Origin of the sequence: Qaidamihabitans albus, from assembly GCF_016464705.1 — a bacterium.
Taxonomy (GTDB): Bacteria; Actinomycetota; Actinomycetes; order Mycobacteriales; family Pseudonocardiaceae; genus Qaidamihabitans; species Qaidamihabitans albus.
Window position 1 is genome coordinate 327,060 of sequence record NZ_JAEHOB010000006.1, and the last position, 45,256, is coordinate 372,315.

Here is a 45,256-nt window from a genome sequence, read left to right on the forward strand (position 1 = left end):
CAACACTCATGAGGTGGCCGGCGCGTCCGGTCAGGCTCCGCGCGCGGCCCGGAGCGACTCCTTCAGCGAGCCCATCGTCGCCATCACGGCCGTGGGCTCGTACCCACAGTGGGCCATGCAGTTGGCGCACCGCGGATCGCGACCCCGCCCGTAGGCCTCCCAGTCCGTGGTCTCCACGAGCTCCTGGTAGGTCTCCGCGTAGCCGTCGCTCATCAGGTAGCACGGCTTCTGCCAGCCGAACAGCGAGTACGACGGCACACCCCACGCGGTGCAGCCGAAGTCGGCCTTGCCCTCCAGGAAGTCGAGGAACAGTGGCGAGTGGTTGAGCCGCCACCGCTTGCGGTTGCCGCCGGCGAAGGCCTTGCGGAACAGCTCCCTGGTCTCCTCGACGCCCAGGAAGTGCTCCTGGTCGGGCGCCTTCTCGTAGGCGTACGCCGGCGAGATCATCATCTCGTCGACCTTGAGGTCGTCGTTGAGGTAGTCCAGCACGTCGATCACGCTCTGCGGCGTGTCGGTGCTGAACACGGTCGTGTTGGTGGTGACCCGGTACCCGCGCGCCTTGAGCTCGCGCACGGCCTCGACCACCTCGTCGAACACGCCTTCCTTCTCCACCGAGGCGTCGTGCCGTTCGCGCAGGCCGTCCAGATGAATGGCGAAGGCGAGGTACTTGGACGGCTTGAAGTCGAGCTTCTCCAGCTTGCGGCGCAGCAGCACGGCGTTGGTGCACAGGAAGACGTACTTCTTCCGCGCGACGAGCTCGTTGACCATCGTGTCGATCTCGGGATGCATCAGCGGCTCGCCACCGGCGATCGACACCATCGGTGCGCCGCACTCCTCGATCGCCCCGATCGCCTGCTCGACGGGCATCCGCTGCTTGAGCACGTGTGCGGGGTGCTGGATCTTGCCGCAGCCCGAGCAGCTCAGGTTGCACGCGAACAGCGGTTCCAGCTCCACGATCAGCGGGAACTTGTCGCGCCGCCGCAGCTTCTGGCCCACCAGGTACTTGGCGACCCGCAGGCTCTGGTGCAGTGGCATGTTCACGGAAAACGCACCTCCTTGGGAAGGCTGAAGTTCACGGTCTCGGTGGTGGTGGTGCGCTCCTCCGCGTCCACCGCGCCGAGGCCGGCGAGAACGTCCACGATCTCGTCGACCAGCGCCGTCGGCGCCGAGGCGCCCGCGGACAGCCCGACCGTGCCCGCCCCGGCCAGCCAGTCGGGGTCGATCTCGCCGACGTCGTCCACCAGGTACGCGGCGGCGCCCTCGCGCTGCGCCACCTCCACCAGCCGCCGGGAGTTGGACGAGTTGCCGGACCCCGCCACCAGCACGACGTCCGAGTCGCGCGCGACACCCCGCACGGCCTCCTGCCGGTTGGTGGTGGCGTAGCAGATGTCGTCCGAGCCGGGGCCGCGCAGCGCGGGGAACCGCTCCCGCAACGCCCGCACGACGTCCTCGGCCTCGTCCAGCGCGAGCGTCGTCTGCATCAGGTAGGACACCCGTTCGGGATCCTCGACCTCCAGGCCCTCGACGTCCTCAGGGCGCTCGACGAGCACCGTGCGCTCGGGTGCCTCGCCGAGGGTGCCCTCCACCTCCTCGTGCCCGGCGTGGCCGATGAGGAAGACGGTGTTGCCGTCCCTGGCGAAGCGTTTCGCCTCGCCGTGCACCTTGGACACCAGCGGGCAGGTGGCATCCACGACGTCGAGCTCCCGGTGCTCGGCGGTCTGCCGCACGGCCGGGGCGACCCCGTGTGCGGAGAACACGACGGTCGCGTTCTCCGGCACCTCGTCGAGCTCGTCGACGAAGACGGCCCCGCGCTGTTCGAGCTCGCCGACCACCCGTGAGTTGTGCACGATCTGCTTGCGGACGTACACCGGTGGCTCGTGCCGTTCGAGCAGCCGCTCGACGATCTCCACCGCCCGCTCCACGCCCGCGCAGAACGAACGCGGCCCGGCCAGCAGCACCTTCCGGTCGCCGGTGGCCGCGGCCCAGCGGCGCAGCGCCGGGGCCGCCGCGCGCAGGGACCTCAGCGCCGCCACACCACCGGGCACCGTCGCCGGGTGCAGCAACGGCCGCGCCGGCGTGTCCACGATCGCCCGCAGCACCGCCGTCGGCCGCGACCCGGCAAGGTCGAGCAGCCGGGCCGACTCCATGTCCACCGCGATCGCGCCGTCTGAGGAGAGCCTGGTGCGGTCCTCCCGCCCCACGAGATGGTCGGACTCCAGAACCGGGCCGACGTGGACGGTGAGCCCCGCCTGCCGCAGCGCGGTGGCGAGCAGCGGGGCCGAGCGGCACTTGTGCGTGCCCTGCGGCGAGCGGACCTCGTCGGCGACCACGAGATCACCGGGCCGGGGACCGTCCACCAGCGCGCCGGCGACCCCGGCGATCGCCATCGGCCGCGCGGGCCGGTCCCGGAGCGCGGCCGCCACCCGCTCGGCCCGCCGGGCCTGCGGGGCCGCACGGACGACGTGCCCGCCGGGCAGCCCGCGCCGGACGCTCCGGGCTTCCAGCGCGAGCGGCGCGACCACCACGAGCTCGTCACCGTCCGGTGTTCCGGCTGCCTTTCCCAGCCTCATCGGTCCATCACCTCCAGGAACCGTCCGAGTGCGCTGAGCGGGAAGACGACGCGGTAGAGGTGGTAGTTGATGTAGAAGTCACCCGGAAAGCCGGTGCCGGTGAACTGGGGCTCGTCCCAGCCGCCGTCCTGGCGCTGTGTCCGCACCAGCCAGCCGGCCCCGCGGTGCACCGGTTCGCCCCGCTCCCCCGCCGCCAGCAGGGCGAGCAGTGCCCACGCCGTCTGCGATGCGGTCGAGTCACCCCGGCCGATCCACGCCCGGTCGGCGTAGGAGCGCAGGTCCTCACCCCAGCCGCCGTCGGGATTCTGGTGCCCCACCAGCCAGCCGACCGCGCGGCGTACCGCCGGGTGGGTGGCGGGCAGCCCCGCGGCGATCAGCGCGGGCACCGCCGCGCCGGTGCCGTACACGTGGTTCGCGCCCCAGCGGCCGAACCAGGAACCATCGGCCTCCTGATGGTCCAGCAGCCATCGCACTCCGCGCCGGGTGGGCCGCGCGTCCGCGAGGCCCTCGGCGGCCAGCATCTCCACGATGTGCGCGGTGACGTCGGCCGACGGCGGGTCGATCACCGCACCGAAGTCGCAGAACGGGAGCTTCTCGTTCAGCGTGCTGGTGTTGTCGGCGTCGAACGCACCCCAGCCGCCGTCGCGGGACTGCATGCCGATGAGCCACTCGGTGGCCCGTTCCACGGCACCGCGCACGCGGCCGGGCTCGGGGTGCGCGACACGCCGCAGGCCGAGCACGACCTCGGCGGTGTCGTCGGTGTCCGGGTAGTGGTCGTTGGCGAACTCGAACGCCCATCCCGACGGCCGCAGCCGCGGTCTGCGCACCGACCAGTCGCCGCGCGTGTGGATCTCCTCGCGCAGCATCCAGTCGGTGGCCCGGACCAGCGCCTCGTCATCCGGCGGCGTTCCCGAGTCCAGCAACGCGGTAATGGCGAGCGCGGTGTCCCACACCGGTGACTGGCAGGCCTCCAGCCGCCGCACCCAGCCCTCGTCGGTGCGCTCGCGGATGGTGAAGCCGTCGAGCCCGTCGAGTGCCTTCCGCACCACCGGATGGTCCGTGGCGTAGCCGCGCACGTTCAGCGCGAGAATCGAGTACACCCATGGCGGCTGGATGCCGCCCCACCCGCCGTCGGCCTCCTGCCGGTCGAGGATCCACCGCTCCGCCTTCTCCAGCGCCAGCCCGCGCAGCGGTTTCACCGGCACCTTCTCGAACTTGTGGAGCACACCGTCCAGCCGCTGGAAGGCGCCCGCCCAGCTCAGCCACGACTCGGGTCCGGGCGACGCGGCACCGGTACGCAGGTCCTGCACGGTCACGCCCAGCTCGCGGCGCGGCCGCGCCGAGCCCACCACGGTCAGCGGCACCACGGTCTGGCGGGCCCAGCAGGCCCAGTCGTAGATGTTCAGCGGGAACCAGCCCGGCAGCAGCATCATCTCCGGCGGCAGCACCGGCAGCCGCTCCCACGGCCACTCGCCGAACAGCGCCAGCCAGATCCGGGTGAACACCCGCGTGGCCTCGATGCCGCCGCTGTCCAGAATGTACTCCCTGGCGCGGCGCAGATGTGCGGCGTCGGCCGGATCACCTGCCACGCGCAGTGCCGTGTAGGCCTCGACAGTGGTCGACAGGTCGGGTGGTCCATTGTGGAAGTTTGCCCATGTCCCGTCGTCCCGCTGGCGGGAACGGATCCACCGGCCGGCCGCGGCCTCGATCCGATCGTCGGCGATCCCGAGGAACCGGCGCAGCAACAGGTCCTCGGCATCCATCGTCACGTTCGTCTCGAGCTCGCCCTTCCACCAGCCTTCACCGTGCTGGCGGGAGAGCAGGTACTCGCGGGCGCGCCCGGTGGCCTCGCGGACCCCTGGCACGGGCGGGGGCGCCGCGGTGGCCGCCGGATGCTCGATCAGCCCGCTCATCGGTCCCGCTCCACGACGAACCGGGTGAGCTCGCCCAGCGCCGCGTGGATCTCCGCGGGCGGACGCAACCGGTCGAGACATGCCTGCGCCTCGACGACATAGCGCTGCGCCGCCTCCCGGGTCCAGGCCAGCGCGCCGGAACGCTCGATCAGCTCTGCCATCCTGTGCAGCTCCTCCTCGGTCGGCGGATCGGACTGCCGGTACAGCTGCCGCAGGGCCGCGCCTTCGGCGGTGCCGGAGTCGAGCGCGGCCACGACAGGGACGGATTTCTTGCGCACGCGCAGATCGGCGAGCACGGGTTTGCCGGTGACCTCCGGGCTGCCCCAGATGCCGAGCAGGTCGTCGACGAGCTGGAAGGCCATGCCGAGGTTGCCACCGAAGCCACCGAGCAGGCCGGCCACCTCCGGAGCCGCCCCGCCGAGCAGGCCGCCGATCCGCGCGGCACCGCGCATCAGCGCACCGGTCTTGCCCTCGGCCATCTCCAGGCACTCCCCCAGCGCGACGTCGGTGCGGCGCTCGAAGTCGATGTCCTTGCTCTGCCCGGAGATCAGCTGCTGCACCGACTCGGTGAGGCAGCTCGTCGCCGCGGGAACGGCCGCCCGCTCCAGCACGTCCACCGCGAGTGTCAGCAGCGCGTCTCCGGCGAGGATGGCCGTCGGCGTGCCGAACAGCCGCCACACCGTGGGCCGGTGCCTGCGTTCCACATCGCCGTCCATGACGTCGTCGTGCAGCAACGAGAAGTTGTGCACGAGCTCGACGGCCACGGCGCCGGGCAGCGCCGCCACCGCGTCCGCCCGCACAGCCTGGGCCGCGAGCAGCGCCAGTGCGGGCCGTAGCGCCTTGCCGCCCCCGTCGGTGACGGTCTCGCCGTTCTCGTCGACCCAGCCGAGGTGGTAGCCGACGACGCGCCGCATGGCCGGATCGAGCTCGTCCACCGCCGCGTGCAGGGCGGGCTGGACGAGTGTGCGGGTGGCGGTCACCTCCGCGGGCAGGGTCGCGGTCATGCCACACCCCCTGCCACGTGCCGGGTGACGAGGTCTGCGGCCCGGTGTCCACTTCGCACGGCGCCCTCCATCGTGTCCGGCCAGCCGGTCGCCGTCCAGGCGCCGGCCAGCGCCAGTCCAGGAAGTCCGGTCGCGGACTCCGGCCGGAGCCTGCCCGTGCCGGGGCCCTGCCGGAACGTGGCCCGCCGTTCCCGCGTGACGAAGAACCGCGCCGGGGAGATCCCCGACGCCGCAGGCAGCAGCCGGCCCAGTTCGGCCACGAAGGTCTCCCGCAGCCGCGGGGCGGGCGTGCCCAGCCAGCGCGCCGCGGCCGAGAGCGAGATCGTCAGGTACTGCCCGTGGTCGAGCCCGGCCACCGCGGTGCGGTCGAATATCCACTGCACCGGCGACGACACCGCGGCGGCGAACGGAAGGTCGGTGACCGGCCGGTCGAAGACGACGTGCACGTTGACGATGGGCGCCGCGCCGAGACCGCGCAGCCGCTCGGCGGAGAGCCCGGCCCCCGCAGGGCACAGCGCCGCCGCGGCGTCGGGTGGTGCCGCCACGACGACCCCGTCGGCGCGCAGCCGCTCACCGTCCAGCCGTAGCACGAACCCCTCACCGTCGCGCGCGATCCCGCGCACGGGACTGCGTGTGCGCACCGTGGCGTCCCGCGCGGTCAGGTACTTCTCGGCGGGCCGGGCGTGCAGCTCGTCGAGCGGGACCCTGGGCACGCCGATGTCGGCGGCGTCGGCCTTGTCCAGCAAGGCCGTGCGGAACACCATCGCCGCCAGCGCGAGCGAGGCCTGGCCGGCCTCGCAGTTCAGCGCGGCGACCGCGATCAGGTTCCACAGCGCCGCGAGCGTGGCGTCGTTCTGCCCGTGCCGGGCGAGCCAGTCGCCGAAGCTGCGCTCGTCCAGCCTGGCGTCGGCGGGATCGAGGCGCCGCAGCGCGGTCGCGGCCAGCACCACCCGCATCCGGTCGGTCCGGGACAGCGCGCGGTAGCGAGCGAGCCCGGCGGCCAGGTGCAGCGGGGCAGGGCCACCGGTGCGGGTCAGCTCGGTCAGCGTTCCGTCGGGCGCGATGACCGGTACCCGGAAGCGGTCCTGCAGCTCGATCCCGTCGGCGGCGCCGAGCCGGGCCAGCAGCCCCCGGTACTCGCTGTAGCAGCGCAGCAGCACGTGCTGGCCGTTGTCGACGGCCAGGCCGTCGCGGTCGAAGGAGAACGTGGCCCCGCCCAGCCGCGCACGGGACTCCAGCAGCGTCACCCGGAACCCGCGATCGGCCAGGTCGCAGGCCGCGGTCAGGCCCGCCAGCCCGCCGCCGACGACCACCATCCGCGCGGTCATACCGCGGCCCCCGCGAGCGCGCGGGCGGCGACGACGGCCTTCTCCCAGTCGGGCAGCGAGGTCCGTCCGTACAGCACGCTCCGCGGACGCAGGGCCATCCGCCGCAGCAACCGGTGGTAGATCCCGGCCATCGCGCCGCAGCAGGCGCGGCTCCGCGAGTCGAGCGCGGGCAGCAGGCGCAGCCCGCGCCCGTACCACTCCTCGGCCCGCGCGGCCTGGTACTCCAGCAGCGACAGCAGCCGGTCCTGCTCATCCGCGAGCGCGCCGGATGCGTCCAGCTCCAGCGTGCAGCCGAACCGGCGCAGCTCGTCGGCGGGCAGGTAGATCCGCCCGTCGCGGCGGTCCTCCAGTACGTCGCGCAGGATGTTGGTGAGTTGCAGGGCGGTGCCGAGGTCGTCGGCGAGCCGTTCGTCGCGCGCCGGGTCGCGGCTGCCGAAAACGGCCAGCGAAAGCCGTCCGATCGAGCCCGCCACGCAGCGGCAGTAGTGGTGCAGCTCGTCGAAGGTCTCGTAAGTGGCCCCCAGCACGTCGGCGCGGCAGCCGTCGATCAGCTCGTCGAACGCCGAGAGCGGCAGGCCGAACCGGCGCGCCGCGTCGGCGAGCCCGGCGAGCACCGGATCACCGTCGTGCCGGGCGAGGTCGTGCAACCGCTCCCGGGTGACATCGAGCGCGGCGAGCTTCTCCGCGTGCGGCAGGTCGCCGTCGCCGATGTCGTCGACCCGGCGCGCGAAGGCGTAGACGGCGCTCAGTGCCCTGCGCTTGGCCGGTGGCAGCAACCGGATCCCGTAGGAGAAGTTGCGGGCCTGCTCGCGGGTGATCCGCTCGCACTCGGCATAGGCGGCTTCGATGTTGCGGATGTCGAGGGCGCCGGCCGGGGTCATCGCGCACCGCCGGGCACGAGCAGCGCCGCCAGTTCCGCCGCGGTGCGCGCCCGCGTGGGCCGTGGGGTGGCGGCGAGGACGTCGAAGCCCGCGTCGGCGAGCGCGACGGCCGTCGCCCGCCCGCCTGCGACGTAGCCGGCCACGGCGAGCCGCGCCGCACCCGCCAGCGTGCCGACGAGCGGCGTCCCCGCGTCGAGCAGCGCCACGGCCCGCTGCACCTGGAATCCCAGCAGTGCCCGCAGCGGCCGGCCCGCGCGGACGGCGCGCAGATCGTCCTCGCCGACGCCGAAGCGTTCGAGATCCTCGGCGGGCAGGTAGATCCTGCCGGCCGCGGCGTCCTCGGCGACATCCTGGCAGTGCTCCAGCAGCTGCAGTGCCGTGCACACCCGGTCGGACAGCCGCAGGCGCTCCGGGGTCGCCGCGCCGAAGGCGTGCAGCACGAGGTGACCGACCGGATCGGCCGAAAGAGTGCAGTAGGCGGCGAGGTCGTCGAACGTGCGGTAGCGGTGCACGCGCTGGTCCTGCCGGTTGGCCTCGATCAGCCGCTCGAACGGGCGGCGCGGCAGATCGCATTCCCGGACCGTCACGGCGAGCTCCTGGTAGAGCCGGTCGGCGGGGAACACCCCCGTGTAGATCCGGTCGAGGTCGCGGGCGATGGTGTCGAGCAGCCGGTCCCGGTCGCCGGGTGCCTCGTCGCCCGCGTCGTCCACCAGCCGGGCGAACGAGTACAGCGCCAGCAAGTGCCGCCGGTGCGCCCGCGGCAGCAGGCGCAGCGCCACGGGGAAGTTCTCGCTCCGGGCCTTGGCACGCACCCGCCTCGACGGCGCCCCGGGCCTCGTCCGGCCCGCACCGGTTCCGGACGTGCCGATTCCCTGTGCCGGCTGCTCAGCGGGTGTCAATCACGCCTCCTACCTGGAGCAGGAACACGAGTGGACGGCACCGCCGACCAGCAGACCGGTGCCGCGGGTGCGACCGTCACATCCGCCATTGCCGGCCCTTCTCAGAGACGAAGGGCCGGTGCGCCGCGCGGGCGAACTCCGCCGCGCCGAACCCGGGGCCCGAACGGCCCCGCGTTCTGGCTCCCGCATCCACCGGGAACGATCCTATTTCGTTCGCGTCGACACGCAACCGTTTTGTCCCGATCGGCGTGGTTCGCATGCTGGCTCCCCGGACGACTGCGGAGTGGGTTACCTGCCGGCCGGACGCTAAACATCAAATTCACTCGCGATCCGCACCCGAGTGGTGACCAGCGGCCCAGCAGCGGTTCCCCGGCGGGTGTCACCGTGGGTGCACGGTTTGAACAGCTCGGGGACACGACTGGCCCAGTGAAATGATCAGCGTCACCGTGCAGGACGCCGCCATCGGCCTCGCCCGGTCCTCGGCCGACGGCTCCAACGTCCGCTTTGGAGCGTGCGGCCGCGCCGGGCCGGATCGGTGCCGGACTCGGTGCCGGACTCAGTGGTGGGCGATGTCGACGACGACCTGCCGGACGCCGCGCTGCTCGTCCACGAGCGTGAACGCCCGCATCGGCAGCTTCTCCCGTGCGCCGAGGGCGAAGGTGGTCTGGCCCTCGAAGGAGCCGGCGTAGCGCACCGAGCGCAGCGCGTCCCAGGCCGCCAGGTGGCGCTCGGCGAAGAAGTGCGCCCCGGTCGTGGCGAGCGGCGGCCGCTCACTCTGCCCGCCGGTGCCTTGCGCCGGTGACCGCACGACGGCCTTCAGCGCGGCGCCACCGGCCACCGGCAAGGGCTCGCCCGAGCCCTCGGCGTGCACTCGCGGCACGTACCGCACGTCGAAGCCGGTGCCTGCCCGTCCCCTGATGTCGAAGACCACGCGGTCATAGCACTCGTGCCTGCCTGCCCGGACCTGATAGATCGGCTGGCCGGAGCGTCCCTGCTCGACGTCGGGCCGCAGAGTCCAGTTCTCGGTCACCTCGCAACCGGCCGGGGCCGTACGCCCGTTGTCCGGCGGCGGCGCGGTCTCGGTCTCGGTGCGGGTCTCGGTGCGGGTCTCCGTCGCTGTCTCGGTCTCGGTCGCTGTCTCGGTGGTCGTGGTGGGAGGTGGGGACGCCGTCGTCGTAGTCGGCGAGGCCGGGGTGCTATCTGGTGCGCCCTGGTCGGCGCCGCCACCACACGCCGTCAACGCCAGCACGGCCACCGCCGCGATCGCCGCCGCACGCATCGGGTTCTCCCTTCGAGTCGGCGAGTGCACGTTTTCGCCGGAGTACCCGGTACCCACGCATTCGTCACATATCGGATGCGCCGCCCGGCACCGGTGTTTACCAGGGAGCGGCAGAGGGAAGCCGCGTTGCGGTCGTCGGAATACCCGGTGGTCACGCGGTGTTGTTCAGGTGGTTGTCCCACGTGGGCACGGGCCGCTCCGCCCGCCGATCCCGCGTCCCCACCCCCGATCCCGAGGCAGCGCGAACGCGCTCGCCGATGTCCACGTTGCCGCGCAGGCAACCCGACCGCCATGAGAGGAGGCGGCACCCGAGATGGCGAACACCGACTGGCGGCACAGTGCCGCCTGCCGCGACGAGGATCCGGAGCTGTTCTTTCCGGTGTCCGAGATGGGCCCCGGGGCCCGGCAGACGGCCGAGGCGAAGGCTGTCTGTGCCCGGTGTCCCGTGCGCGCCGAATGCCTGGACTACGCCCTGGACAACGGGCTGGACTCCGGCGTGTTCGGCGGTACCACCGAGCGCGAGCGCAGGGAGATCACCCGCCGCCGCGCCCGCCGGCTGCACGCAGGCGAGCAGGCCGCCTGAACCGGTGGCCTGCTCGCCCCCGGCGGCGCCGCCGGCCGGTGACGTCGTGCACCGGCACCGCGACTACCAGCGGTCCCAGTGCACGACGTCGCCGAAGGGCCTGCGGTCGGGTTCCCGCACGGGCACCAGCGCCCGGTCCCCCGGGTGGCCGAACGCGAGCAGATAGGCGCAGAACCGCTCCTCGGGGAAGCCGAGCAGCTCGCGTGCCAGACTCTGGTCGCTCACGGCGGCGTGAGCGCTGCCGAGACCGAGGTCGGTCGCGGCGAGCAGCATGCTCATCGTCGCCTGGCCGAGGTCGTACTGCACCCAGTTCCGGTGCCGCTCGTCGGCCGGGAGCGGCGCTATCAGCGCGATGGTCGCGGCCGAGTCGGCGACGTGCCCGGCGCCCCGCCAGACCTTCGAAAGCCCGTGCAGCCGCTCCCGCCCGGTGACCACGACGAAGTCCCACGGCTGCCAGTTCCTCGACGACGGTGCCCGGCGGCCCGCTTCCAGGATCCGTTCCAGATCGTCCCGGTCGATCGCTTCCCCGGTGTAGCGGCGGATGTCGCGCCGGGCCCTGATGGCGTCCCACGTCTCCATGACGCGGTGGTACCCACCCGGACCCGCCGCGAAGCATCCCGCGTCGACCGGTCAGGTCAGCGCGTCCAGGTGCGCGCGGACCGGCCGGGAGAACGCGCCACCGCTGTGCGCGTCCCAGTTGACCGACCAGGTCATCACCCCGCTGAGCCCCGGGAACGGCTCGGCCGGCACGTAGGAGCCGCAGCGGCTGCCGGTGGCGAGACAGTCGAGTGCGGCGGTCACCACATCGGGAGCGACATAACCGCTGCCCGCCGCCGACCTGGTCGCGGGCAACCCGAGCGACACCTGCTCCGGCCGCAGCCGCTGCAGCAGGATGCACGCCTGCGCGGTGATGAAGTCGACGCTGCCCTGGTGGACCACCTGTCCGTGGCAGCCGTTCATGCTGCCCGAGTTGTAGTACTGGGTGTGCACGACAGTGATCAGCTCACGCACCTCGTCGATCAGCCGCAGGTACGTCCCGCCCGGCTGGACGTCGAGCGTCTGCGGCGCCATCGTGAGCAGGAAGCCGGCACCCAGCTCCGCGCGGAGCCGCTGGATCGCGTCGGCCATGTTGGCGACGTCGAAGCCGTGCTCCAGATCCACGTCGAGGCCCTGGATGCCGTACTCCCGCGCGATCGCGGTGAAGGAGTCGACGAAGCGGGTGACGTTCGCAGGCCCGCTCAGGTCCACATTGCCGCGTTCGCCGCCGATGGACAGCAGCACCGATACCCCCGCCGCCTTCTTCGCGGCGATGTCGGCCTTGAGCTGCGCGTCGGTGTAACCACCGAGCGCGTCGGACAGGCCGGGGTCGACGCCGAAGGTGACCGCACCCGGGCGGGCCGGATCCGCCTCTGCGAACGCGAGCACGATCACGTCGTAGTCGGCGGAGACATCGGACACCCGCAACGGGGTGGCACCGTTGACGAAGTTCTGCCAGTAGCCGGTCAGCTGCTTGCCCGGCAACGCCACCGGCGCGGCGGTGTCCGCGTTCGCCGGTGCCGACAGGCCGGTGAGCACGAGTGCGGCGGCGAGCGCCGCGGTGAGTATCCGGAAGAGTCGGGACATGCCTCGCTCCAATCGGTTTCCTTGGTGATACCGCAGGCCGGTGTCGCCGGAACGGGGTCAGCGTCGCCCGCACCGATGTCTGTGCGCGGTCCTGAACGTAGGTGAGGCCGTCCTTGGGCCCGCGAGCACTCCGTCGCAAAAGAATCCGTCGCAGAAGACGACGTCCCGGGTGGACGGACGCGGAACCCCTCCGGTGGTCTCGCCCGTGTCGTTGGTGAACACGAACCTGCGGTGAGCGCCACGGTGCCCAGTCCGGTGAGAAACGTTCTGCGGCCGACCATGAGGCGGAACCCTTCGAGCGGCGAAGTGGTCCAAACCAATATGGCGGCACGGCGCGGGTCCGGCAAGGTCCGAAAGTAGCCCTGTCCCGTTTTGTCAGTTCTTGTCGCGCACTGTCACGCCGCGTGTCCGCGGCCGGTGCGCGCTCACCGCGGCGCCAGCGCGGCCGCGTCCACCCCGAGCAGGGCGTGCAGCGCCGCGCCGCCTGCCGGGGTCAGGCGCACGGCGCGGCCACTTCCGACCCGCTTGACCCAGCCATTGTCCAGGAAGTGCCGGCACAGCAGGGCGCCGCCCGCACCGGCCAGGTGCGGCCTGCGCTCCGTCCAGTCGAGGCAGGCGCGCGCCAGCGGACGGCGCCCGCCCCGCGTTTCGCCGGCGCCCACCGTGTCGGCGAGCCATGCGAGCCCGCTGCCGGTGAACGCGAACCCGGTCGCGGCATCGAGGATGCCGTCGCGGATCATCGCGTCGGTGATCGCCACCCCGAGCCGGCCGGCGAGGTGGTCGTAGCAGGTCCGCGCCTGGGCCAGCGCCGCGGCGGCGGTGACCGAGCGCAGCGACCGGGGCCGCTCGCGCCCCGGGCCCGCGTGGGCGAGGAGTCCCTCCAGCAGCTCGGCGACCTCTGCGCCCGCGAGCTCGACGTAGCGATGCCTGCCCTGCCGCCGCTGGACGAGCAGGCCACCGGCGAGCAGCCGGTCGAGGTGCTCGCTGGCCGTGGACGGCGCGACACCGGCGTGCGCCGCGAGTTCTCCCGCCGTCCACGCCCGGCCGTCGAGCAGCGCGACGCAGAACGCGGCACGGGTGCGGTCGGCGAGCAGGGCGGCCAGGCGGGCCAGCTGCGCGCCGGGCTCGGGCGAGGTCATCCCGCCATCCTGCCCGCTTTCGTTTCGGTCCGCACCGAAACGACGGCGCTCTACGCTCCCGGCATGCCGACCTTCTCCCGGCGCGCCGACGTGCACGCCGTGCTCACCGACCCCCGCTTCACGGTTCCGCCCGTACCCGGCGACGCTCCGCCCGGCACGATCGGCTGGCTCCGCGCGAACGTCGCCCGCTTCAGCACCGGCCCCGATCATCGGCGGCGCCGCGCGCTGGCGGTGACGGAGCTGGAGCGGGTGGACGTCGCCGACCTCCGCCACGCGGCGGCCCGGCGGACCGCCGCACTGCCGCACGAACACGTGGAAGCCGTGGCACGCCGAGTTCCGGTGGAGGTGCTGGCCGGGGCGCTCGGCGTGCCCGGCGCCGCCGCGCGGGACGTGGCGACGGTCGCCCGTGCCTACCACCCGCACAGCCCGGCCGGGCCGGAGGCGGACGCGGCGCTGGCCCGCCTCGTCGGGGCCTGCGGCGGCACCGCCGACGAGCTCACGGCCGCCCGCATCGGCCTGCTCGTACAGACCTGGGACGCGACGGCGCGGCTGGTCGCGACCGCAGGCACCGCCGTCAGCGCCGTCAGCACCGCCTCCGGCGTACCGGCCGAGGCGGCGGTCGCGCACGCCCTCGCCGACGACCCGCCCGTCCGCGTCACCCGCAGGCACGCCCGCGACGCGGCTCGCGTGGGCGGGAGCGCCGTGGCCGCGGGATCGGTCGTCGAGCTCGACCTCGCCGACGCGGACCTCGGTTTCGGCGCGGGTGCGCACGAGTGCCCTGGGCAGGCGCACGCCGTCGCCCTCGCCTGCGGTGTCCTCGACCCCCTCGCCATCCGGAAGGACCTGCGATGAGCACTGACCATGCCGCCCGCTTCCACGACCTGCACCACGCTCCGGCGTCCCCGCTGCTGCTGCCCAACGCGTGGGACTTCGCCTCCGCCGCCGCGCTCGCCGGCGCGGGTTTCGCCGCGATCGGCACCACCAGCCTGGGGGTCAACTCGGCGCACGGCCTGCCGGACGCCCGGGGAGCAGGCCGTGCGCCCGCCGTCGCGCTCGCCCGGCTGCTGGTGAAGCTGCCCTGCCCGGTGACCGTCGACATCGAGGCCGGGTTCAGCGACGATCCCGGCGCCGTCGCCGACCTGGCCGCCGAGCTGGCGGGGTTCGGCGTCGCCGGCGTCAACCTGGAGGACGGCCGGGGCGGCGGGGCGCTCGCCGAGCCGGGCACGCAGGCGGCACTGATCCGCGCGGTGAAAGCCCGTGCGCCGCGGCTTTTCGTCAACGCCCGCATCGACACGCACTGGTTGCGCGCGGATCCGCCGCCGACCGCCGTGACCCGCGACCGCGCCGAGCGCTACCTCGCGGCCGGAGCCGACGGGATCTTCGTGCCGGGCCTCTCCGGTGACGGCGACATCGCCACCCTCGCGGCCGCCGTGGCCGCCCCGCTCAACATCCTGTTCGACCCGCGGCGGCACACGTTCGACCGCCTCGCCGCACTCGGGGTCCGGCGGATCAGCACCGGGTCGCTGCTGTTCCGCGGCGCGGTGCACGCCGCGGTCACGCTCGCGCGGGCCGTGCGCGACGGCGATCCCGTCCCGCGTGACCTGCCCACCTACGCCGACCTGCAACGGCTCACCGGGGATGCCGGAGTCAGCCGCGCGGCCCCGCCGCCACCGCCAGCCGCACCGCCGCGTCCCGCAGGCCGGTGAACCGGCGGGCGAACGTCATCCGCCACAGCAGGCGCGAGGCACGGGCCAGCCGCCGGGTGGGCCCGCGCCGCGCGGCGTCGTAGCGCGCCAGCCCTTCGTCCACTGTGGACGACTCGGCGAGCAGCCCGGCCAGTGTCACACCGTCGACGAGCGCCTCGCAGGCTCCTCGACCCAGATTGGGCAGCATCGCGTGCGCGGCGTCGCCGATCAGCGCGACGTTGCCCCGAACGTAGGACGGCAGGGGTCTGCGGAGGTAGCCGAGGTCGTGCCGCAGCAACGCGCGCCCGTCGATCCGGTCGAGCACGCCGCGCACCTCGCCGTGCCAGTGGCCGAACCGACCGCGCAGCAGCGCCACGTCGTCCTCGCCCGCACGCGCGCCGCCGAACGACTCCCGCACGCACGCGTACCAGTTGGTGCGCCCGGACTCCTGCGGCGTGATGCCGAACAACGCGTCCCTTCCCCACGTCTCGGTGACCGTGCCGGTGTCGCCGTCCACCGTGCCGCGCCACGCGGTCACCCCGGCCGGCCACATGTCGTACCCGGCGCCGAACAGGGTGGCGCGGGCCCGGCTGTTTCCACCGTCGGCGGCGACGACCACGTCGTAGCCCTCCAGCGCCCGGATGTCGGAAACGGCGGATCCGAACCGCGGCGGCTCCGGCCCGAGCCGCTCGGCGAGCAGGCCCAGCAGCAGTGGCCGCGAGACCAGGTACAGCGCGTCACCGGTCCGCCGCTGTAGCGCCGCGACGTCGATCGACGCGATCGGCGTCCCGTCCGGCCTGCGGAACGTGCCACCGGTCTGGCCACGTCCCCGGTCGCGCACGGCGGCACCGACGCCGAGTGTGTCGAGCGCGGCGAGGGCACCGGGCCACATGCCCAGCGCGGTACCGGTGGCGGGCAGGCCCGCCGCGCGCTCGAAGATCTCCGCTTCCCAGCCGTGGTCGCGCAGGTGGATCGCCGCGGCGAGGCCACCGATCCCGCCGCCGACGATCGCCGCTTTCCTGGTCATGACCCTACGGTACTATGCTTGTAGTAACCATGCACTATGTTTGTAGTAGAACGGGAGCGGTCATGGCCGGCAGGCGGGAGCAGGTGCTGGACGCGGCGATCGGCGTGCTCGGCGCCGAGGGGGTGCGGCGGCTGACCTACCAGGCGATCGACGCGGCCGCCGGTGTGCCGCCTGGCACCACGTCGAACCACTTCCGCGACCGCGGCGCGCTCGTCGCGGGGATCGCCGCGCACCTGGAAGCACTCGACCACCGGCAGTGGAACGCGCTGACCGACCAGCTCCGGCCTGCCGACCTGGCGGGCCTGACCGAGGCGCTCGCACTGTTCGTCCAGGACGCCACCGGACCGGGCCGGGACCGCACCGCCGCCAGGTACGCGTTGTTCCTGGAGGCCTCGGTCCGGCCGGACCTGCGCGCACCACTCGCCCGCGGCCGTGCGGGACTGGTCAACCTGGGCACGCTGTGGCTGGCCCGGCTCGGCTCGGCGACCCCCGATGCCCACTGCGACATGCTGATCGAGTACCTGGACGGGATGATCCTGCGGCGGCTCACCTTCCCCGAGCCCGCCTTCGACCCGGCACCGAAGATCCACGCCCTGCTGAGCGCGCTGCTCGCCTGAAAGGCTGTCCTCGAACCTCCTGAAACGGACCAGGATGCACTGTTTCCGCTGGTCACCGCTCGTGAGTGCGTAACAGTGTTCTAACTCGCGTACGCACTCACGAGAGGTGACCAGGCACAACGCCGCGCCGCATCGGATCAAAGACAGGCTCGAAGGCTGACGACGGACCGGAAAACCGTTCGCATGGACGTGCCCGCCTTGCGAGCATGACCGGCGATGAACGACACGCGGAACATCCTGACCGACGAGCAGGTGGAACGCTTCGTCGACGACGGATTCGTGCGCCTGGCTGGCGCGTTCCCGCGCCGGGTCGCCGACGAGTGCGCCGAGATACTGTGGCGCGAGACCGGGTTCGATCCCGAGGACCGGGCCACCTGGACGTCGCCGGTCGTGCGCATAGGCGAGCGCACCGACGAGCCGTTCCGCCGGGCCACCACCTCCCCGGCGCTGCACGACGCCTTCGACCTGCTCGTCGGCGAGGGACAGTGGCTGCCGAGGGCGAGTCTGGGCACCTTCCCCATCCGGTTTCCGCATCCCGACGACCCCGGGGACGCCGGCTGGCACACCGACGGCGGCTACCAGGTCCCCGGCGAATCCTGGCCGCGGCTCAACATCCGGTCGCGGGGCCGGGCCCTGCTCATGCTGTTCCTCTTCTCCGATGTCGGGCCGCACGACGCACCGACCCGGATCAAGGTCGGCTCGCACCTGGACGTGCCCGAATTCCTGGCTCCAGCCGGGGAGGAGGGCATGTCCGTGCTGGCGCTCGCCGAGGCCATGGCGGAAGCCGGGAAGCTCGACTCGCCGGATCGGCCGCTCGCACTGGCGACCGGCCGGGCGGGGGACGTCTACCTGTGCCACCCGTTCCTGGTGCACGGCGCCCAGGCCCACCGCGGTGAGGTCCCGCGGCTGATGGCCCAGCCTCCGCTGCAGTCCGCCGGCCGACTCGAACCGGACCGCCCCGGCACCGCCCACAGCCCGGTCGAGCGAGCGATCCGCCGCGGGCTCGGCCTGGACCACGCTCGTGAGTGCCTACACGAGTTCTAACTCGTGTAGGCACTCACGAGCCGGCCCAGCAGTTCGGCGACCGCCGCCGGCCGCGTCAGCATCGCCAGGTGGTCAGCGTCCTCCCGGTAGACCGGCCAGCCGAGCGCCGCGGCGTCGCCGGCCTCGCGGTCGTACGCCTCGCTCAACCGCACGTACCCGCATCGCGCGGGTGACCAGTCCGGCACCTCGGGTGCGCGCTCCTCGAAGTACGCCAGCGGCAGCTCCGGCACCTCGGCGAGGAACCGCTCCCGTACGGTCGCGTCCGGCAGCAGTCCCGCCACGGCGCCGGCCGGAAACCACTCGTGCCACGGCGGCAGGCGGCCCTCGCGGGCGAGACTCCGCAGCTGCTCACGCAGCTCCGGTGCCGCCGTGTCGAACCAGCTGCGCCCTGGGTGCGGCAGCAGCGCGTCGACGAACAGGGCCGCACGCACCCTGCCGGGCAGGGCCGCGGCGACCGCGGGCAGCAGCGCCCCCGCCCCGCTGTGGCCGACGAGGACCACCGGACCCTCACCGGTGGCTGCCCGTGCGGCGACATCGGCACAGCGCGAATGTAGGGCGGCGTGGCGTCCGCGACCCCGGCCAGGGACGGCACGGCGACGCGGTGGCCGGCGCGGGCCAGCCGCTCGCCCACACCCGCCCAGGTGGACGGGCCCACGAGCGGACTGTGCAGCAGCATCACGAGCGGGCGGCCATGCACCGATGATGCATCAGGCACAAAAGTGGGCAGTCACATCAACAGCTGTCAGCCAGTTGCCCAGCTATTTGCCGCCTCCTCCCGGTCCCCTCGATCCTCGGCGATGGTGTCGAGCACGTCGGCCGCGGCCTCCCTCGCCGCAGGCTCGAAGTCGGCGTAGAGGGCCCGGAACAGGCGCTGGGCCTGCTCGGCGGGCCAGTCCGCTGGCAGGTGCTGCTGCGGCAGCCGCGGGTCCTGCCGGATGATCTGCAGCCATTCCGCCTGCAGCAGCAACTGCCGGGCCAGGCTGTCCGGCGGGTCGGCGGGCCGCGCGCCGGTGCCCCATCTCGCCAGGAAGCGGCGGTAGCGGGCGGCCAGCAGGTCCAGGTCCCAGGCGTCGTGCACGAGGTCGGCGACGTCCGTCGGCGGCATCGCCCTTGCCTGGAACACCTTCACATGCTCCGCGGCCTCGAGCCCCTCGATCAGCGGGCCGGCATCCACCGTCGACGGCGCGATCCACAGCCCGCCCTGGAGACTGCCGAACCCCGCCCACAGCAAGCGGGAGCGCAGCACGTGGCGCTGCCGCTGCCAGGACTCGGGCATCGAGAAGCCGAGCACCGTCCAGGTGCCGTCCCAGTGCGTGTTGACGGCGCCGAGCCGCCAGATGCGGATCTCCCCGTCGTGCAGGATGTCGCGCGAGCGGGAGGTCAGCCCCAGGTACACCTTGCGTCCCCGCCGGGTGCGATGCAGCAGCCCGCGCCGCGCCATCCGGCTCAGCGTGGAGCGGGTCGCGTGCTCCGAGACGCCCACCCTGTGCAGCACGTCCAGCACGCTGGCCGTGGCCACCCGCACTCCCCGGCCGAGCACGTAGCCGCCGAAGAACGTCAGCAGCAACGCCTGCGGGCGGGGCGCGCCGTTGAACTCGGCCGCATCGGCCTCCACCGCCAGGAGATCCCCGGCCGCTCTGTCAGTCACAGGGCAAGCGTAGTGAATCCGATATTGGGCACTGTCTTGACGGTGGTGACAAACCTGCTTACTTTCACTGTGCGTGACGTGGCGCAGGCCACGTCACGGATCCCCACCGAAGCGGACACCGACCAGACAGGGCCACCCGCGATGACCGATACGCAGTCCCCCCGCCATTCGAAGACACAGCTCCGCAGAGCGGTGCTGTCCAGCTACCTCGGCAGCGTCATCGAGTACTACGACTTTCTGCTCTACGCCACGGCGTCGGCCGTGGTGTTCAGCAGGGTGTTCTTCTCCGGCCTCGACCCGCTCGTCGGCACGGTCGCCAGCCTCGGCACGTTCGCCACGGGCTACCTCGCCCGGCCACTCGGCGGCGTCGTCTTCGGGCACTTCGGCGACCGGCTGGGCCGCAAGAAGATGCTCGTGATCACCATGACCGTGATGGGCGTGGCGAGCATGCTCATCGGGATGCTGCCCACCTACGGGCAGATCGGCGCGTGGGCTCCGATCATGCTGGTCCTGCTGCGCGTCGCGCAGGGTGTGGCGGTCGGCGGCGAGTGGGGCGGCGCCGTGCTCATGTCGGCCGAGCACGCGACCACGCGGCGCGGGCTGTGGGCCAGCTTCACCAACGCGGGAGCACCCAGCGGCATGGTGGTGTCGACGCTCGCGCTGACCCTCACCGCAGCGGCGACCACCGAGGAGCAGTTCCTCAGCTGGGGTTGGCGTATCCCGTTCCTGCTCAGCGGACTGCTGCTGGCGCTCGGCCTGTTCGTGCGGCTCAAGGTCGAGGAGACTCCGGTGTTCGCCAGGGCCAAGGGCGGCAAGGATGGGAAGGTCGGCAAGGCCGAGTCGATGCCGCTGGTCGAGGTACTGCGCAGGCACCCGAAGAACCTGCTGCTCGCCGTCGGCGTCGGCTTCGCCGCGTTCGTCGCGCAGGGGACGCTCACGACGTTCCTCATCGCCTACGCCGTCGAGGCGGGCTTCGAACGGCAGACCGTGCTCAACGCGCTGACCGTGTCGTCGGTGGGCGCGGTGATCGGCATCATCGGGTTCGCCGCACTGTCCGACCGGGTCGGCAGGCGCCCGGTCGTGCTGGCCGGTGCCGTGGCGATGGGCGTGCTCAGCTTCCTGCTGTTCCCGATGATCGACACCGGATCGGCGGTCATGCTGGTCCTCGCCGTCGTGCTCGGCCAGTCGGTGGTCCACCCGGCGATGTACGGCCCACTCGCCGCGCTCTACACGGAGATGTTCGGCACCCGGATGCGCTACACGGGCGCGTCGATCGGATACCAGATCGCCGGTCTGGGCGCGGGGCTGGCTCCGGTGGTGTTCGCGAGCACGCTCAGCGCCACCGGCGGGACGAACACGGTCGCGATCTCCGCGATGATCACGGCGTGCTGTGCGGTGACGGTACTCTGCATCCTCGCCACGAAGGAGACATACCGCTCCAGCCTGGCCGACGAGGCCGCGGCCGTAGGCTCCGGCGAACGCGTCGGCGGCGTACCCGACGCGACCTGACGCCGGACAAGGCTCGTGAGTGCGCACACGAGTTCACGGTGCCCTGCGGGACACCCGCACCCGGGCGGCGTGCGCACTCACGAGCCGTCCGTCACTCGTACAGCACTTCCCTGATCTTCGGGTCGTCGATGTTGTCCTTGTCGTACCAGTAGAAGCTGGTGTCGATCGCCTTCGGCAGCTGCTGGCCGTCGAGCGCCTTCAGTGCGGCGTCCACGAGCTGCTCACCCATGCCGATCGGGTTCTGGGTCACCGCGCCGGCCATCCGGCCGTCCTTGATCGCCTCGATCTGTGCCGTGCCGGAGTCGAAGCCGACGATCGTGACATCGTCCCTGCCTGCCTCCTGCACACCCTTGATCACGCCGATTGCCGACCCCTCGTTGGAGGCGTAGATGCCGTCGAGGTCGGGGTTCGCCGAGAGGATCGACTTCGTGATGTTGGTGGACTCGAGCTGGTCGCCGCCGCCGTACTGGGGATCGAGCACGGTGATCCCGGGAGCGTTCTCCTTCATCCACTCCACGAAGCCGTCCCTGCGGTCGGTGCCCGACAGGCTCGTCTGGTCGTGCACGACCAGCGCCACCTTGCCCTCGCCGCCCAGCCGCTCGGAGAGCTGCTTGGCCGCCTCGGCGGCGGCGGCCTTGTTGTCGGTGGCGACGGTGGTCGCCGGGATGTCACTCTCCACACCGGAGTCGAACGCGATCACCGGAATGTCACTTGACTGCGCCTGGTTCAGCAGTGGGGCCGCAGCCCGGCTGTCGAGCGCGGCGAATCCGATCGCGTCCGGCTGCTTCGCGAGGGCGTTGGTGAGCATGTTCATCTGCTCCTCCACCTCCTGCTCGGTCGCCGGGCCGACGAAGGTGATGCGCGCGCCTCGCTTCTGCGCCTCCTGCTCCGCGCCCTTCTTCACCGCCTGCCAGAACTGGTGCTGGAACCCCTTGGAGACGATCGCGATGTACGGCTCCTCGCCGCCGCCCGAGCCGCTCGCGTCCCCTGAGCCGCACGCGGCCAGGGTGAGCGCGACGGCGGCGCCGGCGAGCGCGGCACCGATCTTCCTTGCCTTCATGACCAGATCTCCTTTGTCCTGGTGGTGCGGTCGCCCGGAATACCGGGCTCACGTCTCTTTCTTGCGGAGCATGTCCGCGTACACGGCGACGAGAATGACGCAGCCGAGAATCACGTTCTGCCATTCCTGCGGGATCGACATGATCTGCAGCCCGTTGTTGAGAACCGAGATGATCAGCGCGCCGATGAGCGTGCCGACGATGGAGCCCTTACCGCCGGAGAGCGACGTACCGCCGATCACCACGGCCGCGATCGCCTGCAGTTCGTAGCCCATTCCCGTCGCGGGCTGCGCGGACCCGAGCCGGGCCGAGATCATGACGCCGGCCAGGCCGATGAACAGGCCGGCGAACGCGTAGATCGCGATCTTCCACTTCCGCACGTTGATGCCGGACAGCGCGGTCGCCTCCTCGTTGCTGCCCATGGAGTACGTGTAGCGGCCGAGCACGGTCTTGGTCAGCAGCACGCCCGCGACGAGGGCGGCACCGAGCAGCACCAGCACCGCGTTCGGGAACTCCACTCCCGGCAACAGGCTGCCCGTGGACAGCTCGACGTAGCCCTCGACGTCGGTGAAGTAGATCGGCGCGCTGTCCGACAGCACGAGTGCGAGGCCACCGGCGACGAGCATCATCGCGAGCGTGGCGATGAACGGCGGGATCTTGAACACCGACACGTTGATCCCGTTGACGAGCCCGATGAGCCCACCGAACAGGATCGCGGCGGGCACCCCGAGCGCGAGCGGCAGCCCCAGGTCCACGAGGAAGACCCCGGACATCACCGCGCACAGCGCCATGCCGGTGCCGATCGAAAGGTCGATCCCGCCGGAGATGATCACGAAAGTCGTGCCGATCGCCAGCGTCCCGATCACCACGGTCGAGAACAGGATCGCGGTGAAGTTGCCGTAGGTGAAGAAGTACCGGCTGGCGACCGAGAAGAACCCACAGATCACGATGAGGCTGGCGAAGGCCAGCAGTTGCTGGAGCCGGTTCCGGGCGGCCGAGGCGAGCCCGCCACCCGTCGACTCCCGGGCCGGAGCTTCGAGCAATGTCATGACCGTCCTGCCTTCCGGGCCTGTTCGGGGGATGCGGAGCCGGCCGGGCCGGCGTCGATGCCGAGTTCCGCGGCGTCCTCCGGGTTCTCGTCGGGGCGCAGTGTCGCGAAGTGCATGATGCTCTCCTGGGTCGCCTCGTCCGACTCGAGCACCCGGGTGACCCTGCCCTCGCTCATCACGACGACGCGGTGCGACATGCGCAGGATCTCCGGCAGCTCGGAGGAGATCATGATGATCGACTTGCCCTGCCCGGCGAGCTCGTTGAGGAGCTGGTAGATCTCCTCCTTGGCGCCCACGTCGATCCCGCGCGTGGGCTCGTCGAAGATCAGCACGTCGCAGTCCTTGACGAGCCACTTGGCGACGACGACCTTCTGCTGGTTGCCGCCCGAGAGGTTCTTGGCCTGCTGTTCCAGCGTCGGCGTCTTGATGCGCAGGGTGCCGACGTACTCGCCGGCCCTGGCGCGGGCCGCCTTGTCGCGCACGAATCCCGCGGTGGCGAAACGCTCGCGCAGCGAGGCGAGCGAGATGTTCGCCTTGACGCTCTGGTCGAGCAGCAGCCCGAACCTCTTGCGGTCCTCGGACAGGTACCCGATCCCGTGCCGGACCGCGTCGGCGGGGTTGCCGATGCGCACGGGCGTCCCGCGCAGGGTGACCGTGCCGCCGTCGCTGCGGTCGGCGCCGACGAGCGCTCTGGCCACCTCCGTGCGCCCGGCCCCCATCAGGCCGGCGAAGCCGAGGATCTCCCCCTGCCGCAGGTCGAACGAGACGTCCTTCAGCAGCGACTTCGTGCTCAGTCCCCGGACCTCGAGCAGCACCGGGCGATCGTCGCGGACACCCTCCGGCCGCGCGTCCCCTGCGATGGTCCGGCCCACCATCAGCGAGATGATCTCCCGCGTGGTGGTCGCGTGACTGTCGAGAGTGCCGGCGTACTCGCCGTCGCGGATGACGGTGACCCGGTCGGCGATCGCCTTGATCTCCTCCATCCGGTGCGAGATGTAGATGACTCCCATGCCGGTCCCCACGAACCGGCGGATCAGCTCGTGCAGCGTCGCCACCTCGACGTCGTTGAGCGCCGCGGTCGGCTCGTCCATGATCAGCACCTTGGCGTCGTACGACAGCGCCTTGGCGATCTCGACCATCTGCTGGTTGGCGACGGTGAGGTCGCCGACAACGGCACCGGGGTCGAGCGGGAGGCCGAGTCGCTCGATCAGCTCCGCGGCCTTCGCGTTCAGCGCGCGCTCGTCGAGCAGCAGCCGCCACCGGCGCGGCTCCCTGCCGATGAAGATGTTCTGCGCCACCGTGAGGTGCGGCATCAGGTTGAACTCCTGATGGATGATGCTGATGCCGAGCTCCAGCGCCTCGGCGGGACCGGTGACCTCCAGTGGCCTGCCCTCGAGGCGGAACCGGCCCGCGTCGGCCGAGTGGATTCCGGAGAGCAGCTTCATCAGGGTGGACTTGCCCGCGCCGTTCTCCCCAACCAGTGCGAGCACCTCGCCGTGGCGCAGGTCCAGCCGCATGTCGGAAAGTGCCCGCACACCGGGGAAGCTCTTGCTCACGCCCTCGACCTCGAGCAGCGGTTCCATCACCGATCACCCAGCCCATACACCTCGGTGGCCGTGCCGGAGAGCAGTCTCGCCCGGTCGGCCCGCGGCAGTTCGCCGATCAGCCCGGACAGCACGCGCCACGTGCCCGCGTAGCCGTCGGCAGGCACGGTCATCGGCCAGTCCCCGCCGTACATCAGGCGGCCGGGACCGAACAGTTCGAGCGCGGTCTCCCACACCGGGCGCAGCGCCGCCGCGGTGAACGGCTGGCCGGGTACCTGGAGGCCGGACACCTTGGCCACCGTGTTCGGCCGCTCCGCCACGGCGCGCAGCGTGTCCAGCCAGCCGGGATAGCCTGCCCCGCCCCTCGGCGGTTTGCCGAGGTGGTCGACCACGATCGTCAGCTCAGGCAGGGCTGCGGCCAGCTCCGCGGTCGCGCCGAGATGTCTCGGCCACGCGTCGGGCACGTCGAAGGGCAGCCCCCGCGCGGCGAGCAGGGCGAGCGACTCGCGCACCGGCGGCAGCGCGAGGAAGTCGTCCCTGGGGTCGTCGTGCACCAGGTGCCGCACCCCGCGGAAAGCCGGATGCCGTTGCCAGCGGTCGAGTTGCCGCTCGGCACGCGCGGGGTCGTCCAGCGCGACCCAGCCGACGACCCCGGCGATCCACGGGTGACGCTCGGCCTGGCCGAGCAGGAACTCGGTGTCCCGTTCGGTGTCCTCCGCCTGCACGAGCACGGCCGAGGACACCCCGGCCGCGTCCAGTTCCGCTCGCGCCGCCTCCGCGGTGAAGGTCGCGTGCAGGGCACCGTGCCGGGGGCCCAGCCAGGCGTACTCGCTCACAGCGAGGTCCCACAGGTGCAGGTGCGCGTCGACGACGCGCTCGGTGGCCGGCTGCGCTGTCATAGCCGGGTCAGCCCCCTGTCCCGTAGCGCGTCCCAGAGCTCGCCGGGAACGCTGGTGTGCATGCGCCGGTGGTTCTCCCGGATCTGCGCGGGCGTCGCGCCGCCGGCCACGACCGTGCGTACCACCGGCTCGCGCAGCGAGTAGTGCAGCGCCGCGGTGGGCAGGTCCACGCCGAAGTCGGCGCACACCGCCGCGATCTCGCGGGCCCTGGCGAGCACGTCCGGCGGCACCGGTCCGTACTCGTAGTGGTCACCGGCCCGCGGTGCCGGGGAGGACAGCACGCCCGAGTTGAACACGGCCGCGTTGGCGACCGCCACCGAGCGCGCCCTGCACTCCGGCAGGACCTCGTCGAGGGCGGGCTGTTCGAGCAGCGTGAACCGGCCGGCGACCATGAGCAGGTCGAGGGCGCCGGAGCGCGCACCGGCGAGCAGCGCCTTCGTCGACTTGGAGCCGACGCCGATCGCGGCGACGGCACCCTCGTCGCGCAGCGCGGTGAGTGCCGGGATGCCGGACTCCAGTGCGGGCCCGAGGTCGTGCTCCTCGGGATCGTGCAGGTACAGCACGTCGACCGAGTCGAGGCCGAGGCGGCGCAGCGAGTCGTCCAGGCCCCGGCGCACACCCTGCCCGCTGAAGTCCCAGACCCGCCGGTGGTCGGCCAGCACGGCGAAGTGGTTGGCGTCGTCGAGCCGCCCGGCGGTCTCGGGGGCCGGCACGAGGAGCCGGCCCGCCTTGGTGGACACGACGTACTCCTCGCGTGGCTTGTCCGCGAGGAACGCACCGAGGCGGCGCTCGGAAAGGCCGAGGCCGTAGTGCGGTGCGGTGTCGAAGTACCGGATACCGCAGTCCCAGGCCGCTTCGAGCAGAGCCCGCGCCTGTTCGTCGCTGATGGCCTCATACAGGTTGCCAAGGCCCGCCCCACCGAAGGAGAGCCGGCCAAGGCGTTGCGCGATGCCGCTAGCCATGCGCGTATCCCAGCAGCGAGCCGGCCAGCATCTCGCTGCCCGCCCCGGGGGCTTTCGGCGCGCGGTAGCGGCCGCCGTGGACCTCGACCGGTGTCACGAAGTGCTCGTGCAGGTGGTCGACGAACTCGATCATGCGGCCCTCGGTGCTTCCGGAGACGGAGACGGCGTCGAACATGGACAGATGCTGCACCATCTCGCACAGCCCGACCCCACCGGCGTGCGGACACACGGGAACCCCGAACTTGGCCGCCAGCAACAGGATCGCGATGTTCTCGTTCACCCCGGCGACGCGGGTGGCGTCGAGTTGCAGCACCTGGAGCGCGTCGGCCTGGAGGAACTGCTTGAACATCACGCGGTTGGCCATGTGCTCGCCGGTGGCGACCGGGACAGGTGCGATGGCCCTCGCGATCGCGGCGTGCCCGAGCACGTCGTCCGGGCTGGTGGGCTCCTCGATCCAGGCCACGTCGAACGGCCGCAGTGCCGCCATCCAGCGGATCGCCTCCGCGACGTCCCAGCGCTGGTTGGCGTCGACGGCGATCCGGACTTCCGGACCGCACGCCGCCCTGGCGATGCCCAGCCTGCGGATGTCGTCGTCGAGATCGGCGCCGACCTTCAGCTTGATCTGGCCGAACCCCTCGGCCACCGCCTCCCGGCACAGCCGGTCCAGCTTCTCGTCGTCGTAGCCGAGCCAGCCGGGCGTGGTGGTGTAGGCGGGGTAGCCCTCCACCAGCAGGTCGGCCTCGCGGCGCGCCCGGCCGGGTTCGGCCTGACGCAGGATCGCCAGCGCATCCTCCGGCGTCAGCACGTCGGTGAGGTAGCGGAAGTCGACGAGACCGACGATCTCCTCCGGGCTCATCGCCGAAAGAAGCTGCCACAGCGGCTTGCCCGCTCGCTTGGCCTTGAGGTCCCAGAGCGCGTTGACGACGGCGCCGATGGCCATGTGCATGACCCCCTTCTCGGGGCCCAGCCAGCGCAGTTGCGAATCGTGCACCAGCTCGCGCCAGAGCGCGCCGAGGTCGCCGAGCACCTCGTCGACGTCCCGGCCGCGCAGGTGGCTGTCCAGCGCGCGGATGGCGGCGACCTGGACGTCGTTGCCGCGGCCGATGGTGAAGACGAAGCCGTGCCCCTCCAGGGCGTCCGCCGCGTCCGTGCGAATGCGCACGTAGCCGGCCGAGTAGTCCGGGTCCGGGTTCATGGCGTCGGACCCGTCCAGCGACAGCGACGTGGGAAACCGCACGTCATGGGTGTGCAGCGCGATGATGCGGGCCACGAAGACGCTCCTGTCGTATGGTCGGGATCACATCGGAGGTTAGACATCGGATGTTTTTACGTCAAGGGCCTCGGCGAGCGGGAGAGAATGCCTGGAATTTCGCCGCTTCGTCAGGCAGGATGCGTGGCTGACGTCGACCTTTGCTGATGTCAGACACCCGACCATTGCGGCGAAAGGTACACCTGTGAAGCTCGCCCGCCTCGGCCCGCCCGGCGCCGAGAAACCCGTTCTGCTCGACGAGGGGCGAACCTACGATCTCTCCGGACTCACCACCGACCTCGACGGCGCCTTCTTCGCCTCCGGCGGACTCGACGCGGTGCGCCGGGCCGCGGCCGCCGGTGAGCTGGCCGAGCTGCCGGACGCGGCGTCGCTGCGGCGTGGCGCCCCGATCGCGCGGCCGAGCGCCGTGCTGTGCGTGGGCATGAACTACGCCGCGCACGCCGCGGAGTCCGGCTCGGCGCCGCCAGATGCCCCGATCATCTTCCTGAAGACGCCCAACACCGTGGTGGGTCCGGACGACCCCGTCGCCATCCCGCCGGGGAGCACGCGCACCGACTGGGAGGTCGAGCTGGGCGTGGTGATCGGCAGGCGCGCCTCCTACCTGGACTCGCCCGACGAGAGCCTCGCGCACGTCGCGGGCTTCGTCGTGGCCAACGACGTCTCCGAACGGGAGCACCAGCTCGTCGACTCGGGCGGCCAGTGGAGCAAGGGCAAATGCGCCCCCGGGTTCAACCCGACCGGCCCGTGGCTGGTGACACCCGACGAGCTCGACCACCGCGATCTCGGACTGCGCAGCTGGGTGAACGGCGAGCCGCGGCAGGACTCCAGCACGGCGGACATGGTCTTCGACGTGGAGTTCCTCGTCTGGCACCTGAGCCGCTACCTCGCCCTCGAACCGGGTGACCTGCTGCTGACCGGTACCCCCGAGGGCGTCGCGCTGTCCGGCCGGTTCCCCTACCTGGCGGCGGGCGACGTGGTGGAACTGGAGATCGACGGGCTCGGCCGCCAGCGGCAGGAGTTCGGGAAACCGCGCGAGGGAGAGCAGGCATGACAGCGGAGTCCAGGGAATCCACGGAGTTCGGCGGCCTGGTGGCCGCGGTCACCGGTGGTGCGTCCGGAATCGGCGCGGCCGTCGTGACCGCGCTGCGGGAGCGGGGCGCGAGCGTCGCGGCGCTCGACGTCAGCCCCGCCGATGCCGAGGGCGAGGTGCTGCCGGTACGCGCCGACGTCACCGACGACGACTCGGTCCGGCAGGCCGTGGACACGGTGGTGCGGCGGTTCGGACGGCTCGACATCCTGATCAACAACGCCGGTATCGGCGCGCAGGGAACCGTGGCGGACAACGACGACGCCGAGTGGTTCCGCGTACTGGATGTCAACGTGCTCGGCATGATGCGCATGGCCAGGGCCGCGCTGCCGCACCTGCGCCGCTCCCCCGCGGCCGCGATCGTGAACACCGGGTCGATCGCGGCGACCGCGGGACTGCCGCAGCGCGCGCTGTACAGCGCGAGCAAGGGAGCCGTGCTCGCGATGACGCGGGCCATGGCGGCCGACCACCTGCCGGAGGGTATCCGGGTCAACTGCGTCAACCCCGGCACGGCGGACACCCCGTGGATCGGCCGGCTGCTGGCGAGCGCGGCGGACCCGGAGGCGGAGCGCGCCGCGCTCAACGCCAGGCAGCCGCACGGGCGGCTCGTCTCCCCGGAGGAGATCGCCGGGGCCGTCGTCTACCTCGCCAGCCCCACGTCGGCCTCGACCACCGGTGTCGGGCTCGCGGTGGACGGCGGGATGCAGGATCTGCGGCTGCGTCCCCGCGGGTAGCGCGCCGCTACGCCGGCCCGTGGTCGGTGAGCGCCAGCCGCAGCCACTGCTCCACCCCGGCGATGTGCACCGTGGCCCACGAGCGCGCGACCTCGGCCTGCCGCGCGGCGAGCGCCTGCTGGATGGCCCGGTGCTCGGCCACGGTCCGCTCCACCGCGGCCTCCTGGGTCAGCCCGCGCCAGGTTCGGGCCCGCTGCGTCCGGCTGGACAGGCTCTCCAGCAGCGAGCAGAGCACCTGGTTACCCGATCCGGCGGCGATCCGGGCGTGGAACTCCACGTCGTTGGCGACCAGTTGCTCCACCGTGGGCCTGTCGCCGAGCGAGTCGAGGAGCACGGAGAGCCCCTCGATCTCCTGCTGGGTCATGCGGCCGGCGGCCATCGCGGTGGCCGCCGGCTCGAGGATGCGGCGGACCTCCAGGAACTGGAGCACCGTGTCGTCGCGGTGGAAGTCGACGACGAAACCCATCGCGTCCAGCAGGATGCCCGGTTCGAGGCTGGTGACATAGGTGCCGTCGCCCTGGCGGACGTCGAGCACGTGGATGAGCGAGAGCGCCCGGACGGCCTCGCGCAGCGAGTTGCGGGACAGCCCGAGCCGGTCGGCCAGGTCGGCCTCGCGCGGCAGCCGGTCGCCCGGGCGCAGCTCGCCGTCGACGATCATCTGCTTGATCGCCTCGATGGCATCGTCGGTGACCGACATGTGTCTCCTCAGTGCGTATCCCGGCTGTCGCGCAACTGGGCGGCGAGGCTCCACACCAGGCTGATCCCGTGATCGGTTCCCGAGTAGTCGTCGGCCCGCGCGTGCATCGGCGCGACCGTGGCCTGCCAGCGCACGTTGGCGGGGTGATCGCGCAGCGCGTGCCGCATGGCCTGGTAGTCCTCGACGTCGATCAGGTGGAACAGGTGCCTGCCGTCCCGCCAGATGCGCCACTCCCGCACCCCGTGTTCAGTCAGCGCGGCGGCGACGTCGGCCGGGATCGTCTCGTGCACGGCGTCGTAGTCGGCTTCCCGCCCCGGCTCCAGGACCGTGTGCAGCGCGATCTCCGGCATGCGTACCCCTCCCGTCCGACCCGGGAAGGATACATCCGATCTTTGCCGGCGCCAGGCAGCACGCCCTCGTGAGTGCCTACGCGAGTTCTAACTCGCGTAGGCACTCACGAGGGGTGCGCGCGCTCAGCCGGCCGCGCGGAGCAGGATGTCCACCGCCTCGTCGTTGCGTGCGGTCTCCCGCGGGATGACCGACGCCGGCGGGTAGAAGCCGTTGAGGCCGCTGCTGCTGCGCGGGTACNGGGTGCGCGCGCTCAGCCGGCCGCGCGGAGCAGGATGTCCACCGCCTCGTCGTTGCGTGCGGTCTCCCGCGGGATGACCGACGCCGGCGGGTAGAAGCCGTTGAGGCCGCTGCTGCTGCGCGGGTACATCTCGTAGGTGTAGCTGAGGATCCCGTGCTCGCCCCACATCCAGTCGTTGACCGAGCCGTCGGTGATGTAGAGGTCGCTCGACTGCTGCGGCTGGTAGCCGTTGGCCCGCGCCATCTGCCTGCCGATGTCGGCGAAGCGGCGTGCCTGCGCCTGCGTCATCCCCGGCGCCGTGTCGGCGTAGGTGTAGCCGTACGGCCAGAGCACCAGCTCGGAGTAGCTGTGGAAGTCGATGTGCGCCGTGATCTGCTGGCGGCCGCCGACCACGCGGGAGTCGACGAAGCCCGCGACGGCACGCGTCTCCGGTGCCGAGAACGGCGCGGTGCCCCGGTAGGTGTCGCTGGCCGGGTTGCCACTCGACCCGCCACAGCAGCCCCACCGGTAGTCCCAGTTGCGGTTGGGGTCGGTGCCGCGGCCCTGCCGGTTCTTCCGCCAGCCCTTGTACGTGCCGCCCGCGATGTCGTACTCCGAGCCGTCGGGATTCACCTGCGGGATCACGTAGATCTCCCGCGAGTCGACGAGCGCGCGGATCGCCGGGTCGCTGCCGTAGCCGGTGGTGAACCGTTCGACCAGATGCAGGCACATCTCGGTGGTCAGGTGCTCACGGGCGTGCTGGTTGCAGGTGAAGAGCACCTCCGGCTCGGCCTCGTCCCGCGTCACGTTGTCGCTGATCTTGATCAGGTGCAGCTCGCGGCCCTCGTAGGAGCGGCCGACGCTGCTCACGCTCGCGAGCGCGGGATGCCCGCGCTCGGCCGCACGCAGTTTCGCGGTCATCTCGGCGTAGGTGTGGTACGCCTCGTCGCCCGGGGGGAAGTCCGCGACCGCCGCCGACGTTGCCGCACGGCCGCTGCGCTCGGCCAGCATCTCGTCGAAGTCGCCGATCTCGTTCAGCCGGAAACCCCGCGCCCGCAGGGTACGGGCCTGCTCGTCGGTGGCGACGAACGTCAGCCTGCCGTCCCGGCTGCCGAGCACGTCGACGCCGGTCCCGGCCACGGCGCTGCGCTGGGCGGCGTCCGCCGTGGGCACGGAGTAGACGCCGCGCCCGTCGTCACTACCCGCGCTCCTGGCGCCCGCGGGCGCCGCCAGCGTCGCGAGCAGTACAGCACCGGCCGCCGCGACGGCCACGATCCGAGATCGAGTGAACATGGCGTGCCCTTCTGGTCACCCGACTGCGATGGGTCCGACCCTGGCGTCGGCTGGTTCGGACCACAACCGCCTTAAGTCGGGTATTCCGGACTGGCCCCCGTCGCCGTGTCCGCGCTCCGCGCACGCGTGTCCGCGGTTCCCGCACACGTGTCAGCGGTTCCCGCACGCCTCACGGCGGTTCGGTCGCGGCGATGCGGTACTTCGCCACCTCCGCGTGCCGGATCTGGTCGAGCTGTCCCGGTTCCGGCCCCGAGCCGCGGAACCGCTCGAGGTGCTCGTCCGACTCCCATCGTTCGTACACGTTGATGCGGTCCGGTTCGATCGGATCGGCCGCCAGTACGAAGTCGAGGCAGCCGGGCGCGGCCCGCGCCTGGTCGAGGACCGAGCGGCAGGCGCCGACGTAGGCGTCCCTGGCGTCCTCGTCGACGTACAGCTTTCCGGACACGATGAACATGTTCGCCTCCCCTGGGTTTCGGGCCGTCCGGCTAGGAAGACCGGCACGCCCGGCGAAACTCATCGGTCGCGGTGCGCTCAGCCGGAGAAGGGCAACGGCGGCAGGCCGCGCACGCCGGGGACCGCCGCGAACAGCGCGCCCGCCGTGGGCTGCGCGCCGAGGTCGGCGCCCTGCCGCGAGGTGGTGACGTAGAGGCGGTCCAGCTCCGCACCGCCGAACGCGCAGGCGGTAACCTGGCTGACCGGAAGCTCGACGACGGCGTCCAGTGCACCGGACGTGCGGTACCGGTGCACCGCGGAGCCGCCCCACAGCGCGATCCACAGGTGCCCCTCCTCGTCGACGGTGAGCCCGTCCGGCTGGCCGGGAGAGGCGACGTCGACCAGCCTGCGGCGGCCCGTCAGCCCACGGTCATGGTCGTAGTCGAAGGCATCGATGCCCCCGGTCGGCGTGTCCACGTAGTACGCGGTGCCGCCGTCGGGGCTGAACGCGAAGCCGTTGGACACCGTGACCCCGGAGAGAACCCGCTCCGCCGAACCGGACGGGTCGAGCCGGTAGAGCGCACCCGCGCCGGTGCGCTTCTCGTAGGCCATCGACCCGCAGTAGAACCGGCCGTCCGGATCACAGCCGCCGTCGTTCATGCGCACCGTCTCGTCCGTCCACAACGGATCCATGTCCCGCACCGGACCGCCGAGTTCGTCGGCCAGCGCGAAACCGCGTTCGAGCGCCAGTACCGCACCCCCGCGCGTGCGCGGCCGCAGCGCCGCGGCGACGGTGCCGACGTGCCAGCGTCCGGTGGCACCATCGGCGTCGAGGGTGAGCACGTCGCCCCGCAACATGTCCACCCAGGCAAGGCTGCCCCGCCGGGCGAACCACACCGGCCCTTCGCCGTGCTCGGCGACCGGCGCGTTCACCCGCTCCACGACGGCGTCACCCATGAAACCCACCTCGCTGTGCTGTGGTTGACCGGCCCGCACCGGGACGGTAACTTGCCGATATTCCGGAATAGGTTCGAAATACTGGACGAGGCGTCATGACCGCGAGCGGCACGCTGTACGAGATCGGCTCGGGTGCGCAGCGGGTCACCATCGCCGGGGTCGCCGCGACACTGCTCTCGTGGCGTGTCGACGGTACGGAGCTGCTGCTGACCCACGCCGCCGACGAGGTCGGCGACAGCTACCAGGGCAAGACGATCCTGCCGTGGCCGAACCGGGTCGCGGCGGGCCGGTACACCTTCGACGGCGCCGAGTACCAGCTCGCGATCACCGAGCCCGCCCGCGGCGCGGCCCTGCACGGACTGATGAACTGGGTCGAGTGGGAGCCGGTCGAGCACACCGGCACGCGGGTGCGCCTGCGCTACGTGCTGCACCCGCAGTACGGCTTCCCGTTCCTGCTCCACTTCCAGCTCACCTACACCGCGACGCCGGACGGCGTGAGCTGCACGCTGGAGGCCACCAACGCGGGCACGCGACCGGCCCCGTTCGGCGCGGCATACCACCCGTACCTGCGGCTGGCCGAGCGTGCCGACGACGTGGTGCTGGACCTGCCCGCCGCCTCGTACTACCGCACCGGGGAGGACCTCATCCCGCTCGGCAAGGAACCGGTCGACGGCGGTCTGTTCGACTTCCGCGGCGGGCGGGAGGTGAGCGGCGCCGTGCTGGACACCGCGTTCACCGACCTCGCCGTCGACGCCGACGGCACCGCGCGGGTACACCTCGGCGCCCCGGCCGGGCGGACGGTGGAGCTGTGGGCCGACCACACGCACCGCTACCTGCAGGTCTACACCGACGATGCGCCCGGCAGCGGCCGGCCCGCCAGGGCCGGGATCACCGTCGAGCCGATGACCTGCGCGCCGAACGCGCTCAACACCGGCGACGGCCTGCGCGTCCTCGCGCCCGGCGAGAGCCATGTGGAGCACTGGGGAATGCGCTCGCCCGCCGCGTGAGCGGTGCACGTCAGCCCCGCAGGCCCAGCGCCGTGGACAGCGCGTCGGCGCCGTCCCGCGCCCAGCGTTCCCACCGCGGCCGCGGCGTGGCGCCCCACCGGTGTGCCGGCACGGAGACACTCAGCGCGGCCACCACGGCGCCGGTGCCGTCGCGCACCGGCGCGGCGACGCAGACAACATCCAGATTGGACTCACCGTGCTCGTGGGCGAGGCCGGTCTCGCGCACGCGCACCAGTTCCTGCCACAGCGCCTCCGGGCGGTCGGGACCGCGTCCGGTCATCCGCGCCAGCGCCACCCCCGGCGGGTACAACGCGTCGATCTCCGTGTCCGGCAACGGGGCCAGCAGCAGCTTGCCCACCGCCGTGCAGTGCGCGGGCAGCCGTCTGCCGACCGCCGAGACCATCCGCACCGAGCGGCTGCCGTCCGCCCTGGCGACGTAGATCACCTCCGTGGCCTCCCGCACCGCCACGTGCACCGCCTCCCGGCAGGCCGCGGAGATCTCGGCGGCGACCCGCGCGCCTTCGCCGGCCAGCTCGGCCCCGCGACTCGACGGTCATCGACCACGAGGGCAGCTACTACCGGTTCACCAAGGACGAACGCGATCCGGGCTCCTCCACGCCCTGCAGCAAGTTCATCCTCCAGGAGAAGTCCACGGCGCTCACCGACACCTCGTGGGAGTTCGTCGCCGACTGCATCGGCAAGGCCACCGAGGACAGTCCCGGCATCGCCCGCGGCGAGGGCCCGACGATCTTCAAGTCGAACACCGACGAGAAGTGGTACCTGTTCATCGACGAGTTCGGCGGCCGCGGCTACGTGCCGTTCGAGACCACCAACCTGGCCTCGGGCACCTGGACCATGTCGAGCGACTACCAGCTGCCGTCCTCGCCACGGCACGGCACCGTACTGCCGGTCACCAGGGCCGAGCACGACCGGCTGACCGGCGACCTGCCCGACCGGCCCCGCCGTCCCGGCCGCTGACCCGCCCGCACCCGATTCGCGCCTTCCTCCGACGACGGGAGTCACCATGCACCGAACACGCTCCTGAACCAGCGCCCTGCTCGCGGCACTGCTCACCGGGACGCTCGTATCCGTGCCCACCACGGCCGTGAGCGAGCCCGCGGACGCCGTGACCGACTACACGGTGGACATCGATCCCACCCGCCCCGGTCCGTCCATTTCGGACGCCATGTACGGTGTCTTCTTCGGGGACATCAACCGCGCCGCCGACGGCGGGATCTACGCCGAGCTCGTGCAGAACCGCTCGTTCGAGTACGGCCCTGCCGACAACCCGTCGTACACGCCACTGACCGCCTGGACACCAACGTCGACCGGCGGAATGCGGGGAACGGCGGAGGTCGTCGACGACGCGGGCAGGTTGAACGAGCGCAACCGCCGGTACCTGCACCTCGAACTCGACGGCGGCGGAGCGGGCGGCTACGGCGTGACCAACGCGGGCTACAACTCCGGCATCGCGGTGGAGGCCGGGAGAAAGCACGACTTCTCGGTGTGGGCCCGTACCGACCGGCCCCAGGGCAGCCCGCTGACCGCGACGCTGTCCGACGGGGCGGGCAACGCGCTCACGGCACGACCGGTGCGAATCCAGGTGCGTGACGACGGCTGGGCCGGCTACAGCGGCACGTTCGTCGCCACCACAACGAGCACCACGGGACGGCTGACGGTGTCCGCGGGCGGCACCGGCACCGTCGCCCTCGACATGGTGTCGCTGTTCCCGCGCGACACCTTCCGGAACCGGCCGAACGGGCTGCGCCGGGACCTCGCCGAGAAGATCGCCGCGCTCGAGCCGGGCTTCGTCCGCTTTCCCGGCGGCTGCCTGGTCAACACCGGAAGCCACGAGGCCTACGAGGCACCGGACTATCCCCGGCGCCGCTCGTACCAGTGGAAGGACACGATCGGGCCAGTCGAGCAACGGGCCACCAACGCCAACTTCTGGGGCTACAACCACGCCACCTTCCGGCTCAGCTGGGCACGCCGAGCCTCGTGGGTGCGCACGCTACGACTCCGTGTCCTGACTGTCCATCATGGTCGGCACCGGGGTGCTGCTGCCCGTCTCCCGGTGCAGCCGCAGGAACTCGAGATGCCGCTCGTACTGGTCGAGGATGTCGCCGATCAGCTGTTCCCTGCTGTAGCCCATGACGTCGTAGCCCTGGCCGCCCTCGGAAAGGTAGACCTCGTAGCGGAAGTAGGTGTCCTGACTGCTCAGCGAGCCCATCGCGAAGGACGGCGTCTCCGCCTCGTGCGGCCAGAGCTGGTACCGGAACCACTCCTGCTCGCCCATGTCCACCGTCAGGTCCAGGTGCGGCAGGTCGAGCTCCGGCACGGGTTCCTCGGCCACCGACGCCTCCGCGCCCTGCACCCGCAGCTCCTCGACGACCTCGGTGAACGCCGGGCGGCACACCTCGTCGACGAACCGGCTCGCCGCGCGCTTGCCCGGGAAGTTCATCACCCTGGCGAGCCGCTGCCGCCACGAGGCCCGGCCCGGCTGTCCCTCCGAGGCGGGTTCCGGCAGTGACGACGGCATCGTCGCGCGCAGGCTGTCCTCCCGGAAGCGTTCCACGCGCAGTGCACGGTAGAGCCCGAGCATGATCATGAACATGACGAACGAGAACGGCAGGCCCATCACGATGGTCGCGTTCTGCAGCGTCGGCACACCGCCGACGATGAGCATAGCCAGGGTGAGCAGGCCGATCGCCGCGGACCAGAAGACGCGCACCCACCGGGCGGCGTCCGTCCTCGGCGTCTTGAGGTAGGACGTGAAGTTGCCCATCACCAGTGCGCCCGAGTCCGCCGAGGTGACGTAGAACAGCAGCCCGACGAAGGTCGCAAGCCCGGCGATGAAGGTGGCGCCCGGGTACTGGGAGAGCAGCGCGTAGAAACCCTGCTCCGGCTGGTTCATCGCCGTCTGGCCGAACGCCTCGTTGCCGCCGCGCACCTCCCGCAGGGCCGCGTTACCGAAGATCGACAGCCAGGTGAGGGTGAACAGGAACGGGATCACCAGCGTGGCGGCGACGAACTGGCGGATGGTGCGGCCGCGCGAGATCCGCGCGAGGAACAGGCCGACGAACGGCGCCCACGCGATCCACCAGGCCCAGAAGAACAGCGTCCAGGAGTTCAGCCACTCGGTCGGCTGCTCGAAGGCGAACGTGTTCAGCGTCAGGTCGGCGAAGTTGCCGAGGTAGTCGCCGATGTTGAGCACGATCGCGTTGAGCAGGAAGAGCGGGTCGTCGCTGAACAGGATGAACAGCATGAGCCCGATGGCCAGCACGACGTTGAGCTCGGAGAGCCGCCGGATACCCTTGTCGACGCCCGCGATGGCCGAGATGGTCGCCATGAACACCGCCAGCGCGATCAGCCCGATCTGCGCGGCCGTGCCCTGCGGGATGCCGAAGAGGACCTCCAGCCCGTAGTTGAGCTGGACGACCCCGATGCCCAGCGACGTCGCGATCCCGAACACGGTGCCCAGCACGGCGGCGATGTCGACACCGTGACCGATCGGCCCGTGGATCCGCTTGCCGAAGATCGGGTACAGCGCGGACCGGATGGTCAGCGGAAGGCTGTAGCGATAGGCGAAGTAGCCGAGCACCATGCCCATCAGCGCGTACATCGCCCAGCCGGTGATGCCGTAGTGGAACAGTGTCCACACCAGGGCGTCGCGGGCGGCCTGCACGTTCTCCCCGGCACCCACCGGCGGCTCGAGGTACTGCGTCACCGGCTCGGCGACCGAGAAGAACATCAGATCGATGCCGATACCCGCCGCGAACAGCATGGCGCCCCAGGCGAACAGGCTGAAGTCCGGTGTGGAGTGTTGCGGACCGAGTTTCACCTTGCCGTAACGCGAGGCTCCGATGAAGATCACGAAGGCGAGGAACAGCGTGGCGGCGAGGAAGTAGTACCAGCCGAAGCCAGCCGAGATCCAGCCGACGAGCTCGCCGATCGCGGCCGAGGCCGTCTCCGGCGTGATGATCGCCCAGATCGAGACGGCGAGGATGCACGCGGACGAGCCGAAGAACACCACCGGATTGATCCGCTGCTGCTTCTCCGTCGAGACGGGACCGCCGCCTGCCACGTGGTCCGCCCCCGGTTGGTTCGCCGGCACGATCCAACCCCTTTCGGCCCGGTAGTTCGATCGGTTGTCACTGAGGCTCCGGTCCGGAGCCGGCAAGACAGTATCAGGCGGATCGCGAACCGGCCGCGCTCACGATGCCGCGCATCGCGCCTGGCGGGCGTGGTAGGAGATCCAGTGAGGACAGATCGCCGCTACGCAGATCACAGCGGAAGGAACCGGCGCCGGGCGGTCCGGTGAACGACCGGTCGCAGCCCGTGACCGGAGACCGCTGTCCACAAAGGGGACCCACTCGGGTTCGGTGGACCGGGTCAGCCGCCGGGGAGGTCCAATGCGATCTCCCGGTCGGCGTAGTCCCGCACCACGGGGTCGTGACTCGCGGCGAGCACCGCCGCGCCCCGGTCGGCGGCGGCCCGTAGTGCGCGCAGCACCCCGGCGCCCCTGCGCCGGTCCTGGTGCGAGGTCGGCTCGTCGGCCAGCACCAGCGTGGCGCGGGCAGCCAGCGCGCGGCCGACGGCGGCACGCTGCTGCTCGCCGCGAGACACCTCGCCGGGCAGCCGGTCCGCGAGCGGACCGAGGTCGAGCACGTCGAACAGACCGGCCACGTCCGCCGGCGTGCCGTCCGCCCGCAGCCGTCCGGCGAAGGCCAGGTTCTCGGCGATGCTGAGCTCGTCGAGCAGGCTGATCGACTGGGGTACGAAGGCGAGGTCCTGCCACGGCATCGCGTGCATCGGCCGGTCCGGCAGCGGCGGATGCGGCCGCACGCCACCCTCGTCCGGGGCCTCCCAGCCACCGATGATCATCAGCAGGGTGCTCTTGCCCGAGCCGGACGGCCCGGTGAGCACCACCAGCTCGCCGGGCGCCAGCGCGAGGCTCACGGTGCGAAGCGCCGGCACCGCGGCGTAGGACTTGCACACCCCGGTGACGGTCAGAACCGGCTCGGGCACCTTCACCTCCGCACCCGCTCGCCGTCGACGAGCTCGATCGTGTGGTCGGCGGCCGCACTGACCTCCGGGTCGTGCGTGGCGACCAGAACGGCGTGCCCGCGGGCTGCAAGGCGGCGCAGCGCGGCGACGACCCTGGCCGTGGCCGCGCGGTCCAGTTGCGCGCTCGGCTCGTCGGCGACCAGCAGTGTGGGGTCTCCCGCCGCGGCGAAGGCGAGCGCCACCCGCTGCTGCTCGCCGCCGGACAGCTCGCGCGGATAGTGCCCGGCGCGGGCGCCGAGGCCCAGGTCCGCCAGGACGTCCCCCGGTTCCACGGTGGTCTTCCGGAGGCGAGCGCCAAGTGTCAGGTGCTCGGCGACCGTGAGATAGCCGAACAGGTTGTCGGCCGGATCCTGGAACACGTAACCCACGTGCGCCCGGCGCAGTGCCCGCCGTCGCCGGGCCGGCAGCCGCGTCGTCTCGATCCCGGTGATCTCGACGGTGCCGGCCTCCGGCCGTTCCAGGCAGGCCAGGATCCGGAGCAGGGTCGACTTCCCCGAGCCGGACGGCCCGACGAGGGCGGTCACCACCCCGCGCTCGACGGTGGCGTCCACGGCGGAGAGCGCGCGCACCGTGCGGCCGTCGACGCGGTAGCCGTGCGTGACCCCGGTGCAGCTCAGCACTGTCCGTGCGGTCCGTTCAGCGTGTGTCACGCAGCACCTCCGCGGGCCGGGCGCGGGCGGCCGCACGGTGCGCGGCGGCCGCGGCGAGGACGCTGGTGGCGGCGGCCGCGGTCAGGAGCCCGGCGAGCACCGGCCACGGCGTGGTGACCAGCGCCCCGGGGGCGGTTCCGGGGTCGACGTCGTAGCCGGTGTGCGTCAGCAGCACGAGCACACCGGCCGTGCCGAGCCCGGTGACGAACCCGGCGAGCAACAGCCCGCCGACCTCCAGCAGCAGGGAACGCCGGTGCTCGCGGCCGGTGACCGCCATCCGGCTCAGCAGCACGTAGGCGCTGCGCCGGGCCCGGGAGCGGGCATCGAGATGCAGCAGCAGGCCCACCACGATGATCACGCCCGAGAGCAGCGACACCGCCGAAAGGAAGGTGAACGTGTAGGTGATCCCGGTGTAGACGCCGGCCGCGTGCACCTGGTCGGCCCGGCTCGTCGTCGACACCGGCAGGCCCGCACCGGCCACCGCGGGCACGATCCGCTCGGGATCCCCCCGGGCCCAGAGCTGGGGCCGGCTTTCCGGCACCAGCCGGTCGAGGACGTCCCGGTGCACGAGCAGAACCGGGTTGCCCGGAGCCTTGCCCGGCAGCTGGGGGACGCCGGTGATGGTCAGCGACTGCCGGCTGCCCGCCAGCTCCAGGGTCGCATCGGCGGGTGCGGGCATCCCGGCGAGCACCGCGCCCGGCCGTGCCGGTTCCGGGTCGAGCCGGGAGACCAGTTCCCGCAGCGCCGGTCCGGGCAGTCCGGGATCCCAGAACGCGGCGCGGGGGAACGTCTCCGGGTCCACGCCGAGGACGTGCACCGTGGTGTCGCCGAGGCTGCCGTCGGTGCGCAGCGCGGTCACGCTCGCCCTGCCCGCCAGCTCACCGGGGACCGCCGCGGGCGCGGACAGCGTGAACACGACATCGGTGCCGACGATCAGCTGCGCCTCGGCGTGCAGCGTCCGGTCGACCGAGGCGATCACCGTCGCGCCGTAAACCGAAAGCGCCACCGGCACCGCGGTCGCGCCCACCAGGACCGCCGCCACCACCGGGGCCGCGCGCACGCGCCGCCAGGCCAGGAAGCGCGCGATCCGGCGCATCGACGTTCCGGGGGGACGCGAGCGGGAACGGCGCCGGGACCGCGCGCCCAGCGCCCTCAACGCCCACCACGTGGACCTGCCGGTGAGCATCGCCAGTCCCGCGGCCAGCAGGACCGGCGCCACAATCAGCCTCGGCGGGATGTACGCCACGGCGCCGGCACCGGCACCGCGCAGCTGGACGTCGTCGTCGAGCAGGAACCAGGCCAGCCCCGCCGCGGCCAGCGGGACGAGCTCCCACGGCAGCCTGCTCAGGCGAGCACGATGGCCGGGCGGGGCGTCGAAGAGCCGCCCGGCCCGGCCGCCCGCGACTGCCGCGATCGCCGCCAGCACGGCCAGCGCCGCCGCCCCGGCGCCGAGCACGGACACGAGCGTCGCGCCCGGCGTCACCAGCGGGCTCGGTCCGGCGGTGGCCACCAGGAACCGCGCCGTCAGCCAGCCCGCGGCGGCACCGACGAGCACCGCGCCGCCCGCCTCGAGCGCCGCCTTCCCGGCGACCGCGGCCGGGCCGACACCGCGCGCGCACAGCACCGCGAGCTCGGCCCGCCTACGATCGGCCCAGAAGGCACCCGCCGCGGCCGCGATCACGAGACCGGCGAGCGCCCCCGCGACGGCCAGCGGCACGACGGTTCCGGTGAGCGCGTCGACCACCAGCCCGGCGCGGGCGGCCTTGACGGCCAGTGTCGAGTCGACGGCCGCCTCGTCCGGGTAGGCGCCGGCCGCCTGCCGGTCCGTCACCGCGGCTCCCAGCTGCCGCAGGCCGGCGATCGTCGGCGCGGCATCGGTGGTGGTGAGCCCTTCGGTGTCCACCGACATCTCGATCGTGTTGTGCGCCCGCACGTCGCTGCCCCGCGCCGCCGCGAGCAGGTCGGCGTGCTCCACCAGCGCGAGCGGGTACACCGGCGCGCTGGCGAGCGGCTTGCCGCGGTAGACGTCGCGCAGGCCGCACCAGTACGGCTGGTCCGGCAGCTCCCGCAGGTCCCGGTAGACGGCGGCCACCCGCATCGACACGGGTTCCGGCCCCACCGCGACCGCCACCCGGTCGCCGACCCGGAGCCGCTGCGCGGCCGCGAACCCGTCCGGCAGCCAGATGCCCCGGCCGGCACCACCGGCGAGCACCCGTACGTGCTCCCTGAACCCGTCCCGCGCGAGCAGCGACACCGCCGTCTGGTCGGGACGCGCGGGAGGTCCCGGCACCGGGCGCACGTGGCCGCGCGTCAGTGTCGACACGACCGGCTCGGACAGCCGGGGCACCTGGGCCGCGGCCGGGCGCACCAGGCCGACCCGCTCCTGGAGCAGGCGCGCGCCGACGAGCTGATCCGGGCGGTAGGGCGGCGCGGTGAACGGCAACGCGGCGCCGACCTGCGCCCCGACCGTCCACTTGCAGGACCGCTCGAGCTGGTTGTGCAGGGTCGCGTTGCCGGACGAGGCCAGGAACAGCGACGCCGCCGCTGCCGGGAGGGCGACCAGCAGCCCCGCGACGGCTATCGCCAGCGCCACCGCGGGCCGCCGCCACAGCAGGAACGGCGCGCGCGACCACGGCGCGGGCAACGGTGACCCCCTCACGCGAAGCACTTTCGCATATCGGCGGGAGGACGCCCTACCGGCCCACCGCGTTCAGCGCAGTACAGCGAGCAGGGCACGCAGCGTCGCCCGTGCGTGCTCGAGCTCGCCGCTGCCGAGCGCGGCGCGGTCGAGCAGTGCCGCACGCGCGGTGGCCGACCGGCACTGCAGCTCCGCCAGGGTGTGCCGGCCGGCCATGCTGAGCGCCACCAGCCGGGCGCGCTGATCGGCGGGATTGGGCCGCAGCTCCACCTGCCCGTCGGCCACCAGGTCGTCGACCACGCGCTGCACGCTCTGCCGCGCCAGCCCCAGCCGCCGGGCCGCACCGGCCACCGTGCGCGGGCGGTCGGAGACGACGCTGAGCACGTGCCAGCGCGCGGCCGTCTGGCCCAGCTCACGGGCGATCGCCTCGCTGGACCGGCGCGATTCCCCCGCCAGCTCGTATACGTCGGCCATGAGCAGGCGGTACGCGTCCACGTCGGCGGTGTTCCTCGTCATGTTTGACAGTGTACTGTCAAAGTATGTCCACGAACCCAGGTCTCGCCGAGGCCCTCCACGCACCCGCACCGGACGGCACGCACGCACGGCGCCTGGATCTCTTCGGCCGGTTCGTCGGCTCATGGGACCTCGACTGGTCCGGCCCGGACGCGGTAGGGCAGCCGGCCACCATGACCGGCGAACTCCATTTCGGCTGGGTGCTGGGCGGCCGGGCGATCCAGGACGTGTGGATCGTGCCCGGGCGCGGTGAGCCCGGTGAGGGACGGCCACCGCTGGCCTTCCACGGGTCGACCATCCGTTTCTACGATCCGTCCATCGACGCCTGGCGCTCGACCTGGATCGAACCGGTCAACGGACGCGTCCGCCGGTTCGTCGGGCGCCCCTCCGGGCGCGACATCGTGCTGATCAGCGACGAGGAGGAGCCATGGCTGCGCTGGTGCTTCACCGCGATCACGGCGCGGTCGTTCACCTGGCGGGCCGAGGCCTCCGGCGACGGCGGCGCGAGCTGGCGCTTCGCCGAGGAGATGCGGGCCACCCGCCGCCGATGAGCTAGGTTCGGCTGACACCACGGACGTCGGTACGAGGCGGGTCCACGATGGCAGAGGTGGCAGACGAGCGCCGTTCCGTCCTCCGCCGCGCGCTGCGCATCCTCGACACCTTCAAGGACGCACCGGCTCATCTCACGCTGTCCGAGCTCAGCAGGCGATCCGGCGTGCCCCTCACCACGACCCACCGGATCGTCACCGAACTGCACCACTGGGGCGCGCTCGAACGCGACGACTCCGGCGGCTACCGGATCGGGCTGCGGCTGTGGGAGGTGGCGGCGCACGCTCCCCGGTCGGTGGGCCTGCAGCGGATCGCACTGCCGTTCATGCAGGATCTCTACGAGACCACCCACCACGGCGTGCACCTGGCCGTTCGGGAGCAGGACGAGGTCGTCTTCGTCGAGCGCTTCGTCAGCCCGGAGACCGCCCGCGACGAGCGCCCGCGCGTGGGCGGCCGCTACGCCATGCACGCCACCGCGGTAGGGCTCGTCCTGCTCGCGCACGCACCGGCCGACCTGCAGGAGGACGTCATCAGCGGGCCGCTGGTGTCGTTCACCTCGCGCACCTACTCGAACGAGCGCGAGCTCCGGCAGGTGCTCGCCGACGTGCGCCGCTCGGGCTACGCCGTCAGCGACCGGCAGATCAACCCGGACTACGTCTCGGTCGCCGCGCCGATCCACGGAGCGGACGGCACCGTGGTCGCGGCACTGTCGTTGATCGTGCCGCACACCGAGTCGCACGGCCCGAACCTCGCCCATCTGGTGCAGGCGACCGCACGAGGCATCTCCCGCGCGCTGGGTGCGCCACCGAAACGACCGTACCGGCACGGGTCTTCCGGTATGCGGAAAGGTGGGTAGCCGCCGCGACGGCACCGGCGCGACTCTCTGCGGGCCGGCTACAGGGTGGTAGCCGGCCAGACGGGAACGAGGAGAAGAACATCGTGCCTACCCACACGCTCACCGCAGCGCCGCTGAGCCGCAGGTCCTTCGTCAAGCGCTCCGCACTCGCCGTCGCCGCCGCGACCGCGGGGCCGGCTCTGCTGTCGGCGTGCGGTTCCGAGCCCGCCGGCGCGGGCGGCGGTCAGCAGGTCACGTTCCTGAGCTATCTGCCGCTCGAAACGCTCTCACTGGCGCCCGAACTGCTCGCGGTGGCCGGAGGTCACTTCGCCAACCACGGTCTCGACATCAAGCTGCAGCCGGTCAAGGGCTCACCCCAGGCCATGCAGACGCTGCTGGCAGGCACCGCGCCGATCACCCGGCTCGGCCAGATCGACGTGATGAGCGCCGTGGCCGACTCCGGTCAGCCACTCGTCAACATCGGCACGCTCACCCGGGGTTCGGCCCTGCGGTTCATCTACAGCAAGTCGAACCACCCGCTCGAGAAACCGGAGGACTTCCTCGGCCAGACGATGGGCGTGCCGTCCGAGGGCGGGACGAGCGACAAGGTCGTCTCGCTGGTACTGGCCAGCGCGGGGCTCGATCCGGAGAGGACGACCCGCCAGGTCACCGGGCTCACCCCGGGCACGTTCAACCTC

Annotated in this window: 44 protein-coding genes and 1 pseudogene; 14 read left to right on the forward strand and 31 right to left on the reverse strand. The window is 72.2% G+C overall.

Annotated elements, in window-relative coordinates; genetic code table 11:
- Positions 1-30 precede the first annotated feature (30 nt).
- The 8 genes from hpnH to JAP66_RS15030 all read right to left on the reverse strand — a co-directional run bounded on the left by hpnH (position 31) and on the right by JAP66_RS15030 (position 9,874).
- Positions 31-1,041, reverse strand: coding sequence for an adenosyl-hopene transferase HpnH (hpnH, locus tag JAP66_RS14995; protein ID WP_199432326.1), 1,011 nt, complete (start codon positions 1,039-1,041; stop codon positions 31-33).
- Positions 1,038-2,570, reverse strand: coding sequence for a 4-hydroxy-3-methylbut-2-enyl diphosphate reductase (locus tag JAP66_RS15000; protein WP_199432327.1), 1,533 nt, complete (start codon positions 2,568-2,570; stop codon positions 1,038-1,040). The genes hpnH and JAP66_RS15000 overlap by 4 nt, the downstream gene beginning before the upstream one ends.
- On the reverse strand, positions 2,567-4,483 hold the full coding sequence (gene shc / locus JAP66_RS15005) for a squalene--hopene cyclase (RefSeq protein ID WP_199432328.1): 1,917 nt from the start codon (positions 4,481-4,483) through the stop codon (positions 2,567-2,569). The genes JAP66_RS15000 and shc overlap by 4 nt, the downstream gene beginning before the upstream one ends.
- The gene (locus tag JAP66_RS15010; protein WP_199432329.1) at positions 4,480-5,487 is read right to left on the reverse strand and encodes a polyprenyl synthetase family protein; all 1,008 of its coding nucleotides are present in this window, start codon (positions 5,485-5,487) and stop codon (positions 4,480-4,482) included. The genes shc and JAP66_RS15010 overlap by 4 nt, the downstream gene beginning before the upstream one ends.
- Entirely contained in the window at positions 5,484-6,815 is a 1,332-nt protein-coding gene (gene hpnE, locus JAP66_RS15015; protein ID WP_199432330.1) for a hydroxysqualene dehydroxylase HpnE, read from the reverse strand. Before hpnE ends, JAP66_RS15010 begins: the two co-directional genes overlap by 4 nt.
- A complete protein-coding gene (gene hpnD, locus JAP66_RS15020; protein WP_199432331.1) occupies positions 6,812-7,696 on the reverse strand; it encodes a presqualene diphosphate synthase HpnD in 885 nt (294 codons plus the stop codon). Before hpnD ends, hpnE begins: the two co-directional genes overlap by 4 nt.
- Positions 7,693-8,595, reverse strand: coding sequence for a squalene synthase HpnC (gene hpnC / locus JAP66_RS15025; RefSeq protein WP_199432332.1), 903 nt, complete (start codon positions 8,593-8,595; stop codon positions 7,693-7,695). The genes hpnD and hpnC overlap by 4 nt, the downstream gene beginning before the upstream one ends.
- Positions 8,596-9,151: 556 nt before the next feature.
- Positions 9,152-9,874 carry an AMIN-like domain-containing (lipo)protein gene (locus tag JAP66_RS15030; RefSeq protein WP_199432333.1) on the reverse strand — a complete coding sequence of 241 codons (723 nt, stop codon included), beginning with the start codon at positions 9,872-9,874 and terminating at the stop codon, positions 9,152-9,154.
- A 313-nt stretch (positions 9,875-10,187) separates the two neighbouring features.
- Here JAP66_RS15030 and JAP66_RS15035 point away from each other — a divergent pair, with 313 nt between their 5' ends.
- On the forward strand, positions 10,188-10,457 hold the full coding sequence (locus JAP66_RS15035; RefSeq protein ID WP_199432334.1) for a WhiB family transcriptional regulator: 270 nt from the start codon (positions 10,188-10,190) through the stop codon (positions 10,455-10,457).
- Positions 10,458-10,520: 63 nt separating this feature from the next.
- Here JAP66_RS15035 and JAP66_RS15040 read toward each other — a convergent pair whose 3' ends face one another.
- The 3 genes from JAP66_RS15040 to JAP66_RS15050 all read right to left on the reverse strand — a co-directional run bounded on the left by JAP66_RS15040 (position 10,521) and on the right by JAP66_RS15050 (position 13,219).
- Complete coding sequence (locus JAP66_RS15040; protein ID WP_199432335.1) at positions 10,521-11,036, reverse strand: nitroreductase family protein; 516 nt, start codon at positions 11,034-11,036, stop codon at positions 10,521-10,523.
- A gap of 51 nt (positions 11,037-11,087) precedes the next feature.
- Positions 11,088-12,080, reverse strand: coding sequence for a chitinase (locus JAP66_RS15045; RefSeq protein WP_199432336.1), 993 nt, complete (start codon positions 12,078-12,080; stop codon positions 11,088-11,090).
- Positions 12,081-12,505: 425 nt separating this feature from the next.
- Positions 12,506-13,219 carry an ArsR/SmtB family transcription factor gene (locus tag JAP66_RS15050; protein ID WP_199432337.1) on the reverse strand — a complete coding sequence of 238 codons (714 nt, stop codon included), beginning with the start codon at positions 13,217-13,219 and terminating at the stop codon, positions 12,506-12,508.
- Positions 13,220-13,282: 63 nt separating this feature from the next.
- Between JAP66_RS15050 and JAP66_RS15055 the strand changes: the two genes are divergently transcribed.
- Entirely contained in the window at positions 13,283-14,071 is a 789-nt protein-coding gene (locus JAP66_RS15055) for a cytochrome P450 family protein (protein WP_199432338.1), read from the forward strand.
- Positions 14,068-14,925, forward strand: a complete 858-nt coding sequence (locus tag JAP66_RS15060; protein ID WP_199432339.1) for an isocitrate lyase/PEP mutase family protein — start codon at positions 14,068-14,070, stop codon at positions 14,923-14,925. The genes JAP66_RS15055 and JAP66_RS15060 overlap by 4 nt, the downstream gene beginning before the upstream one ends.
- On the opposite strand, the gene JAP66_RS15065 is transcribed toward JAP66_RS15060, so the two are convergent.
- Positions 14,867-15,931, reverse strand: coding sequence for an FAD-dependent monooxygenase (locus tag JAP66_RS15065; protein WP_199432340.1), 1,065 nt, complete (start codon positions 15,929-15,931; stop codon positions 14,867-14,869). The genes JAP66_RS15060 and JAP66_RS15065 overlap by 59 nt on opposite strands.
- A 62-nt stretch (positions 15,932-15,993) precedes the next feature.
- Between JAP66_RS15065 and JAP66_RS15070 the strand changes: the two genes are divergently transcribed.
- Both JAP66_RS15070 and JAP66_RS15075 read left to right on the forward strand, forming a co-directional pair.
- The gene (locus JAP66_RS15070) at positions 15,994-16,548 is read left to right on the forward strand and encodes a TetR/AcrR family transcriptional regulator (protein ID WP_210770144.1); all 555 of its coding nucleotides are present in this window, start codon (positions 15,994-15,996) and stop codon (positions 16,546-16,548) included.
- A 216-nt stretch (positions 16,549-16,764) separates the two neighbouring features.
- Positions 16,765-17,592 carry a phytanoyl-CoA dioxygenase family protein gene (locus tag JAP66_RS15075; RefSeq protein WP_199432341.1) on the forward strand — a complete coding sequence of 276 codons (828 nt, stop codon included), beginning with the start codon at positions 16,765-16,767 and terminating at the stop codon, positions 17,590-17,592.
- On the opposite strand, the gene JAP66_RS15080 is transcribed toward JAP66_RS15075, so the two are convergent.
- Both JAP66_RS15080 and JAP66_RS15085 read right to left on the reverse strand, forming a co-directional pair.
- Positions 17,589-18,296, reverse strand: a complete 708-nt coding sequence (locus JAP66_RS15080; RefSeq protein WP_307849572.1) for an alpha/beta fold hydrolase — start codon at positions 18,294-18,296, stop codon at positions 17,589-17,591. The two genes, JAP66_RS15075 and JAP66_RS15080, sit on opposite strands and share 4 nt — an antisense overlap.
- A gap of 38 nt (positions 18,297-18,334) precedes the next feature.
- Complete coding sequence (locus JAP66_RS15085) at positions 18,335-19,240, reverse strand: PaaX family transcriptional regulator (protein WP_307849567.1); 906 nt, start codon at positions 19,238-19,240, stop codon at positions 18,335-18,337.
- Positions 19,241-19,381: 141 nt separating this feature from the next.
- Here JAP66_RS15085 and JAP66_RS15090 point away from each other — a divergent pair, with 141 nt between their 5' ends.
- Positions 19,382-20,749, forward strand: coding sequence for an MFS transporter (locus tag JAP66_RS15090; protein WP_199432392.1), 1,368 nt, complete (start codon positions 19,382-19,384; stop codon positions 20,747-20,749).
- 91 nt (positions 20,750-20,840) lie between these two features.
- Here the strand turns inward: JAP66_RS15090 and JAP66_RS15095 are convergent, their stop codons facing one another.
- The 6 genes from JAP66_RS15095 to JAP66_RS15120 are packed head-to-tail and all read right to left on the reverse strand — an operon-like array spanning position 20,841 to position 27,531.
- Entirely contained in the window at positions 20,841-21,809 is a 969-nt protein-coding gene (locus tag JAP66_RS15095; protein WP_199432342.1) for an ABC transporter substrate-binding protein, read from the reverse strand.
- A gap of 48 nt (positions 21,810-21,857) precedes the next feature.
- Entirely contained in the window at positions 21,858-22,856 is a 999-nt protein-coding gene (locus tag JAP66_RS15100) for an ABC transporter permease (protein ID WP_199432343.1), read from the reverse strand.
- Positions 22,853-24,439 (reverse strand): sugar ABC transporter ATP-binding protein, encoded by a 1,587-nt coding sequence (locus JAP66_RS15105; RefSeq protein WP_199432344.1) that lies wholly within the window; start codon positions 24,437-24,439, stop codon positions 22,853-22,855. Before JAP66_RS15105 ends, JAP66_RS15100 begins: the two co-directional genes overlap by 4 nt.
- Positions 24,439-25,299 carry an amidohydrolase family protein gene (locus JAP66_RS15110; RefSeq protein ID WP_199432345.1) on the reverse strand — a complete coding sequence of 287 codons (861 nt, stop codon included), beginning with the start codon at positions 25,297-25,299 and terminating at the stop codon, positions 24,439-24,441. Before JAP66_RS15110 ends, JAP66_RS15105 begins: the two co-directional genes overlap by 1 nt.
- The gene (locus JAP66_RS15115; RefSeq protein ID WP_199432346.1) at positions 25,296-26,261 is read right to left on the reverse strand and encodes an aldo/keto reductase; all 966 of its coding nucleotides are present in this window, start codon (positions 26,259-26,261) and stop codon (positions 25,296-25,298) included. Before JAP66_RS15115 ends, JAP66_RS15110 begins: the two co-directional genes overlap by 4 nt.
- Complete coding sequence (locus tag JAP66_RS15120) at positions 26,254-27,531, reverse strand: L-fuconate dehydratase (RefSeq protein WP_199432347.1); 1,278 nt, start codon at positions 27,529-27,531, stop codon at positions 26,254-26,256. The genes JAP66_RS15115 and JAP66_RS15120 overlap by 8 nt, the downstream gene beginning before the upstream one ends.
- Before the next feature lie 184 nt (positions 27,532-27,715).
- Between JAP66_RS15120 and JAP66_RS15125 the strand changes: the two genes are divergently transcribed.
- Both JAP66_RS15125 and JAP66_RS15130 read left to right on the forward strand, forming a co-directional pair.
- The gene (locus tag JAP66_RS15125) at positions 27,716-28,582 is read left to right on the forward strand and encodes a fumarylacetoacetate hydrolase family protein (protein WP_199432348.1); all 867 of its coding nucleotides are present in this window, start codon (positions 27,716-27,718) and stop codon (positions 28,580-28,582) included.
- Positions 28,579-29,352 carry an SDR family NAD(P)-dependent oxidoreductase gene (locus JAP66_RS15130; protein WP_199432349.1) on the forward strand — a complete coding sequence of 258 codons (774 nt, stop codon included), beginning with the start codon at positions 28,579-28,581 and terminating at the stop codon, positions 29,350-29,352. Before JAP66_RS15125 ends, JAP66_RS15130 begins: the two co-directional genes overlap by 4 nt.
- Before the next feature lie 7 nt (positions 29,353-29,359).
- Here the strand turns inward: JAP66_RS15130 and JAP66_RS15135 are convergent, their stop codons facing one another.
- The 5 genes from JAP66_RS15135 to JAP66_RS15155 form a co-directional block, all read right to left on the reverse strand.
- Positions 29,360-30,049 (reverse strand): FadR/GntR family transcriptional regulator, encoded by a 690-nt coding sequence (locus tag JAP66_RS15135; protein ID WP_199432350.1) that lies wholly within the window; start codon positions 30,047-30,049, stop codon positions 29,360-29,362.
- 8 nt (positions 30,050-30,057) lie between these two features.
- Positions 30,058-30,399, reverse strand: coding sequence for an L-rhamnose mutarotase (locus JAP66_RS15140; RefSeq protein ID WP_199432351.1), 342 nt, complete (start codon positions 30,397-30,399; stop codon positions 30,058-30,060).
- 251 nt (positions 30,400-30,650) lie between these two features.
- On the reverse strand, positions 30,651-31,910 hold the full coding sequence (locus JAP66_RS15145; RefSeq protein WP_199432352.1) for a M14 family metallopeptidase: 1,260 nt from the start codon (positions 31,908-31,910) through the stop codon (positions 30,651-30,653).
- Between the two features lie 169 nt (positions 31,911-32,079).
- Positions 32,080-32,364 carry a putative quinol monooxygenase gene (locus JAP66_RS15150; protein ID WP_199432353.1) on the reverse strand — a complete coding sequence of 95 codons (285 nt, stop codon included), beginning with the start codon at positions 32,362-32,364 and terminating at the stop codon, positions 32,080-32,082.
- 77 nt (positions 32,365-32,441) lie between these two features.
- The gene (locus tag JAP66_RS15155; protein ID WP_199432354.1) at positions 32,442-33,299 is read right to left on the reverse strand and encodes an SMP-30/gluconolactonase/LRE family protein; all 858 of its coding nucleotides are present in this window, start codon (positions 33,297-33,299) and stop codon (positions 32,442-32,444) included.
- A gap of 95 nt (positions 33,300-33,394) precedes the next feature.
- On the opposite strand from JAP66_RS15155, the gene JAP66_RS15160 reads away from it, so the two are divergent.
- A complete protein-coding gene (locus tag JAP66_RS15160) occupies positions 33,395-34,306 on the forward strand; it encodes an aldose 1-epimerase family protein (protein ID WP_199432355.1) in 912 nt (303 codons plus the stop codon).
- A gap of 10 nt (positions 34,307-34,316) precedes the next feature.
- On the opposite strand, the gene JAP66_RS15165 is transcribed toward JAP66_RS15160, so the two are convergent.
- Positions 34,317-34,838 carry an IclR family transcriptional regulator gene (locus JAP66_RS15165; RefSeq protein WP_443706210.1) on the reverse strand — a complete coding sequence of 174 codons (522 nt, stop codon included), beginning with the start codon at positions 34,836-34,838 and terminating at the stop codon, positions 34,317-34,319.
- Positions 34,839-34,861: 23 nt separating this feature from the next.
- Between JAP66_RS15165 and JAP66_RS33550 the strand changes: the two genes are divergently transcribed.
- Both JAP66_RS33550 and JAP66_RS33200 read left to right on the forward strand, forming a co-directional pair.
- Entirely contained in the window at positions 34,862-35,284 is a 423-nt protein-coding gene (locus tag JAP66_RS33550; protein ID WP_504956950.1) for a glycoside hydrolase family protein, read from the forward strand.
- Positions 35,285-35,492: 208 nt separating this feature from the next.
- Positions 35,493-36,224, forward strand: a pseudogene (locus tag JAP66_RS33200) (carbohydrate binding domain-containing protein); the annotation flags it as partial.
- A 93-nt stretch (positions 36,225-36,317) separates the two neighbouring features.
- Here the strand turns inward: JAP66_RS33200 and betT are convergent.
- The 5 genes from betT to JAP66_RS15200 form a co-directional block, all read right to left on the reverse strand.
- Positions 36,318-38,420 carry a choline BCCT transporter BetT gene (betT, locus tag JAP66_RS15180; protein ID WP_372448972.1) on the reverse strand — a complete coding sequence of 701 codons (2,103 nt, stop codon included), beginning with the start codon at positions 38,418-38,420 and terminating at the stop codon, positions 36,318-36,320.
- Between the two features lie 278 nt (positions 38,421-38,698).
- Positions 38,699-39,334 (reverse strand): ABC transporter ATP-binding protein, encoded by a 636-nt coding sequence (locus tag JAP66_RS15185; protein WP_199432357.1) that lies wholly within the window; start codon positions 39,332-39,334, stop codon positions 38,699-38,701.
- A 2-nt stretch (positions 39,335-39,336) separates the two neighbouring features.
- Positions 39,337-40,023 (reverse strand): ABC transporter ATP-binding protein, encoded by a 687-nt coding sequence (locus JAP66_RS15190; RefSeq protein WP_307849568.1) that lies wholly within the window; start codon positions 40,021-40,023, stop codon positions 39,337-39,339.
- Positions 40,010-42,682: an ABC transporter permease gene (locus JAP66_RS15195; protein ID WP_307849569.1), complete on the reverse strand. Its 2,673-nt coding sequence runs from the start codon at positions 42,680-42,682 to the stop codon at positions 40,010-40,012. Before JAP66_RS15195 ends, JAP66_RS15190 begins: the two co-directional genes overlap by 14 nt.
- Before the next feature lie 51 nt (positions 42,683-42,733).
- Entirely contained in the window at positions 42,734-43,177 is a 444-nt protein-coding gene (locus tag JAP66_RS15200; RefSeq protein ID WP_199432358.1) for a MarR family winged helix-turn-helix transcriptional regulator, read from the reverse strand.
- A 23-nt stretch (positions 43,178-43,200) separates the two neighbouring features.
- Here JAP66_RS15200 and JAP66_RS15205 point away from each other — a divergent pair, with 23 nt between their 5' ends.
- The 3 genes from JAP66_RS15205 to JAP66_RS15215 form a co-directional block, all read left to right on the forward strand.
- Positions 43,201-43,725, forward strand: a complete 525-nt coding sequence (locus JAP66_RS15205) for a hypothetical protein (RefSeq protein ID WP_199432359.1) — start codon at positions 43,201-43,203, stop codon at positions 43,723-43,725.
- A 47-nt stretch (positions 43,726-43,772) separates the two neighbouring features.
- Complete coding sequence (locus tag JAP66_RS15210; protein ID WP_210770146.1) at positions 43,773-44,579, forward strand: IclR family transcriptional regulator; 807 nt, start codon at positions 43,773-43,775, stop codon at positions 44,577-44,579.
- A gap of 83 nt (positions 44,580-44,662) precedes the next feature.
- Positions 44,663-45,256, forward strand: a 594-nt coding sequence (locus JAP66_RS15215) for an ABC transporter substrate-binding protein (RefSeq protein WP_199432360.1), incomplete at its 3' end; no start/stop codon positions are given.

What these genes read in the sequence shown, in the direction of transcription:
- JAP66_RS15090 (WP_199432392.1), top strand. Translation starts at nt 19,382, where the DNA reads ATGACCGATACGCAGTCCCCCCGCCATTCGAAGACACAGCTCCGCAGA.
- JAP66_RS15205 (WP_199432359.1), top strand. Translation starts at nt 43,201, where the DNA reads ATGTCCACGAACCCAGGTCTCGCCGAGGCCCTCCACGCACCCGCACCG.
- JAP66_RS15160 (WP_199432355.1), top strand. Translation starts at nt 33,395, where the DNA reads ATGACCGCGAGCGGCACGCTGTACGAGATCGGCTCGGGTGCGCAGCGG.
- JAP66_RS15115 (WP_199432346.1), bottom strand. Translation starts at nt 26,261, where the DNA reads ATGGCTAGCGGCATCGCGCAACGCCTTGGCCGGCTCTCCTTCGGTGGG.
- JAP66_RS15100 (WP_199432343.1), bottom strand. Translation starts at nt 22,856, where the DNA reads ATGACATTGCTCGAAGCTCCGGCCCGGGAGTCGACGGGTGGCGGGCTC.
- JAP66_RS15045 (WP_199432336.1), bottom strand. Translation starts at nt 12,080, where the DNA reads ATGTCCCGACTCTTCCGGATACTCACCGCGGCGCTCGCCGCCGCACTC.
- JAP66_RS15035 (WP_199432334.1), top strand. Translation starts at nt 10,188, where the DNA reads ATGGCGAACACCGACTGGCGGCACAGTGCCGCCTGCCGCGACGAGGAT.
- JAP66_RS15055 (WP_199432338.1), top strand. Translation starts at nt 13,283, where the DNA reads ATGCCGACCTTCTCCCGGCGCGCCGACGTGCACGCCGTGCTCACCGAC.
- hpnE (WP_199432330.1), bottom strand. Translation starts at nt 6,815, where the DNA reads ATGACCGCGCGGATGGTGGTCGTCGGCGGCGGGCTGGCGGGCCTGACC.
- hpnD (WP_199432331.1), bottom strand. Translation starts at nt 7,696, where the DNA reads ATGACCCCGGCCGGCGCCCTCGACATCCGCAACATCGAAGCCGCCTAT.
- JAP66_RS15030 (WP_199432333.1), bottom strand. Translation starts at nt 9,874, where the DNA reads ATGCGTGCGGCGGCGATCGCGGCGGTGGCCGTGCTGGCGTTGACGGCG.
- JAP66_RS15060 (WP_199432339.1), top strand. Translation starts at nt 14,068, where the DNA reads ATGAGCACTGACCATGCCGCCCGCTTCCACGACCTGCACCACGCTCCG.
- JAP66_RS15000 (WP_199432327.1), bottom strand. Translation starts at nt 2,570, where the DNA reads ATGAGGCTGGGAAAGGCAGCCGGAACACCGGACGGTGACGAGCTCGTG.
- JAP66_RS15105 (WP_199432344.1), bottom strand. Translation starts at nt 24,439, where the DNA reads ATGGAACCGCTGCTCGAGGTCGAGGGCGTGAGCAAGAGCTTCCCCGGT.
- JAP66_RS15200 (WP_199432358.1), bottom strand. Translation starts at nt 43,177, where the DNA reads ATGACGAGGAACACCGCCGACGTGGACGCGTACCGCCTGCTCATGGCC.
- JAP66_RS15145 (WP_199432352.1), bottom strand. Translation starts at nt 31,910, where the DNA reads ATGTTCACTCGATCTCGGATCGTGGCCGTCGCGGCGGCCGGTGCTGTA.
- JAP66_RS15050 (WP_199432337.1), bottom strand. Translation starts at nt 13,219, where the DNA reads ATGACCTCGCCCGAGCCCGGCGCGCAGCTGGCCCGCCTGGCCGCCCTG.
- shc (WP_199432328.1), bottom strand. Translation starts at nt 4,483, where the DNA reads ATGAGCGGGCTGATCGAGCATCCGGCGGCCACCGCGGCGCCCCCGCCC.
- JAP66_RS15040 (WP_199432335.1), bottom strand. Translation starts at nt 11,036, where the DNA reads ATGGAGACGTGGGACGCCATCAGGGCCCGGCGCGACATCCGCCGCTAC.
- JAP66_RS15130 (WP_199432349.1), top strand. Translation starts at nt 28,579, where the DNA reads ATGACAGCGGAGTCCAGGGAATCCACGGAGTTCGGCGGCCTGGTGGCC.
- JAP66_RS15150 (WP_199432353.1), bottom strand. Translation starts at nt 32,364, where the DNA reads ATGTTCATCGTGTCCGGAAAGCTGTACGTCGACGAGGACGCCAGGGAC.
- JAP66_RS15010 (WP_199432329.1), bottom strand. Translation starts at nt 5,487, where the DNA reads ATGACCGCGACCCTGCCCGCGGAGGTGACCGCCACCCGCACACTCGTC.
- JAP66_RS15210 (WP_210770146.1), top strand. Translation starts at nt 43,773, where the DNA reads ATGGCAGAGGTGGCAGACGAGCGCCGTTCCGTCCTCCGCCGCGCGCTG.
- JAP66_RS15140 (WP_199432351.1), bottom strand. Translation starts at nt 30,399, where the DNA reads ATGCCGGAGATCGCGCTGCACACGGTCCTGGAGCCGGGGCGGGAAGCC.
- JAP66_RS15070 (WP_210770144.1), top strand. Translation starts at nt 15,994, where the DNA reads ATGGCCGGCAGGCGGGAGCAGGTGCTGGACGCGGCGATCGGCGTGCTC.
- JAP66_RS15110 (WP_199432345.1), bottom strand. Translation starts at nt 25,299, where the DNA reads ATGACAGCGCAGCCGGCCACCGAGCGCGTCGTCGACGCGCACCTGCAC.
- JAP66_RS15075 (WP_199432341.1), top strand. Translation starts at nt 16,765, where the DNA reads ATGAACGACACGCGGAACATCCTGACCGACGAGCAGGTGGAACGCTTC.
- JAP66_RS15135 (WP_199432350.1), bottom strand. Translation starts at nt 30,049, where the DNA reads ATGTCGGTCACCGACGATGCCATCGAGGCGATCAAGCAGATGATCGTC.
- JAP66_RS15095 (WP_199432342.1), bottom strand. Translation starts at nt 21,809, where the DNA reads ATGAAGGCAAGGAAGATCGGTGCCGCGCTCGCCGGCGCCGCCGTCGCG.
- JAP66_RS15155 (WP_199432354.1), bottom strand. Translation starts at nt 33,299, where the DNA reads ATGGGTGACGCCGTCGTGGAGCGGGTGAACGCGCCGGTCGCCGAGCAC.
- JAP66_RS15065 (WP_199432340.1), bottom strand. Translation starts at nt 15,931, where the DNA reads ATGACCAGGAAAGCGGCGATCGTCGGCGGCGGGATCGGTGGCCTCGCC.